Below are 57,671 nucleotides of genomic sequence, written 5' to 3' on the forward strand. Positions count from 1 at the left end.
ATGACGATTCTGGTAATTGCGGAACACGACAACGCGTCCATCAAGGCCGCGACGTTGAACACGGTAGCGGCGGCGGCGAAAATCGGCGGCGCTATTCATGTGCTGGTCGCGGGTGCGAACGCGCAAGGCGCGGCCGATGCGGCAGCCAAGATCGCAGGCGTATCTAAAGTGCTGCTTGCGGATGCGCCTCAACTCGCCGAAGGTCTGGCCGAGAACGTCGAGGGCACGGTGCTGAATATCGCGAAGGACTATTCGCACATCCTCGCGCCCGCGACCGCCTACGGCAAGAACATCGCGCCGCGTATCGCAGCGCATCTGGACGTCGCACAGATCAGCGACATCACCGCCGTCGACAGCGCCGATACCTTCGAGCGTCCGATCTACGCGGGCAACGCTATTGCGACGGTGCAATCGAGCGATCCGATCAAGGTCATCACGGTCCGTGCAACGGGCTTCGATCCGGTGGCTGCGGAAGGCGGCAGTGCATCGATCGAGAAGATCGAAGCGGCAGCCGACGCTGGCATCTCGTCATTCGTCAGCCGCGAAGTCACGAAGCTGGATCGGCCGGAACTGACTTCGGCTTCGATCATCGTTTCGGGTGGACGTGGTCTCGGCAGCGGCGAGAACTACACGAAGGTGCTCGAACCATTGGCCGACAAGCTTGGCGCGGCAATGGGCGCATCGCGCGCGGCGGTGGATGCCGGTTACGTGCCGAACGACTATCAAGTAGGTCAGACGGGCAAGATCGTTGCGCCGCAGTTGTACGTGGCCGTTGGTATTTCGGGCGCCATTCAGCATCTGGCCGGGATGAAAGACAGCAAGGTCATCGTCGCCATCAACAAAGATCCGGAAGCGCCTATTTTCAGCGTCGCGGATTACGGCGTCGTCGGCGACCTGTTTTCGCTCGTGCCGGAACTGACTGAATCGATCGACATGCGCTGACCCAGGAGGCGTATCGGGCAAACCTTGCCGCGCCTCGCGTGCATGACTCCCTCACGTTCGGCTAAAAACCTCACCTTTATTCCCAATCGCTGGGAATCCCTTTTTTGTCCGCCGGGAGCGATGTGGCATTCTGCGCTCATCGACATCGCCTTTCCGGCTGGACATCACAGTGAAACGGGAATCTAACGTCACCGGCGCCGAGCGCTTGCTGCTCGTGCTGACCGCGCTCGCTAGCCACGGCAAGGCCATGTCCGCGAAGGACATACTCGCCGCCACCGGTCTCGCGCAGAGCACGCTTTATCGGCAAGTGGCGTTGCTCAAACGCTGGGGCTTCGTCGCCGAGGACGCCGGTTTTTACGCGCCCGGCCCGATCAGTCTTCAACTCGCGCTCGGCTTCGACGTCAATTCGCTGCTGGTCGAAGCGAGCCGCGAAGGCATGCTGAAGCTCGCGAACGCCACGCAGGAAAGCGTCGGCTTGATCGTCGCCGTGAACGATCAGGTGATCTGCCTCGAAATGATCGAGAGCACGCAGTCGTTGCGCTGCTCTTTCGAAAAGGGACGCTCGGTGCCGTTGCGCTCGGGCGCATCCGCCAAGTCGCTGCTCGCCTTCATGGCCGACAAACTGCGCGCCGAGACGCTGGAGCGTCTGTTCGCCAACGACGATGCCACCCGCGCCACCCTCGAAACCGAACTGGAGCGCATTCGCTCGCGCGGCTTCGCGGTGAGCGAAAGCGAAGTCGATCCCGGCGTATGGGGCGTAAGCGCGCCCGTGTTCCGGCGCGCGTCGCGCAGCGCGGGCGCGAGCGCATCGATCACGCTGATGGCGCCCTCCTCGCGCGCGGCAGGCCGGGAGCAGCAACTCGCGGACTGGACCGTGCGCGCCGCCAATGCCATATCCGCGCGGCTGCAGGCCGCCTGAACCGCCAATCAACGACAGACCACACCCCTGGAGCCACGCCATGAAAATCAAGAACCTGCTTTCCGCCGCGAGTTTCGGTATCGCCATGATGATTGCCGCGCTGCCTGGCGCCGCGGCCGCGCAAGACTCGAACGTTTTGAACGTCGCCACGGACGCTACCTTCCCGCCGATGGAGTTCGTCGACAAGGGTCAGCGCACCGGCTTCGATATCGACATCATGAACGCGCTCGCCAAGAGCATGGGCAAGCAGATCCAGTGGACCGATATCGACTTCAAGGGACTGGTTCCGGGCCTCGTCGCCCATCGTTTCGATGCAGCCATCTCCGGCATCTACATCACGCCGGAACGCGCCCAGGTGATCGACTTCACCCAGTCGTACTTCGCGGGCGGCCTGTCCGCACTGGTCAAGGCGGATTCGCCGATCAAGACGCTCGCCGATCTCAACGGCAAGAAAGTGACGGTGCAGGTCGGCACGAAATCGGTCAACTTCCTGCGCGACAACTATCCGCAAGTGCAGCGCGTGGAAGTGGAAAAGAATCAGGAGATGTTCGATCTGGTCGGCATCGGCCGCGCGGATGCCGCCGTCACGGGCAAGCCCGCCGCATTCCAGTTCGCGCGCACGCGCCCCGGCTTTCGCGTGCTGGACAAGGAGCTGACGACCGAGGCATATGGCATCGCGGTGCGCAAGGACGAGCCGCAATTGCGCGATCAGATGAACGCCGCGCTCGCCAAGATCAAGGCGGACGGCACCTACGACGCGATCGTGAAGAAGTGGTTCAGCGCGAGCGCCGGCACGACGGCAAGCGCGAAGTAAGCCGGCGGACCTGAGCCATGCAACTCGACTTCACGCCAGCCTTCGCCGGTTGGGACGATCTGGCGCATGGCGCGCTCGTCACGGTGGAAGTGACCGCCGCCGCGCTCGTGCTCTCGTGCCTGCTCGGACTTCTGATCGGCATCGGCCGGCTCTCGCCGCAGCGGCGCATCGTCTACGGCTTCTGCACCGGATATCTGATCTTCTTTCGCGGCACGCCCCTGCTCGTGCAACTGTTTCTGCTGTTCTTCGGCCTGCCGCAGTTCAATATCCTGCTGCCTGCCTTCGTGTGCGGCATGCTCGGGCTCGGCCTGTATTCGGCGGCCTACGTGTCGGAGGTCGTGCGTGGCGCGATTCAATCGGTGGATCGTGGACAGATGGAAGCTGCGCGCTCCATCGGCATGTCGGCGGGTCAGGCCATGCGCGCGATCATTCTTCCGCAAGCCGTCGTGCGCATGATTCCGCCGCTCGGCAACGAGTTCATCGCGCTCATCAAGAACTCGGCGCTGGTGTCGCTTCTGACCATCGACGATCTCATGCACGAAGCACAGAAGATCATCAGCGTGTCGTACCGGTCGCTGGAGGTGTATCTCGTCGTCGCGCTCGTCTATCTCGTCCTGACGCAGACGACGAACTACATTCTTCATCGCGTGGAGCGACGGCTGCGCGCAGGAGGCATGGTGCAATGAACAGCGCCCAACCCATTCTCAGCATTCGCGATCTCACCAAGTCGTTCGGGACGCATCGCGTATTGAACGGTATCGACTTCGATATAGAGCCAAGTCAAGTTGTCGTGGTGATCGGGCCAAGCGGCTCCGGCAAGAGCACGTTCCTGCGCTGCTGCAACGGTCTGGAGCAACCCGAGCGCGGAACCATCGACATCTGCGGGCATCGTCTCGTCGATCAGGGAACCATGCTCAAGGAGCGCGCGCTGAATGCATTGCGCACGGAAGTGGGCATGGTGTTTCAGTCGTTCAACCTGTTCCCGCATCTTTCGGTGCTGCACAACATTACCGTGGGACCGCGGATGTTGCGCGGTGCATCGAAGGCAGATGCCGAAACGGCCGCGCTCGGCCTGCTCAGGAAAGTCGGCCTCGAACACAAGGCGCATGCCATGCCCGCGAGTTTGTCGGGCGGCCAGAAGCAGCGCGTCGCCATTGCGCGGGCGCTGGCCATGCAACCGCGCGTCATGCTCTTCGACGAACCCACGTCCGCGCTCGATCCCGAACTCGTCGGCGAAGTGCTTCAGGTGATGAAGCTGCTCGCCGCCGAAGGCATGACCATGCTCGTCGTCACGCATGAGATGGGCTTTGCGAGAGAAGTGGCGGATGTCGTCGTCGTGATGGATGGCGGCGAGATCGTCGAGGCGGGCCCGCCCTCGCAAATCTTTTCGACACCCACGCAGCCTCGTACACGCTCGTTCCTGCAAGCGGTTTTGTCGCGTGCGTGAATGTTTCACCGATGCCCGATACCGAGTAGTCCGCTCATGAATACACGCACGAAATCACTCTTTGCGGCGCATGCGCTTTTGCCCGAAGGCTGGCGCACCGACGTGCTGCTCGAATGGGACGCCACAGGTACGCTCGTGGCGGTCACACCCGATAAGCGCGATGCGCCCGCCGACGTCGCGCGTGCCGCCGGACCGGTCATTCCCGGCATGCCGAATCTTCATTCGCACGCGTTCCAGCGCGCGATGGCCGGACTCACCGAGTATCGCGCGAACCCGACCGACAGTTTCTGGAGCTGGCGGGAACTGATGTATCGCTTCGCCGCGCGCATCACGCCCGAGACGCTCGGCGCCATTGCGCGCTGGCTGTATGTCGAGATGCTCAAGGCTGGTTACACGTCCGTCTGCGAGTTCCATTACGTGCATCACGCGGAGGATGGAACGCGCCATGCAAACCCCGCCGAGCTTGCGCAACGCGTGGTGGATGCGGCGAGCGAAACCGGCATCGGCATGACGATGCTGCCGGTGCTCTATCAGTTCAGCGGCTTCGGCGAAGAGCCGCCTCGCGACGATCAGCGGCGCTTCGTCAATACCACCGAAGGCTATCTCGATCTGCTAGCCGCGTTGCGTCATGCCCGACCCGAACACGGCGCGCTGCGATACGGCGTCGCGCCGCATTCGCTGCGCGCGGTGTCGGAGGCGTCTCTGCGCGTCGTCATCGAAGCGTTGAACGACATCTCGCCTGACGCGCCGGTTCATATCCACATCGCGGAGCAAACGGCAGAAGTGGATGCTTCGCTTGCCGCGCTGGGCGCGCGGCCCGTGCAATGGCTGCTGGATCGTTTCGACGTGAACGCGCGCTGGTGCCTCGTGCATGCGACGCATATCGACGCCAGGGAAACCGCTGCGCTCGCGAAAAGCGGCGCCATTGCGGGCCTGTGCCTCACCACCGAAGCGAATCTCGGCGACGGGATTTTCCCCGCGAACGAATACCTCGACGCAGGCGGCGCTTTCGGTATCGGCTCGGATAGTCATGTCGGCGTGGACTGGCGCGCGGAACTGCGACTGCTCGAATATGGCCAGCGTCTGTCGCGGCGGCAGCGTAACGTGCTGGCATCGCACGAAACGGCGCAGGTTGCCGATCGCCTGTTTCGCGACGCCCTCGAAGGCGGCGCATGCGCGACCGGCCGCGCAGTCGGCGCGCTCATGCCGGGGGCGCGCGCGGACTGGATTGTGCTCGACGCCGATCATCCGAATCTCGCGGAACAGACGAGCGCGACGTGGCTCTCTTCCGTCGTATTCTGCGAACACGGCGAATCGCCCGTGCGCGATGTGTTCGTTGGCGGCGAGTGCGTGATCCGTGAGCGTCGGCATCACGATGAAGCGCGGCATTATCGCGACTATCGTGCGGCGCTTGCGCGGCTTTTTGCCGGCGCTTGAATCTACACAGTATCGCTGTCGTGCCCGTCGTTCGAGGGCGTGCCGATCGTCGCGCTCCAAGCGGCGTCGAACGTATCCGTTGCGGCTTATTCGATGCGCCTGCGCGTGGAAATGGCGGACGCCGTGGAAATGACGAGATCCGCGAAGCGCTTTTCGTCGCGATCGGCCTGCCAGCGCGAACGCGCCACCGCAATGTTCACCGCGCCGATGCCTCGTCCGTGCGCATTGGTGATGGCGGCCGCGGTGGAGATGTCGCTGACGAAATATTCGTCCTCCGTGTGCGCATAGCCCTGCTTGCGAATCTGTGCAACACGCTCCTTGATCTTGCGCGGCTGATACACCGTCGAGGCCGTATAGGGCACGAGGTTGGTACGCGAGAGAATGTCGTCGATCTCGCCGTCGGCGAGCGTGGCGAGGATCGAGAGACCGGGCGCCGTGCAATAAGCCGGCAAGCGCGAGCCGGTGATGACGTGCGCGTTGAACACGTTGCGGCTCACGATGCGCAGCACGAAAACGATGTCGGTGTCGTCCAGCACGGTGAGATTGGTGGCCTCTTCCGTCTCGGATCCGAGTTGCTGCAGATACGGCGTGGCGCGGCTCACGAGATCGTTCGACGTGAGGTAGTGATAGGTGAAGTCCAGCAGCCGTGGCGACAGTTCGTACTTGCGGCTGTCGGGGTCCTTGAACAGATAGCCGAGCGCCGCCAGCGTAAAACTGAAGCGCTGCGTCGCGCTCATGTCGAAGCCCGTGATGGCCGAGATTTCCGAAAGCGACAACTGCCGCTTGCTACCGTCGAAAGCCGTGAGCACCTTCATGGCCTTTTCGACGGACTGCACGTACAGCGACGACGCAGTTGCGTCCACCGCCTCGCCCGCCCCTTTCGCGGCGGCGTTCTTGCGTTTTCGCGGGGCTTTGGACTCGTCGCTCATCTCTCGTATGCTTTTGTCGTCGATGGCAAAATTATCGCATAGCCCTATTACCCTATCTGAATGCGATAACTCCTTAGGCTTTCACGCTGGCCAGCCGATCCCACGCGTCTTCCACGCTGCGCGACAGCAGATGCTTCTTGATGCGTTCGCTCGCCGTCAGTTCGAAGCCCGGCGCCGCGCGGTAATAACGCGGCAACTGAAAACTCGCGAGGCGCTCTCGCGCCCATATGTGCAGCGTTTCCCAGTCCACCGGCTCGTCCTTGAACTGCACGTTGAGCAGAATGTCCTGCTCGCCGACCGCCGACGCCACGCCCATCGCAGCGCTCAACCGCACCGCCGGATGCGTCGCGAAAACGCGTTCGATCTCCCATGCCGACACGTTCTCGCCGCGCACACGCATGCTGTCCGTCTGCCGGCCGACGAAATACAGATCGCCATCGGCGTCGCGGCGCGCGCGATCGCCCGTGTGCAATTTGCCGTTGCGAAGCGCAGATTTCGTCGCCTCGGGATTCTTCAGATACGCTGGCAAAAAGGTCCCTTCCACTTTGCTCGACAACACGATCTCACCCGCCTCGCCTGGCGGCACCGGCTGGCCGTGTTCATCGAGCAATTCGATATCGAGCCACGGCAGCGCGCGGCCGATGGACCCCGGCTTGCCGGTAACGTTCGCGGTAGCGAAGCTAGAACACTCCGTCATGCCGTAGCACTCGCGCAGACGCACCTTGAGGCGCGTTTGTATCGGCTCCCACGCAGACGCGCTCACACCCGCGCCCCACGCCACGCGCAACGAATGCGCTGAAGGCTGCGCGGCTTCGGGCAACTGCATCAGGATATCGAGCACGCCGCCAAGGTAATGCAGTTGCGTCGCGCCCGCGCGCTCCACTTGCGGCCAAAACTGCGAAGCCGAGAAGCGCGGCACCGCATGCAGTGTCACCGGTTCGAGGAACGGCAGCAACAGCATCTGCGCGCCGCCGATGTGGCACAGCGGCTCCCACAGGAACAGGCGGTCTCCCTCGCGCACGTCGGCGACACGCAACGCCGCTTCACTCGCAATGCGCATCATGCGATGCGTAAACACGACGCCCTTCGGCGCGCCCGTCGTGCCGGATGTATAGATGATGCACAACGGCGCGTCGACGGGGATCGCCGCCGTGGCGAACGCGGCGTTCGTATCCGCCGCATCGAATGCGGGCAGGCGCGTGCGTTTGGACATGCCGCAGTCGATCGATGCCGTGATCGCGTCGAACTCGCCGTCGATGACGAAGAGTTTCGGTTCCGCATGTTGCAGCAGATATTCGAGGCCCGACGCGCGCAACTTGATGTTCACCGGCACCCAGACGAGGCCGCTCAACACGAGTGCGTAAATCAGATGGATGTGTTCGGGGCTGTTGCCGAGCATCACCGCGACGCGATCGCCCGGCACGAGCCCCTGACCCGCGAACCAGCGTTGCAATTGCACGATATGACGCGAGGCGTCCGCGCACGAGATTGCATGATCGTCGAAATGCACGACGGTGCGCGCGGGCGTGGCGCGCAATCCGGCCGCGAGGAGCGGCGCGCAATCGAGTTCGTCGTTCGCGTGCCGGTGGCCAAAGTATTCTGAATAACGATGCATGTTCGAATCGGGTTATGGACTGCTTTTATGGCTGGGTGTCGCTGAATGGTGTCGAAATCAGCGCGCGCGGCGCTTGATCCACGACGACACCGCCACCACCAGCGCGATCAGCACGATCAGCGTGGTCGATACCGCCGCGAGCGTGGGCGTCACGGCCAATTGGATGTCGTCCCACATCTGTTTGGGTAGCGTCGAGTTGATGCCGCCGCTCACGAAGATCGCAATGGTGAGATCGTCGAAGGAAACCAGAAATGCGAACAGGAACGCCGCCGTCACGCTCGCCATCAGAAGCGGCAGCACGATCGACGTGATACGCCGCAGCGGCGATGCGCCCATGACCCGCGCGGCATCGTCCAGACGCCAGTCGAAGCGCTGGAAGCCGGCTGCAAGCGTCACCACTACGTAGGGAATAGCGAGCACCGTATGCCCGATCACGAGCCCGAGGTTGGTGCCCGTCAGCCCGAAGCGTCCGAACAGATACAGGAGCCCGACCGCCACCACGATACGCGGCACGATCAACGGCGCGACCAGCAGCGCGAACACCGGTTTGCTGGCGCGGCGCGGCATGCGCGTCATCGCGAGCGTCGCGCCGAAGCCGAGCAGCAGCGACAGCACCGCGGTGCCGAATCCCACTTCGAACGATCGGAAGATCGCGCTGTGCCACACGGGCGAATCCATGAAGGTGCCGAACCACTTGCCGCTGAAAAGCTTCGGCGGGAACGCGATGTAGTCGCTCTTCGTGAACGCGTACGGAATCACCGACAGCACCGGCGCGACCAGCACCACCATGATCGCGCAGGTGTAGACGCCGAGCGGACTGGCTGCGCGCGCGGCGGTATCCGCATGCGGATTGCGGCGCACGAGAAACGGCGCGAAGAGGCGGCCGGCCAGCATCAGAACGGCGAGCTTGATGCCTTGCGCCCGCGAGCCGCGCGAACGCTCGGTGACTTCGCCCGTGAGCGAAGTCAGGCCGACCATGCGGTCATAGACGAAGAAGATCACGATCGAGCAGACGAGCAGCACGGTCGAGAGCGCGCCGGCGAACCGCATGTCGAAGAGTTCGAGCACGGACGAGATCACGAGTTGCGCGATCATCGTTTCCTTCGGCGAGCCAAGCAGCGCCGGCACGATGAAGAAGCCGAGACTCGAGATGAACACGAGCAGTCCCGCCGCCGCGACACCCGGCGACGACAAGGGCAGAAACACCGTGAAAAAGCTCATGCTGCGTTGCGCGCCGAGCGTTTCGGCGGCTTGTGTCAGACGGTCGTCGATACCGCGCATCACAGGCAGCATGGTCATCACGGCGAGCGGCATCATGGAATGCACCATGCCGATCAGGACGCCGGTCAGCGATGGAATCGTACCGCTCGTTTCCCGCACGAGACCGAGCGACAGCGCGATGGTCGACAGCACGCCGGTCTTGGAGAGCAGCAGCATCCCCGCATAGGTTTTGACAAGGTAGCTGGTCCAGAACGGCAGCATGATCCACAACAGCCAGCGTTCGCGCACGCGCTCCGACAGACGGCTCAACATGTACGCAACCGGATAGCCGAGCAGAATGGACAACGCCGCCGTCATGAACGAGATGCCGAACGTAATCCACAAAACCTTGGCATAAACCGGCGTGCGCGCGATGCGTTCGAACTGCGAGAAACCGTATTGCCCGTCCGCGCCGACGAGTCCGCCTTGCAGAATCTCGCCGACCGGCACGATGAAGAACACCAGCAGGAACAACAAGGTCGGCACGATAGGCAAGATGCGCAACGTGCGCGCGGTCCACACGGACCGGCCGCGCCGCGAGCCTTCGTTCTCGCGTTGCGCGTGAAGTGCGATGGTCATATGCGCGTCCTCAGGCGTGCAGCAACGTGGTGCGATACGGGTCCCACACGAGGCCCACCCTTTCACCGATGCGTGGCGACAGGCTGCGCTCGCAGCGCACCGTGATCTCGCTGCCGTCGTTCATGGCGAGTTGCACGCGCGTATCGCTGCCGAAGAAAACGACATCGGCGATGGTGCCGTCGATGAAGCCGCTCTTCGGTTCCACGAGGCGCGGCGCCTCGGGACGCAGCAACAGCGTGTGGCGTGTCGACGGTGCGACTTGCGCGTTCATCGGCAAGGGAATGCGTCCGCCGGCGGCAAGCAGAATGGGCTCGCCGCCCTTGCCGCGCATGTCGTCGAGCGCGCCTTCCAGCAGATTCGAGTGACCGATGAAGCCCGCCGCGAATCGCGTCGCCGGGCGGTCGTAGAGATCGGCGGGCGTGCCTACCTGTTCGATGCGCGCCTGATTCATGAGGCAGATGCGGTCCGAAAGCGTGAGCGCTTCGTCCTGATCGTGGGTGACGTAGACGAAGGTCGCGCCAAGCTCTTTGTGCAGACGGCGGATTTCCGACTGCATATGCTCGCGCAGCTTCTTGTCCAGCGCGCCGAGCGGCTCGTCCAGCAAGATCACCGACGGACGATACGCAAAGCATCGCGCCAGCGCGATACGCTGCTGCTGACCGCCCGACAGCTCCTTCGGAAAGCGCTTGGCGTATTCGGTCATGCGCACCATGGCGAGCGCGTCGTCCACGGCGGCGCGCACGTCCTCGCGCGACTTGCGCCGCATGCGCAGACCGTATGCGACGTTGTCCCACACGCTCATGTGCGGAAAGAGCGCATAGCTCTGAAACACCATGCCGATGCCGCGCTTGCCCGGCTCGACATGCGTCACGTCGCGGCCATCTATCTCGATACGCCCCGCGCTCGGCGCAACGAGCCCGGAGATCATCTGCAACAACGTGGTCTTGCCCGAACCCGAGGGACCGAGCAGCGTCAGGAACTCGCCCGCCTGCACGGCGAGGTCCGTCGCTTCCAGCGCGATGGCGTCGCCATAACGCTTCGCGATGCCGATTGCCTCGAGTTTCGAGCTCATCTTCCGCTCCTTACGAAATGATCCACGAATTGAACCGCTCGGTGACTTTCTGGCGATTCTCTTCCCACCATTGCGGACTAGGCAGCTTCATGTCCTTGATGTTCTCCGGCGCCGTCGGCAACAGCGCGGCACGCTCCTTGTCGATGGTCTCGAACGACTTCTTGTTGGTCGGTCCGTAAGCCAGCGTGCGGGTGAGCGCGGCCTGGCGCTTCGCATCGGCGCAAAAGCGCACGAACTGCCTGGCTGCATCGGCGCGCGGCGTGCCCTTCGGAATACCCCAGCCCTCGATGGAATACAGGCCCTGATTCCACACGATGTTGACCGGTGCGCCCGAATCCTTCGCGGCTTGCGCGCGGCCATTCCAGGTCGAGATCATGTCGACGTCGCCGCTCTGGATCGCCTGCATGGCCTGCGCGCCCGAGGTCCACCAGATGGCGATATGCGGCTTGATCTTGTCGAGACTCTTGAAGGCGCGATCAACGTCAAGCGGATAGAGCTTGTCGAGCGGCACGCCGTCGGCCAGCAGCGCCTGCTCCAGCGTGTCGAGCGGACTGCGCCGCAGGCAGCGGCGGCCAGGAAATTTCTTCACGTCCCAGAAATCCGCCCACGACTTCGGGCCGTTGTCCTTGAACTTGTCGGCGCGATAGGCAAGCACCGTCGAATACACGTCCACACCAAGCCAGTTCGGCGTGATCGCCTCGGGCATGATGTCCGGGAAGTCGCTCGCCTTCAGCCCGATCGGTTCGAGCAGCCCTTTCGACTCGAGATACGGAATGTCGGCGGACAACGTGAGCGTGGTTACGTCCCACACGTAGTTCTTGGTCTGCACCATCGCGGCGAACTGCGCCACCGGTTGCGATTCGCGCGCGACGCTCACCACCTTGATGCCGGTGGCTTTCTCGAACGGATCGTAGAAGGCCTCGCGATACGCCGTCGTGTACGGGCCGCCCGGGTCCGACACCACGATCTGCTTACTCTGCGCGCGTGCTGCAAGCGGCATTGCGCCAGTTACGGCTAGCGCAAGCGCGCCTTGCAGGGCGCGGCGTCGCGTCGGGTTGAAGTCTTGCGTCATGTTTCAGGTCTCCCGCGCAGGGATTGAAAAGGAACGGCTCGGCTTCAGCCCGATTTATTTGGCGCGCTTTTTGAAGAACGCTTCCATCATGCGAGCCGGCTCCCCGGAGTCGTACGCTTCGCGCTGAATGCGCATGCCCGCTTCGATGCAATCGACGAAACCCGGCTCCGTCATCTCGCGAAAACGCTGCTTGTCCAGACGCATGGCAACCGGTGGCTTGTCCGCGAGTTCGGTGGCGATTTCGAGCGCCTTCTCGAACACCTTTTCTTCCGGCACGAGGTGATGCATGAGACCGATGCGGTGACACTCTTCCGCGTCCATCAGGCGACCGGTGAGCGTGAGTTCGATGGTTCGCGACATGCCGAGCATCGAGTTCATGATCCACGGACCTGTGGTGCTGGCGATACCCGCGTTGATTTCCGGCTGACCCATGCGCACGCCCGGATGACCGACGCGAATGTCGCCGAGCAGCGCGACCTGAAATGCCGAGCCGGCGGCCGTGCCGTTGAGCGCCATGACGAGCGGCTTCTGAAGGCCGCGCAGCGCGGCGTAGTAGCGCTGCCATTCCTTGACCCATTCCACGGCGCGCTCGCCGTCGAAGTCGTGCGCTTCCGACAGATCCTGCCCCGCCGAAAATGCGCGGTTGCCGGCGCCGGTCATGATGATCGCGGCGACCTGATCGTCGTCGTTGTAGCGATCGAGCGCGTCGATGATCTTGTTGCGCATCGGCGTGGTCCACGCGTTGAGGCGCTCGGGACGATTCAGCGTAATGACCGCCACGCGGCCATGACTGGAAAACAGGACGTCTTCACTCATAATTATCGTATCGCAATAGTTGATGGTGAATGGCAATATAGGCCGATCAAAATTACGATGCAAGCGGGTTTACGAGATGGACTGCGGCCGGTTGCCGAGAGACGCTTGCACTTAGGCGTTGAGCCGTTGGTCAACGCATCGCAACACGGCGTTCTCGCTAACCGCTCTGCCCGCAGAATGCGCATGGCCCGCATGGCGGCGATGAACCGCGCCCGCCGCGTACTGACCGCGCACGGTGTCGCAGGCGATATCCGCGACCGACATAGGCCGCAGCGACTTAGATGTTCTTAGAGGGTTTTCGACGCGGTCCCTCTCCGGCGCCGCGCGCCAGAAGAAGTTGGAGCAGCCGACCGTAGCGAAGACGGTTGCGCAAATGGCGGAACGTCTAGGCGCGCGTCTGCCGCTGCGTTCGACACGAGGGCTCGCGCCGGCGGAAGCCGGTCAGCGCTTTTATTTGCACGCGCGCCGGACCATCGAAGAGGCGGAGCAAGCCGAGCAGGCGGTGCGCGATTCGTCAGACGGTTTTTTCGGAGGACCGCGCATGGGCGCGGCTGCGTGTCTTGCCGGCGCTCAAGTCGTTCCTCGATCGACGCCTTGACCTCAGCATCAACATCGTTCTCGACGAAGGCGTCGATGTTGCGTTGCGCATGCGGAACGCACCGGAGCAGTCGCCAATACGACTCGGGATGCTGGCGGCTAGATGATGGATGGATCGCTTGACGCAGTGAGCGGCTCGCGTGGGAACGAGGCGTGGACCACTTTCCAGGTTCCCACGCCTCGCGCCGTATTTTTTAGTTTTGTCCTCGCGCTACCACGACATCGCGGAACCGAATCTTCCGGGGCAATCCCCACGCGATGAGCACAGCCGTAATCGCGCACACCACGGCGATTGCATAGAGTCCCATCGACGGGCTCCCCAGCAGGTCCTTGACCTTGCCGACCATATAAGGCGCAACGATGCCGCCGAACTGTCCAAGCGAGTTGATCAACGCAAGCCCGGCTGCTGCCGCGGCACCCGTCAGCATTCTGGCCGGGAACATCCAGAAAATGCCGAACGAAGCGATGACACCCGTAGCGGAGATGCTGAGGCCGAGCACGAGCAACACCGTATGGCCGGGCCATGTGGCGCTGATCAGATAGCCGAGTGCCGCCGCGATCGCGCAGCTGGCCAGATGCCAGCGCCGCTCACCGGTACGGTCCGAACTATGACTGATGAGCACCGTGCCAGCCATTGCCGCGAGATAGGGAATCATCGTGATCAGACCGATGATGAGCGGGTCGCTTGTGCCCGCGCTCTTCACCAGTTGCGGCATCCAGAAGAGGAAGCCGTAGATCCCCATGCACAGCCCGAAATAGATCAGTGAGAACAGATAGATCACAGGCCAGCGCAGCGCAACGAGGAACGAATGCGTGCTGTCGACCTTGCGGTCGCGCGAGAGGATCGAGGCAAGAAGCGTCTTCTCCGCAGGCGTCAGCCACTTGGCGTCTTCCATCCGGTCATCGAGCACGATCAGCACCACGATGCCGAGCAGAACCGACGGCAAACCTTCGAGCAAAAACAGCCACTGCCAGCCGGGCATGCCGTTCAAGCCATCGAAGAACTTCAGGATGCCGCCGGAAATCGGGCCACCGATGATTCCGCACAGTGCAATCGCCCCGAAAAAATACGAGTTCACGCGACCGCGCCGTTCGGCGGGAAACCACTGCGTGTAGAAGTAGAGCACGCCCGGCACGAACCCGGCTTCGAGTGCGCCGAGGAGAAAGCGCAGGATATAGAACCAGGTTTCGTCGCGCACGAACATCATTGCCGCCGACGCGATGCCCCACGAAATCATGATGCGCGCGATCCAGCGTCGCGCACCGGTGCGCACCATGATCGCGTTACTTGGAATCTCGAACAGCAAATAACCGACGAAGAATACGCTTGCGCCAAAGCCGTACGCGGCGTCGCTGAAGCCGAGTTGAGCCTGCATTTGCAGCTTGGCGAAACTGATGTTCACGCGATCGAGGTAAGCAACCACGAAGCAGGCGAGGATCAAGGGAACGATACGTCGGGTTACTTTATTGAAGAGGTGCGCCTCGGCAGCGGTATCCATCTCCGGTATTTCGGTCAGCGTTTCGAGCATACCTGTCTCCATCGATTTGTTTTGTCTTCTAATTGCGGGGCACCGGTTTCCAATCAACCAGTACACGCTGCGCTCGCCCGATTGTCTAGCCGCGTCCTATGAACGGCATCTTGGTTGCCATCACCGTCATGAACTGCACGTTCGCGCCGGGCGGCATGCTTGCCATGTAAGCGACGGATTGCGCCGCATGCGCCAAGTCCATCGTCGGCTCCGGCGCTCGCTCGCCGTTTGCCTGAAGAACGCCACCGGCCATTCCCGCGGCCATCTCTGTCAGAACGTTGCCGAAATCGATCTGACAGACCGCGATGTCGTACTTGCGCCCGTCCAGCGCGCAGGCCTTCGTCAAGCCACTGACTGCGTGCTTGCTTGCCGTGTAATCCGCGGAATGAAGACGCGGCGTATGCGCCGACAAGGAGCCGTTATTGATGACCCGGCCGCCCGGCGGGTTATTTGCACGCATCCGGCGAAAGGCGGCTTGCGTGCACAAAAGCGTGCCGATCACATTGATATCGAGCATCGTGCGAAAGCGCTCTATCGAAAGATCCTCGACCGACACGCCTTCCACGCCCACTCCCGCGTTGTTGAAAAGCAGATCGAGGCGACCGTAGCGCTCCTGCACCGTGTCGAAGAGACGTTGTACCGATGCCGAGTTGGTGACATCGGTGGCAATGGCCATCAACTTGCTGGCGGATTCGGGAACGTGTTGCTCGTAGTCTCGAATGACTGCGTCGAGCGCCTCTTGCCGACGTCCGGCGAGCGCGACACACCAGCCATCGTTCGCGAGCGCGTGCACCGTTGCCCGACCAATACCGCTGCCTGCTCCCGTGACGATGGCTACGCGCAATGTCTTCTCTGTGTCGTGTCGAGTCATGACGGCTTCTGTTTGTTCTCGTCTGCGGTTGGCCCGGAGCGGTTTATCCGGCATGGATAGGCACTTATGACTTTGCAGTGAATCTAGCGAAAACTTTACAGGCCGGGTACTGAGACTTTTTGATAGCGGTATGACTTTGCGTTATACCGGACGCTGTCGATTCACACTGCAGATGACGGCCCATTCGGCGCGAGAGCCAGTCCCCGTCTGCGTTCCCGAGGCGGCAACCACCCCGTAATCCGAATCGAGAACTTCCCTGCTTCGTCACAATCGCCCTTGCGCATAAGGGAATGTGCGTAGTACGACCGTATCGGTTCGAAAAGAATGGTTCGGCGGCTCGCATATCGATTACGAGCCAGCTTACGCAACCGCAGTTTCGGTAAAAAGGTGCGCCCGCGACGCCACGGCGGAACAAATCCCCTCTCGCTCATTCATGTTCTATCGCCGGGAGCCGTTATTGGATAAATGGAGCATCGCATCAGGCACTGTGCGCTCAAGCGACGCTTCATACCCAGAGCCTGAACCGTAGGCCCGGGTACACGATGAAGCTTCTGCGCATTCAAAACCTTCGGATTCGTCAACTGAGAGAGACGACTACCGATGCAGACGACCAATCGGTACACCGGGCAAAGACACCACAACGTTGAACCCGAGGATCAAATCATGACGCACTTCTTCAAGCGCTATCTCAAGGATACGCGCGGCATTACCGCGATTGAATATGGCCTGATCGCCGGCGTACTTGCGCTCGGCATCATGACGTCCGTCAGCGGCGTCGCCACTCAGCTGTCGACCACCTTCTCCGCCATCACGACCAAGCTCTCTACGATCCACTAAGCGTGGGCGGCGTTCTCTTCGAGAGTGTCGTGAGCCTCGACCCGGCAACGCTAGGCTAGTCGTAGATCCCACAAGACATCGAGTACCTGTCGAGTGGTGCGCTCAACGTGCCCCACACGGTGTGCAATGCCTAGCCGACGCCACAACGCCGGGCGCAGCGGACGCATGACGACGCGTCCGTCGGGCGATGGCGTCGTCGCCTCATGCGGCAGAAGCGCCGCGCCGTAACCTGCCGCCACGAGACTCTTGATCGCGTCGTTGTAGTTCAGCTGAATGCGCGGCGTCGGATGATGACCCGCCGTCGCAAACCACTCCGCTGTCAGACGCGAGAGACGCGTAGTCGCATCATTCAATATGAGAGGCCGAGCGGCCAGCCAATCAGGCGTGACACGGGCGGGACAACGCCAATGCGCGGGCACGAACGCCATCACCGGGTCGCGGCGCCAAGGCTTTATCACGAGTCCGGCCACGGAGAGTTGAGGCAGCGCGACCAGCCCGACATCCAGTCTCCCATCCGCCAATTGGGACAGCGTTTCATGCGACGTGAGCACCGCAAGCTGAATATCGATTGCGGGATTGTGCTGGCGCAACACGTCGAGCGCTTGCGGCAACAAGTGCGCGATCACACCAGTCGATGCACCGAGCCGCACCCGCCCTTCCAGTCCCTGCACCTGGCGTTCGATATCGTCCAACGCCTGCTCCGCATCGGCCAGCAGCCGACGCGCGCGTTCCACCAGCAACTCTCCTATTGCCGATGGCCTGACCTGCCCGCGCTTGCGTGACAAGAGCGGCGCCCCAATGCGGTCTTCGAGTTCAGCGACATGCAAACTGACCGTCGGAGGCGCCAGATGCAGAGCGCGCGCTGCATCGGCAAATGAGCCCCGCTCGGCAACCGCGATGAGAGTGCGCAAACGGTCAAGGCTGATCTCTCGCATGTTGGCGTCCAAATTCAGAAAAGTTGAATGTTCAAGTCATGAAATTCGAATTTTCTTATTCTAACGATTGGATGAACATAGGCGCTCGTTCTGCTCGTTACCACCACTCGGAGTATCTCGCGTATGAGCGCCCCCATTGTTTTCATCGATGGCGACCAAGGCACCACCGGATTGCAAATCCACGAACGGCTGCGTGATCGGACCGACATCACGCTGTTCACGCTTGCCGCCGAAGAACGTAAAGACTCACGCCGTCGCGCGGAAGCCATCAACGCCTGCGACATTGCAATTCTTTGTTTGCCCGATGCCGCCGCACGCGAGGCAGTGGACGCTATCGTCAATCCTGCCGTCAGAGTCATCGACGCGAGTTCGGCCCACCGCATACAGCCGGGCTGGACATACGGCTTTCCGGAGATGACGGCAGGACAAGCCGATCGCATTGCAAGCGCCCGTCGCGTCACCAATCCCGGCTGCTATCCGACAGGGGCAATTGGCTTGCTGCGTCCGCTGTTGCAGGCCGGACTGATACCAGGCGGCTATCCTGTCAGCATTCATGCGGTATCCGGCTACTCGGGACGCGGTCGTGCCGGCGTGGAGAAACACGAAGGTAAAGATGCCGTCAACGCGCCTTCATTCCAGGTATATGGTCTGGAGCTCGCGCACAAGCACACGCCGGAGATCCAGGCGCATGCCGGACTCGCGCAGCGCCCGATTTTCGTGCCTGCGTATGGTGCGTTTCGCCAGGGCATTGTGCTGACGGTGCCGTTGGAGTTGCGGCTGCTCGCATCCGACGTGGATGGCGCCACGTTACACGCTTGCCTCGCGCGCCACTATGCGGACGCGGCCCACGTGCATGTCTTGCCGCCGCATGAATCGAGCGTTTTGCGGCATCTCGATCCTCAGGCGCTGAACGGTACGAACGACATGCACCTGAGCGTATTTTCCAACGTGGAACACGGGCAGGTTCTGCTGTCCGCGGTGTTCGACAACCTTGGCAAAGGGGCATCCGGCGCTGCGGTCCAGAACCTGAACCTGATGCTTACGCGGCAATGCCAAGGGTGAACTCAGGCGATGGCCTTTTGCTCTCCAGCGGCCTCGCGCATGCGACGTGCTTCGTCGCGCAGGAACTGCTGGTAATCGTCCAGATCGCCGTCGAAGGGTTCGACGCCGCCCTTGGTTACGAGCCAGAACTCGTCGCATACCGCGCGCAGCAGGGACCGGTCGTGACTGACCAACATCACCGTGCCTTCGAATTCGTTGAGTGCCATGCCTAGCGCTTCGCGTGTGGCCAGGTCGAGGTGGTTCGTAGGCTCGTCGAGCAGCAGCAGGTTAGGACGCTGCCATACGATCATGCACAGCACGAGCCGCGCCTTTTCGCCGCCGCTCATCGTGCCGACTGCCTGATGCACCATGTCGCCACTGAAGTTGAAAGTACCTAGGAACGTGCGAAGCGATTGTTCGGTGCCACTTTGGCCGGGCGCACGCATGTTCGCGGGCGTGTCCTTGGCAAGGCGGATCATGTGTTCCAGCGGCGTGTCGAGAGGACGCAGCACGTCGAGTTCTTGCTGCGCAAAGTAGCCGATGTTCAGGCCCTTGCCTTCGCTGATTTCGCCCGCAATTGGCGCAAGTTCGTGCGCCACCGTCTTCACCAGCGTGGACTTACCCTGGCCGTTGGCACCGAGAATACCAATGCGCTGTCCGGCCAGCACCGACCGGTTGATGCCTCGCACGATGACCGTCGGCGGCGTGCCGGGCTCGGCATCGCTCGGCGCCGGGTAGCCGAAGGTCGCGTCCAGCATCGACAACAACGGGTTTGGGACGTTGAGTGGCTCCTTGAACTCGAAGTTGAACTCTGCGTCGGCGAGCACGGGCGCGATCTTCTCCATGCGTTCGAGCGCCTTGACCCGGCTCTGCGCCTGCTTCGCCTTCGAAGCCGTTGCCTTGAATCGGTCGATGAACTTCTGCAGGTGGGCGATCTTGTCCGCCTGCTTGGCCATCGAGGCCTGCTGCAACGCCATCTGCTCGGCGCGCATGTCTTCGAATTTGCTGTAGTTGCCGCCGTAACGCACGAGCTTGGCGTTATCGACGTGGACCGTTACCTGCGTGACCGCATCGAGGAATTCGCGATCGTGGCTGATCACGACCAAGGTTCCCTGATAACGCTTGAGCCACGCCTCCAGCCAGACCAGCGCGTCGAGATCCAGGTGATTGGTCGGTTCGTCGAGCAACAGCAAGTCGGACGGACACATGAGCGCGCGCGCCAGTTGCAGCCGCATGCGCCAGCCGCCGGAGAAACTATTGACCGGCTGGCTAAGTTGCGCAGCACTGAAACCGAGCCCCAGGATCAGCGCTTGGGCACGCGCGGGGGCATCGTGCGCACCGGCGTCGTGAAGGGCCATGTAGGCGTGCGCCATGCGCATGCCATCGTCGTCGGTCTCCGCGGCGGCGACTTCGATCTGCGCGGCCAGCAACACAGTGTCGCCTTCAATTACGAAGTCGGTCGCGCTCTGCTCGGTCTCCGGCATCTCCTGCGCGACCTGACCCATCTTCCAGGCAGCGGGAATCGAAAACTCGCCACTGTCCTCGTGCAGCGTGCCATTGAGAAGGCCGAAGAAGGACGACTTGCCGGCGCCATTGCGCCCTACGAGGCCGATCTTTTCGCCGGGGGTGAAGGTGACGGACGCGGAGTCGAGTACGACATTGACGCCACGGCGTAGCGTGACATTACGGACGGAAATCATAGAGAGCTACTTCGAAGAGGATAGGCATGATAGCCGACCGAGCGCGCCAAGCCTGCTTTTTTATGAACATGCGAGCGTGGGATCGCGCGCGATATTCAATCGATGTCACGATTTTCGCGAAATATCCCCACTAGCGCTCGTCATTCACTCCAATGGTGCAAGCCATTGAAAATATGGCCTGATGTGCAGGTAATTCAATACGGCCGTTCGCACCACGCCTTCAAAAAGAAACTCGCATTGCGCGCGCCCATTAATAACACGTACGGGCTTTTTTAACGGTTGAGCGCCACGAATTACCCACTTCTACACTGACGCTCAAGCAAATCACTCGCGATCTCTGGCTAATCGCTCCAAGAAAAGTGGCTTAGTCGGAATATACTACCTATATAGTTAAAATATCCAAACCGTGTGGTGTAAATGCGACCTTCTCGCAAGTTGATCTGGATAATCTTCGTTTGAACCCGAGGGCCGATAACGACTGATCGAGAAGAGCAGGAAATGCTGGCTCGTCGTTCGGTGCGGTTCACTGGTAGAGAGCCGAGACGGCCCATCAGTGCTATTACCCGCGATTTTCGCGGGTTTTTTTTCGCCTTCAAGTTTTGAGAGGCGCAATTTAATTGGTGCGCCGCGCGGCTGCCTCGATTGTCGTGTACCGGCGACAAGCGGCCTGCATTTTCCAGATGCGAAAACTGCCCACCGTCGATGCCAAAGTACATCGCATAGTCCGACCTACTCGTTAAAACCCTGGAACGACATAAAGCGAGCCGTCCGGTTTCGATCTCGACGTGTCCGGCCATGTCATTTCCGGATGAATCGCGTAAAGTTTCATCGTTCGATTCTCCAACTCATCATGACCGCCCCAGGGTCCAAAGTCCTCAACCATGCATGAACTCATTCAGTCGCTTGGCGACATCGTCGGCAGCCAGTTCGTCTTCACGGGCGCCACTGAAACGCGCCGCTTCCGGCAGGGTTATCGCTATGGCAGCGGCCAGGTGTTGGCGGCCATTCAGCCCGGCACGCTGGTCGAAATGTGGCGGGCGCTTCAGGCCTGTCATCGTGCAGGGACGATCGTCATCTGTCAGGCGGCGAACACCGGGTTGACGGGCGGATCGACGCCCGCGGACAGCGGCTACGACCGCCCGGTCGTCGTGCTCAACACCATGCGATTGCGGCGGCTGGACGTGATTCGAAACGGCGAGCAGGTCATCTGCCAGCCGGGCGTGACGCTCGATCAGCTTGAAAAGCGACTGCAGCCGCTCGGCCGCGAACCCCATTCGGTGATCGGCTCAAGCTGCATCGGCGCTTCGGTGACGGGCGGCATCTGCAACAATTCGGGCGGCTCGCTGATTCGCCGAGGACCCGCATTCACCCAATTGTCGATCCACGCGCGCGTCACGGCGGACGGCGAACTGAAGCTCGTCAATCATCTGGGAATCGATCTGGGCGACTCCGCCGAAGTCATACTCGGCCGTCTGGACGCGGGCGAATTGCCGGACGATATTCCGGCAGCCGCAGGGCTGCTGGCTTCGGACAACGAGTACAGCACCCATGTGCGCGACATCGATGCGTCCACGCCCGCGCGCTTCAATGCCGACCCGCGCCGGCTCTATGAAGCATCGGGCTCTGCCGGACACCTTGCGGTTTTCGCTCTGCGGCTCGACACCTTTGCGGCGGACGAACAAACTCAGGTGTTCTATATCGGCAGCAACGACGCCGCCGAGCTGGAAACCATACGCCGCGACATACTAAGTGGCTTCCGTAGTCTACCGATCGCCGGTGAGTACATGCACCGCGGAGCGTTCGATATCGCCCGTCGCTACGGCAAGGACATGTACATGTACATTCGTGCGTTCGGCACGGATAAGGTGCCGCATGCATTCGCGGCGAAGAGCAGGTTCGACGGGTTCACCGAGAAAGCGCGTCTTGGTAACGGCATCAGCGATCGGCTGTTGCAGGCGGCGAGCCGGCTTTTGCCCGAGCATCTGCCGCGCCGGCTCATCGAGTATCGCGACCGGTTCGAGCATCATCTGTTGCTGAAGATGGGCAACGACGGTGTGCACGAAGCGCGAACCTACCTCGAATCGCGTTTTCCGTCGCAACAGGGTGGCTATTTCGAATGCACGCCCGAGGAAGGCAAGGCGGCTTTCCTCAACCGCTTCGCGATTGGAGGCGCCATGGTGCGCTATCGGGCAGTCCATTCGCGAACCGTGGAGGACATCGTCGCGCTCGACGTTGCACTTCCACGGAACACGACCGACTGGTTCGAACGGTTGCCAGCGCATATTTCGAAAGACATCGAATTCACGATGTATTGCGGCCACTTCTTCTGCCACGTTCTGCACCAGGAATACCTGGTGAAGAAAGGTGTCGATTGCGACCGGATCAAGGACGACATCCTCGCTCTGCTCGCCGCGCGGGGTGCCGAGTATCCCGCCGAACACAACGTCGGTCACCTGTACGAAGCGAAAGCGTCTCTTGCACGGTTCTACGAAGAACTGGACCCGACCAATGCCTTCAATCCAGGCATCGGCAAGACCTCGCGGCTCTTCAACTGGGGACGATCATCGGCCTACGAGTGCGCATGCGAGTCGGATCACGAGGTGCTACAAAGAGAGCAGTAAGCGTCATTGCACCCGGCGTGTTCGGCATGATCTTTTCGATGTCGTCGCTCGGCCAAACGACGACTGCTTGTTCGTCGGCCGTTGCGACGCTTCGTTGGCCACGATGCTTTGGCCGATGGAGCGACCAGGTTGCCACATCGACCATCCGATGCCGTCATGCGCCAAGTTGCAGCGCTGTAGCGGGAGTCGTCTCAACGCGTGTGCTGAGCAAGCGACGGCTGTCATGCGAAGCTCAAGCCGAAGCCTCATGCCCGCGAGCAATCCCGGCAACCCCCATCTGATCCCCGAACTGCAACGCAGCCAACTGCGCATAAAGCGGCGAACTCAAGAGCAGCTCCGCATGACGACCCTGCGCGACAATACGCCCCTGTTCCAGCACGACGATGCGATCGGCCTGCTGAACCGTCGCAAGCCGATGCGCAATGACGAGCGTCGTGCGGTTGTGCGCCGCGTTGTCCAGCGCCTTTTGCACGAGCCGTTCGCTGGCGGCATCGAGGGCACTGGTGGCTTCATCGAGCAGCAGGATGGGCGGGTTCTTCAGAATCGCGCGGGCAATCGCAATACGCTGGCGCTGACCGCCTGACAATCGCACGCCGCGTTCGCCGAGAAACGTGTCGTAGCCTTCCGGCAGTTCCTCGATAAACCCGGCCGCGGCGGCCATGTCGGCGGCGCGCTGCACTTGCGCGAGCGTGGCGTCCGACGAGCCGTAGCGGATGTTGTCGATCACGCTGCCAGAAAAGATCACCGATTCCTGCAGCACCACGCCAATCTCCTTGCGCAATTCGACGAGCGGCACATCGCGCGTCGGCACGCCGTTGATCAGAATTCGGCCTGACTGAGGATCGTAGAAACGCAGCAGCAGTTGAAACAGCGTGGATTTTCCCGCGCCGGATGGCCCAACCAACGCGACATGCTCGCCCGGACGAACCTGCAGCGAAAGCCCCGAAAGCGCGGCAATACCCGGCCGCGACGGATACGAGAACCCGATATTCTCTAAGCGGATGCCCTCGCCTCGCGCGGGCAGCGTGACCGTGCTCTCGGCCTCCAAGACCGGCGAGCGTGCGGCGAGCAATTGCAGCAAGCGTTCGGTGGCGCCGGCGGCGCGTTGCAGATCGCCCCATACCTCGGCGACCGCGCCCACGGCGCCTGCCGTGAACACCGCGTAGAGAATGAACTGGGACAACTGGCCCGCCGTCATGCGACCGGCGAGCACTGCCTGCGCGCCTAGCCACAGCACGAAGACGATTGCGCTGAACACCAGCACGATCACCACGGCCGTCAACCAGGCGCGAGCGCGAATGCGCGTGAGCGCGGTCTCGAAAGCGGCTTCCACCGCGCCGGCATATCGTTTCGTCTCGAAAGGCTCTTGCGTGTACGACTGCACGGTCGGCATCGCGTTGAGCACCTCGCCTGCCAGCGCGCTCGTGTTCGCGATCTTGTCCTGGCTCGCGCGCGAGAGTTTCCGCACGCGCCGCCCGAAGATCACGACAGGCGCGACCACGATGACGAGCGTCGCGATGATGTACGCGGACAGCATCGGGCTCGTGACCGCGAGCATCGCCACGCCGCCGGTCAGAAGGAAGAAATTGCGCAGCCCGAGCGACAGGCTCGTACCCACCACCGTTTGAATCAGCGTGGTGTCGGCGGTGAGTCGCGACAGCACTTCGCCAGTCTGTGTGGTTTCGAAGAACTGCGGGCTCATCCGCAGCATGTGGTCGTACACGGCTCGACGCAAATCGGCCGTTACGCGCTCCCCCAGCGAGGAGACGAGATAGAAGCGCAGCGCCGTCGCGGCCGCCAGCACCAGCGAGACGACCAGGAGCGCCAGAAAATATCGATCGATATGCGTCCGGTCGCCCTCGGCGAAGCCACGATCGATGAGGTATTTGAACGCGACCGGCAACACCAGCGTCGCGCCCGCCGATGTCACCAGCGCAAGGAAAGCGAGCGCCCAGCGTCCGGCATACGGACGCAGGAACGGAGACAAAGCGAAGAGCTGTGCGACACCGGAGGAAGAACGCGCAGACGATGAAGACGACGAAGACCTGACAGGGTCGGACATGTAAATTCCCGAGCGGGAGCTGAGATCCACTCGATTGTGCCAGTCCCGCCAGTTCCGCGAGTTCAGCCGGAGATCTCGGGCTCGACCAAGTGCGCCAGTTGCAGCAGCGACTCTTGCCAGCCGAGATAGCACAACTCCGCCGGAATGACCTCGGGTATGCCTTCCTGCACGATGGTAACTTCGGTCCCGCACGACACCTGCCGCAACGAAACGGTGACGCGCATTTCGCCGGGAAGGTTGGCATCGTCGAAACGGTCCGAGTAGCGGATCTTTTCGAACGGTTTCAGTTCGAGGTACTCGCCGCCGAAAGACTGGCTCTGGCCCGTGCGGAAGTTGTGAAACGACATCTTGTGAGTGCCGCCCTCCCGCGCATCCATGTGATGGACCTGACAGATTAACCCGTACGGCGGAAGCCACCTTGCAATGGCATGGGGTTCCAGGAATGCGCGGTAGATGCGTTCGGGCGGCGCGCGCAAGACGCGGTGAAGATTGACGGTTCCGGTAGCCATGAAATTCGCCTCGCTTCGAGAAGTTGGACACACTGCTACGACGATGCATCGTCGCTGAATTCGACAGCTTCGGGATCAGGGATAACCCCTGAACGAGCGCCGTGTCGATTCATCCGCGAATCGTTCGTCGTCTATATACGGACCGATCGCGTCTGCCTACCAAGAGGACATCATGCGCAAGCTCATCGTTTCCACGTTCATCAGCATGGATGGCGTCATTCAGGCGCCTGGCGGCCCAGAAGAAGATCGCAGCGGCGGGTTTCGCTTCGGCGGCTGGATCGTGCCTTTTGCCGATAAAGCCATCGGCGACAACTTGCAGGATCTGCTCTCACGGCCGTTCGACTTGCTGCTAGGCCGCTGCACTTACGACATCTTCGCGTCGTACTGGCCACACGTTCCGGCCGATTCGCCCAATCGCGCGATGGCCGACCTGTTCGACAAAGTGCCCAAGCACGTAACGACGCATCGCGCGGAATCGCTCGGCTGGCACAACAGCCAAGCGCTCGAAGGCGATCTAGCCGATGCAACCCGCGCGCTCTTGCATCAGGAGGGCGCCGATCTGTTGACGTTCGGTAGCGGCGACATGGTGCGCCAGTTGCTCGCGGCGGGCCTCGTGGACGAGCTTCGTCTACTGACTTATCCCGTCTTGCTGGGACGCGGCAAGCGTTTGTTCGCCGACGACGCGCTGCCGTCTGCGTTCACGCTAACGCGATCGGTGAGCACGCCAGGCGGCGTGCTGGTCACGCGCTATGTGCGCGATGGCGAGGTCCGCACGGGATCGTTCGACAAAGCGGAATGACACGACAGACGCTAGGCCGCTTGCCGCCGCGCTCTCACCCACGCAATCATCCGCAATGCGATCAGCTTGAACGGTGGATTGGAGAAAAGCACGAGCGCGCCGAGTGTCAGGCATCCGCAAATAAGGAACGTGCCGCGATAACCAAGCGCGGCCACGAGCACGCCGGACAGCACGCCCGAGAGAATGGAACCCACGCGCGACGCATTGAAGAAGAGCGCCGTCGCGGCGCCTGGCGTGCGCGGCATCAGGTCCTGAATATAGGTCATGCCGAGACACGACGTCACCGAGACCACGAACGCATTGAACGCCTGCATCGGAATCAGGAACTGAACGCTTTGCGAGGCGGCGACCGCGATGAAGTACACCACATGCACGGCCGCGCACGAGGCGAGCCAGCGCTGCTTGTTAAGGCGCGAGCCACGTGCGCCGAGTACGAGCATCATCGGGATTTCGAGCAACGCGCCGAGGCCGAGCATGACGGACACGTCGATACGCGAGCCATGCATGCCATGCACGACGTAGAGCGGCAGAACGATCATCGTGGCACTCGCGGCGAGTCCGATAAGCGTGAGCGCAATGGTCGCGCGCCAGATCTCGGCGCGCGTGTGCGGCGCGCCTTCATGCGGCGCGATCACTTCCTCGGTCTCAGGCGTCGTGACTTCGAGCAATGACGATGGATCGCCCGCGTAATGCGCGGGGGCGCTGTGCGGGTCGCCCTTGGGGGAGTCATGCATCCGCCAGACTATGGCCCCGCACGCCGCGAAGCACGCCGCCGCAAACAAAAAGAGTCCGTAGAAGCCCGCGCCTGCCAATACGAGCGCGCCGACGGACGGCCCGAATACCCAGGCCATGGAAAGCACGGTGCGCAGCGTGGCGAGCGCGAACGAGCGCTCCGCTGCGTCATCGACGGGCAATGCCGAGCGCGCGAACGAGAACACCAGCGACATGGCCGAGCCACCGGCCCCGAGAAACGCGATGCCGACCACGACGAGCGAGGCGAAGTTGCGCAGGAAGCACATCAGCAAGAAGCCGATTGCCGATGCGATCAGCGCACCAAGCAGCAACTCTCGATGATGCCCATGCTTGTCCGACCACTTGCCTGCCAACGCGCTGGCGACCACGCCGCTTGCCGCGATGACCGTCATGAAGACGCCGAGTTGCAGCGGCGTCATGTCGGCCTGCTCGACGCTGAACAGCGACAAGTACGGCGCGGTGAAAGAGAGCGCAACGCCGAGCATCAAAATGGCGCCGGCTAGCGGCAAGAAAAACGGGATACGTGCAAGACTGATAAAGCGAGTATTCATTTCGTCTCTGATCGAACGGTGTCGCGACACACAAAGGCCACCGCGAATTATGCGCCGCTCGCGCGACAAGCGTATCCCGAACCCTTCGCGAACATTCGCCTCGCCTGCTCGACAGTCACACGAACGTCATCTTTCGATCGTAATAATGCGCGGCGGGTTTTTATGTCGTTGCAAGCTGCGCGCCGGTCGCCAGCTATCCGCACTCTTTTCGCGCGCGTTACGAGTTTCCATTTACGACGCGCGCCATTCAGATCATTCCATCGAAGGAGACGTTCATGGTTCGAGCCCGTGTCTTTGCCTTGTCGCTTGCCGTATCCGCGATGTCCATCGCCTGCACGTCCGCGTGGGCGAGCGTCGATCTCGTCGCGATCGGCCAGTTGAGCGGCAACATCGGCGACCGTTCGAAAGCGACGGCCGCGCCGCTCGAAAACGGCGCGCCGGGCAACCTTCTCGGCGGCGTCGGCTCGGGACTCGCGTATGCGGGATGCGATACCTTCCTCGCCGTGCCCGACCGCGGCCCGAACGCGATCTCCTATAACAAGGCTATCGACGATACGGCGTCCTACATCAATCGCTTCCAGACCTTCTCGCTGCGTCTCGAAGCCGGCGGCAAGGGCAGCAAGCTGCCGTATTCGCTGAGCCCGAAGCTGCTCGACACGACCTTGCTGCACAGCCATGAGCCGCTCGTCTATGGCGATGGCGCGGCGGCCGGCGTCGGCAATGGCGCGCCTGCGCTGAACGCCACCAATCACTCGCACTATTTCACCGGGCGCTCGGACAACTTCACGCCGACGCAGCGGTCCACGTATCCGCGCGATGCGCGTCTGGACCCGGAAAGCATTCGCGTGGCGCGTGATGGCGCGAGCGTCTTCATCTCCGATGAGTACGGTCCGTATATCTATCGTTTCGATCGTCGCACGGGCGAGCGGATCGCCGTGTATCGTGTGCCGGCCTCGTTCGCCGTGACGACGCTATCGTCCATCGGCAACGATGAGATCAGCGAGAACACCTCGGGCCGCGTGGCGAACAAGGGCATGGAAGGTCTCGCCATTTCACCCGATGGCGATACGCTCTTCGGCGTGATGCAAAGCCCGCTGATTCAGGACGGCGGCACGAACGGCCCGTACACGCGAATCCTGCGCATCGACGTGCGTACCGGCAAGACCACGCAGTTTGCATATCCGTTGACCAACATCGGCACGGACGCGAAGCCGAACTATCCCACCATCAGCGACATCGTCGCCGTGAACGAGCATGAATTGCTGCTCGACGAACGCGACGGCAAAGGTCTCGGCGACGATTCGAAGGCCGCGTTCAAACGTGTGTACCACGTCGATTTGAACGGCGCGCAGGACGTGAGCCAGGCAAGCGGCGCGAGCGGCCTCGCGCCCTACGCGTTGAAAAAGACGCTCTTCCTCGATGTCGTCGCGGCCTTGACGGCCTATGGCTTCGCGCCGACGGACATTCCCGCCAAGCTCGAAAGCCTCGCGTTCGGGCCGGATATCCGCGTGAAGGGCGCGGTCAGGCACACGCTCTTCATCGCTAACGACAACGACTTCGTGGGAACGGTCACGGATACCAATCATCCGAACGGGATCGACAATCCGAACCGGTTCTTCGTATTTGCCATGGATTCGGCGGATCTGCCGGGATATGTGGCGCAGCGCTTGCCCGGAGCGGGTGGCCGCGACGATCGCGCATGCCGGGACGATCACGACGGTCACGATCACGAGCACGACGATCACGATCATGACGGTCATGGCCACGGTCACGGCGACTGATCGAAGTCGCACGATCTTGTCCACAGTTTCAGTGGACAAGATCGTGGATAACTCGCTCGCGAAAGACGTATCGCGTTGAAGTGAAACGCTTTTTCGCTCGTGTCGCGCAAACGTGCCGTTCGGCTCATTTCCGCCGCGTATTTAAGCGCCGCGTCTTAGCGCTCACAGGCTCAGGGCAAGCTCCCGTGCCTTCTCGCTCGCTTCATTGCGCGATGCATGGTCCTGCTCGGGACCCGCCAGGGTCTTCTCGACAGTGACGACGCGCACATCGGTAATGCCGACCATGCGCGACCACGTCTTCAAATAGTCCGACTGGAAATCGTATTCCTCCGGCGGAAAGTCCCCTCCAAGCTGAACACCGCGCGCGGCGATGGTCACGACCGTCTTTCCGCCGAGCAGGCCGTTCAAGCCGTTCTCGTCGAAAGTAAAGAGCACGTCCTTTTGCGAGATGACATCGATCAGATGCTTCAGGCGATACGGAATGCCGAAATTCCACATCGGCACGCTGAAGACGATCACGTCGGCCTTCGTGAACCGTTCGGCGAGCGCGTGCACGGTCCGCCATGCGGATGCCTGAGCGGCATCGAGCTCACGGCCCTGGATGCCCGCGTATTTTGCTTCGAGTATTGGGCCATCGAACGTGGGCAGATCGGTTTCCCATACGTTCAGTTCATCGACGCTTCCATCTGGATGGCGCTCCTTCCATGCATCGGTGAACGCCCGGGCCACTTGCTGCGAAGCGGAACGCCCGGCACGGGGCGAACCAATCACATGAAGAAGATGCATAAGTCCTCGCGAAGGTAAGTTGAAACGAGCCGCGCGCCTGGGCTTGCGCGTCGAGACGCACGGGCAATGATGAAAAGCCAACAGCGCAGCAAAAACGATGCCGTTTCAGACGGGCGTTTTCCGTCCGATCGACCGGATCGGGTAGCGCAAATGCAGAACGTAAGCGTGAAGGCCGTCCTACCGGCAAGCCGCAACCCGACCCGCATTAATACTTTTCCAGATTGTTTTCCTGCTTAAATCGAGTGCCGCGCCGGTTTGTCCATGCGTTTCCTATGCTTTAATCCGGCGAAGCGAACCTCAACCCCTTTAAGAGATCAAGCAATGAGGAATGTAACGTCGATCGCCTCTTTCAAGGCTGCTGTCCTGCTCGCCGCGACGCTCGGTGCCGGCGCCGCATCGGCGGCCGGAACGGTTCACTACGGGCTGGAAGCGCAGTATGCGCCGTTCGAGTTCAAGTCGGCATCGGGCGAACTGCAGGGTCTCGACGTCGATATTGGCAATGCGGTCTGCGCCGAACTCAAGATGAAATGCGAATGGACCGAGAGTTCGTTCGACGGAATCATCCCCGCGTTGCAGGCGCGCAAATTCGACGTCATCAATTCGGCGATGAACGTCACGGAGAAGCGTCGACAGATCATCGACTTCACCAACATCATCTACAAGGTGCCGACGCAACTCGTGGCGAAAGCGGGCATCGGCCTCATGCCGACACCTGAATCGCTCAAAGGCAAGAACATCGGCGTGTTGCAGGGATCCACTCAAGAGACTTACGCAAAGGCGAAGTGGGCCAATAACGGCGTGACCGTCACGACCTATCAGGACCAGAACCAGATCTATACGGACCTCAAGTCCGGCCGTATCGACGGCACGCTGGTGCTTTCCGCCGCCGGGCAATCCGGCTTCCTGTCGAAACCGGATGGCGCGGGCTACGCCTTCGCGGGCGGCCCGGTGAACGACGACGCGATCCTCGGCAGCGGCATTGCGTTCGGTGTGCGCAGGGACGACGGCGCGTTGAAGGAGCGCCTGAACAAGGCTATCGCCAAACTGCAGGCGAACGGCACGGTCAAGACGCTGGCAAGGAAATATCTCGGCGATATCGACGTCTCTCCGAAGTAATCCATCGCTCGTGGCAATCCGCGAACGCCCGGCCTTGCGTGCGGCGGGCGCGGGAAATCCATTGGTCGACTTTATTATTTTCGGTCTACACTGAATTCATCGCCTATCCACCGATTAACCCATCAACTCCTCAGCAGGCGCGTTTGTAGTCCTCCGCGAGCCGAAGCATGCCGAGTCGGTCCGTGCCCAACATCATTTGAACGGGACGACTCATCATGGCCGATACGAGTTACATGGCGCGCAAATCCGTCGCCGATATCGTGGGAAGCGCGGACGCGGAAGGCAGTCACCTATCGAAAACCCTTGGCGCCACGAGCATTACGGCAATGGGTATCGGCGCGATCATCGGCGCTGGCATCTTCGTGCTGACGGGCACCGCCGCCGCGCAATTCGCAGGGCCGAGCATCATGTTGTCGTTCGTTTTGGGCGGCATTGCATGCGCGTTCGTGGGCCTGTGCTATTCGGAACTGGCGGCCATGCTGCCTGTATGCGGCAGTAGTTATACCTACACGTATGCCACGCTCGGCGAGATTTTCGCGTGGATCATCGGCTGGGATCTGATCCTCGAATATGCGATGGGCGCGGCGACGGTGGCGGTCGGCTGGTCGGGCTATATCGTGAGCCTCTTGCATAACGTGGGCGTCACGATTCCGCCTGCGCTCGCGGCCGCTCCCGGCACCGTCATCAAGCTCGCCGACGGAAGCACCGTGACGGGCGTCATCAATTTGCCGGCGGTGTTCATCATCGGCGTGCTGACCACGCTGCTCGTGCTCGGTACGAAGGAATCCGCACGGCTCAACAACATCATGGTGGCGGTCAAGCTGGTCGTCGTGGTGGCATTCATCGCGCTCGGCATCTTCTTCGTGAAGCCGGCGAACTGGCATCCGTTCATTCCGCCGAACACGGGCGAATTCGGCAACTTCGGCATGAGCGGCATCTTGCGCGGCTCCGCCGTGGTGTTCTTCGCGTTCATCGGTTTCGATGCCGTCTCCACTGCCGCGCAAGAAGCGAAGAAACCGCAGCGCGACATGCCTATCGGCATTCTCGGATCGCTCGTCATCTGCACGGTGCTGTACATTCTCGTAGCGGGCGTGCTCACCGGGCTCGTGCCTTACGGCGAACTCAACGTGCCCGATCCCATCGCGAAGGGCGTGGATGCCATCGGCATGAACTGGTTCTCCATTCTCATCAAGATCGGCGCGCTGACGGGTTTGACCACGGTAATTCTCGTGCTGCTCTACGGACAAAGCCGCATCTTCTTCACGATGTCGACCGACGGCCTGCTTCCGGGGCTTTTTGCGCGGGTGCATCCGCGGCTCAAGACGCCGCATTTGAGCCAGATTCTCATTGGTTCGATCGTGGCGATCGTCGCGGCGCTCACGCCCATCAGCGTGCTTGGCGAGATGGTCAGTATCGGCACCTTGTTCGCGTTCATTCTCGTGTGCGGCGCGGTGATCTATCTGCGGCGCAGCGATTCCGGCGCCAATCGCCCGTTCAGGGTTCCGGGCGTGCCCATCGTCCCGATTCTGGGCATCCTCTTTTGCCTCCTGCTAATGTCCGGTTTGCCGCTCGTCACGTGGGTTCGGCTCGTGGTTTGGCTCGTCATCGGCATGGTGATCTATGTGTCGTATGGCCGGAAACATTCGAAACTGCGCTTCCCGGAGCGGCAATGAACGCTTGAGGGCGCGTCGCGCGGTATCTCAATATTTCTCACATGCACGTGAAATATGCTCGTTTTGCGACGACACCGGGCCGGCTTAGACTGGGATGTCAATCATCCCAGGAGCATTTCTCATGAGCGTGTCTTTATATGAGTTGTCCTCGGTCGCGGTCATACTCGGTGTCGTCGGCTTGATGCTCATCAGGGCGTTCGCGGCTTCGCATACGGATAGCGTCGATGTTTTCAGGAAGACGGACGCGGAGAAACGTTAGTTTTTCCAAGGCCGCGTGATGCAGACGGTCAGTTGTGAATAACGTCCGCGACGATCTTCTTGTCGTCCTTGAACTGATACACGGTGATCGCCGCAGTGGTCAGATCGCCATGCGGATCGAAGGCGATATTGCCCGTCACGCCGTCATAGCGAGTTGCGGGCATCGCGGCCAGAATCTTCGCGCGGTCGGTGGAGTTCGCGCGTTTCATTGCATCGACGATCACATATACCGAGTCATACGCGAACGGCGCATACGCGTTGATCGGCGTCTTGAACCGTTCCACATAGCGCTTTTCGAATTCCGCCCCACGCGGCATGCGTGCGAGCGGCAAGCCCGCTTCGGAGCAGACCAGATTGACGATGGCATCGCCCGCAAGCGAACTCATCTTGTCCGTGCATGCGCCATCGCCTGCCAATACGCGCGCGTTGATGCCCAGATTGGCCGCCTGCTTGACGAGCGGACTAGCCGTTGCATCCGATCCGCCGTACATGATGACGTCCGGCTTCAGACCTTTAACCTTGGTCAGGATCGCGCGAAAATCGGTGGCTTTGTCGCTGGTCGCTTCGTGCGTCACGATAGCGCCGCCGCCCGATGACACCGCCTTCGAGAATTGTTCGGCAAGCCCTTGCCCGTAAGCGGTCGAGTCGTCGATCACGGCCACGCGCCGTGCTTTCAGCGTGTTGGTGGCAAAGCGTGCGAGCGCGGGACCTTGCATGGCATCCGTCGCCACGAGACGAAACGCCGTCTTGTAGCCCTGCTGCGTATAAGCTGGATTGGTGGACGCGGGCGTGACCTGCACGACGCCCGCTTCGCTATAGATGCGCGATGCCGAAATCGACACGCCCGAGTTGATGTCACCGACTACCGCGACCACGCCATCATCGACCAGCTTCTGCGCGATCTGCGTCCCGGTGCGCGGGTCGGCCGCGTCGTCTTGCGAATCGAGTTGCAGCGTTAGGTTCTTGCCGCCGATGACGAGATGCCGCGCGTTGATTTCATCGACAGCCAAGCGCGCCGCATTCTCGCTGTCCTTGCCGATGTTGGCGAGCTGGCCGGTCAACGGCGCGGCATGACCGATCAGCACGACCGCATCGGCGGCATGCGCGGCAAGCGGAGCGAACGATGCACAGACAGCAAGCGTCGCGGACAACGGATACATAGCGCGTGGTTTCATGGTTGGACCTCTTTGATCGTGGATATCGGGTTGGCAACAAGGGGTTAGCAACAAGGTGAACGCAGTATTCGGTGGCCGATATACGTTGTCCAACGAGTAATTCCTGTCGCCCGCGATAAGAATTCGTTAAGCGTTCGAGCGCATTTGCCTGAAGCGCGCCTCGACGCCGCGACCGATTGCGAGAACGGCTGCATCGGCGAATGCGGGACCGACAATCGACATTCCCACCGGCAATTCGCCCTCGCGATGACACGGCAATGTGAGCGCGCAGCCATCGAGCAAATTGACGATGCCTGGATTGCGCAGGGTCTTCGCATTGACCGCGAAGAAGTGTTCGTCGTCATGTTCGAGCGCTTCCAGAAACGGTGCAACGATGGCGACGGTCGGCATGAGCCATGCATCGAAGGGCGCGAGCCGTCGTCGTGCGCCGCGAATGAAACGCTCGCGCGCGGCCATTAGATCGATGTAATCCGCCGCCAGAAAACGCTCTCCCCAACGCAGGCGCGCGAGCACGCGCGGGTCGTACCGATGCCCTTCCCGAGTCACGAGATGCCGATGCCACGCCCACGCCTGCGATGCCGTGATGCCCGGTTGAGGCGCATGTTCGAGCACGTCGCGCAGCTCCGGAAAGTCGATTGACTCGATAGTCGCGCCCGCCGTCCGCAATTCATCGAGGGCGCGTTCGAACGCCGCGCGCACGGCATCCTCCGCGTCATCGACGACATCGGCATAGGCCACGCACAAGCGCAGCGTATCGAGCGGGCGCGCCGTGGTATCGGGCGTCTCGGCGGACAGAATGGCGTCGGCCGCCGCGCAGCAATCGACGCTGTTCGCAATCGCGCCGACCGAATCGAACGCGCTTGCGAGCGGCAATACGCCGTCGAGCGGCACGCGCCGCGCGGTCGGCTTGAACGCCGTGAGGCCGCAGAATGCCGCCGGAATGCGCAAGGAGCCGCCCGTATCCGTGCCGAGCGCCCACGCCACGTGTGAGCGTGCAACGGAGACCGCCGCGCCCGAACTCGATCCGCCCGCCACCCGACGCGCATCATGCGGATTGCGCGGCGTGCCGTGATGCGGATTCAGCCCGAGCCCCGAATACGCGAACTCGCTCATGTTGGTCCGGCCGACGAAGACCGCGCCCGCATCGCGCAGACGCGAGACCGCGACGCTATCGCGCGTGGCCGGTTCAGCGCCTTGCAGCACGCGCGAGCCGGCGGCGGTGACTTCGCCCTTCACATCGAACAGGTCCTTGATGGAGACGGGAACGCCCGCGAGCGACGACGGTACGTAGTCGCGCAGACGCAAGGCATCGCTCGTCATGGCGGCCGCGTGCGACGACTCGCGATCCACGCTCACATAGGTGCTCGGGTCTACGTGGGTATCGCGCTGGATCGCTTCGAACGAGGCGTCGACGAGACTCGACGCCGTGGCTTGTCCCGTTGCGAGCGCGTGCTGAATGGTGCTGATGGTCGGCATGGCCGTCACTCCACGTGCGCGAGCGCATTCACGCCATAACGATGAACCAGCGTGCGCCGCAAGACCGGATCGTGCAGTTCGATCTCGAAGCTCCACGCGGGCAGCAGTGCGCCGAGCAGTGCTTGCGTGCCGCAATAAAGCACCGTGCCGGAAGGTAACGAACGCGTGTGCCCGAGCCCGGTCAACAGAATGGCCGGCGGCAGCAATCGTGCAAGCGAGCCTTCCTGATAGAGCACGCGCTCGCCATGCGGATCGATACGCCAGCTTCGCGCAATCAGCTGGTCCCAATGGGCAGCGACATCGTCGTAGCGCCAGAGCGTCGCGCCGAGCGGCTTCGCGCACATCTGCTTGGAAACGGCCACGTCGTAGCTTTCTGCCTTGCGGTCCGTATGGTCCGAGCCGACGCCGACCAGCAGACCATGGCTCGCGTCCGACACGAGCACGGCCTCCACCTCGCCCGAAGAATTGCCGCCGACGACATCGATCCGTTCGTCCACGGTCAGCAGCGACGCCGCGACTTCGTAGAAGCATGGCGTCGTGGCCGGGCGCTTTACGCCCAGCGCGGCAAGTTCGGCGATATGGTGCTCGACTTCAGCGCTGTCGCGCCCCGCCCAGCCGGCGATGATGAGCCGTGCGGGACTGAACGCGAATCGCGGTCCATCTTCGATGACGAATGAAATGGCTGACATGTGAGCTTCGAGATAAGGATGACGACGCCCACAGTGTTCGCGTCGAGCGCGTGCCGTGTCCAACAAATAAAACTTGAGGCAAGTGCGGAGAATTTCTTGTCGTTCGACGCTTATTGCGGCGCTACACTGGTCCGTCCGATACGACTCGCCCTGGCATCCACCATGAACGTCCGCTTTCTCGAGACCTTCGTCTGGCTCGCGCGCTTGCGTAGCTTCCGGCTGACCGCCGAGCGCATGCACGCCACGCAAGCCGCGATTTCGAGCCGCATTTCAGCGCTCGAACTCGAACTCGGCGTGAAGCTCTTCGAGCGCGGTCCGCGTGAGGTCACGCTGACTCAGGACGGCACCAAGGCGCTCGCCTTCGCCGAACAGATCGTGCAGATCAACCGCGCGATGGTCGAGAGCGTGGGCGACCGGCGCAACATCGCGGGCATGTTGCGGCTCGGCGCAATCGAATCGGTCGTGCATACATGGCTGCCCGAATTGCTCAAGCGGGTGCGCGAAGAGTACCCGCGCCTCACGCTCGAATTGACGAGCGACACATCCGCGAATTTGTCGGCTCAGGTTGCGCACGGTCATTTGGATGCCGCGTTGCTAAGCACGCCGATCAACGGTGCCGATGTCGGCAACGCATTGCTTGGCAGCTTGCCCATGTGCTGGGTCGCGAGCCCGGCGCTGGGCTTGTCCGACGAGACGCTCTCGGAGAGCGAGCTTGCCGCGTTTCAGATCGTGAGCTTCGCGCGGCACTCGCAGCCGCACGCCTTTCTCGTCGATCTGTTCGCGGCGGCCGGCGAGAACCAGGTGCAGATCAATTGTCTTTCGTCCGCTGCGGCGATCAGCCGGCTCGTCGTCGATGGCTTTGGCATTGCAGCCGTGCCTGCCGCCTTCGTGATGCGCGAAATCGAAAGCGGGCAATTGCAGACGCTGCGTGTCGCGCACCACGTGCCTGGCCTGCCGCTCGTCGTGTCGTATCGGCGCAGCGCGGACAGCCTGTTGCCCGAGTCTATCGCCCGGCTTGCGCGCGCGATCATGCTCGATTACAGCCTGAAGCACGGACCGCGCTTCGCGCTCGTGCCGGAAACCGCTGACGATATTGCCGCCGGCTTTGCCCGTACCTCGCCCTGAACACTTAGAGACTTATGCCGAACGTCCTTGATATCGAACCGCTCGATCCACTCGCCTGCGCGCCCTACGGCGTGATGCTCGGCACGCCCGCGCTCTCCGACGATCCCGCCACCTACCTGAGCCCCGCGTCCGACTACTGGCGCACGCATCTCTTCGCGCCCGGTGACGATCAGCCTGCGGAGATTCTCTGGGTGATCTATCGCAAGCAGCCTGCGACGGTGGCGCGACTCGAAGCGCATCTTCTGACGCAGCAGGCTATCGTGCCGCTGACCGGACCGATTATTCAGATCGTTGCTACATCGAATGCCGAAGGGTTGCCCGATCCGGCAACACTGCGCGCGTTCGAGATTACGCCGGGCACCGGACTGTGCATGCATCCGCGCACGTGGCACGCGACGAGAGTGGAACAGCCGGAAGTGACGTGCCTGATGTTGACACGCCCGTCCACCACGCGCGATTTAACGGCCCATCTGATTCAGGGCAAAAGTCTGGTTGAATCGAGCATTGCGCATATACCGCTGTACGAACTGTCTGATCGCGCAGATTAGCAGTCGCTGCACTCACTCTTCGACGATGTCTTCAAGAAGCGCAACAAGGTTGAGCTCACTGTCTCCGCGTCTGAAGTAGCCGTCGAATGCATCGAGCGATCCGCGCAGGCGTAATTCCGCTTCGTCGTAACCGGTCATTGCGATGATGCCCAGATCGCTAGTCGCGCCGATACTCCGAATCACGGACGCAACCGCGAATCCGTCGAATTCGGGCATATTGATATCGAGCAAAATGACGTGCGGCATCCAATCTTGCAATATCTCGATTGCCTCCACGCCGCTGAAAGCGGTTCTTACGTGGAAACCGTCGGCGTCGAGAAGCGCACTCGTGGCGCACGCGCCGTGTTGATTGTCATCGACAACCAATACTCGCGCCTTTTGCGCACTGGTATGCACCTTCCTGGTCGAGAGCCGCCCGGCGATGGCGTTTTCCTGCGATCGGATCATGCATGCGCTCCGGCGTGAGAATCTCTCCGATAATGACGAACGCCTCGCTCATTGTCTATTTGTTTGCGATTATGGATTTAAGCGGAATGATTCGGAAGTTTCAATTTCGCGGGTAACTCTTCCCTTTATTCGAAGCCCACTTTCTCGATGGCGCGCGCCGGAACCGAAAATCACGCGAATAGTGCATGTTTTGATTTAGCTAAAGACTTGGCGAGAAAGCGCGCCTTCATAAGAAAACCGCATGACACGCTGACCCGTAAAATCGATTTTTTCGAAACGGGATTTTACGGCTGGAGGTTTTTACTGGCGCTCGAATGCATGCGGATGCTTTAATTCGCGCGGCTGATCGCAGTTACGCGCGGTGTCGGAACGCCAAACCAAAAAAAAAGCGGGAGCCAGATTCTCACCTGGCTCCCGCGCGTTCTTACGCGTTACTCCTTGGAACCCGCCTTCGATGGCTCATCCAGTTGCGGAAGAGCCGAGGTATCGCCCGGCGTCAAAAGGCCGACTTGCGCATACACCCGAAGTTTCTCGCGCGTGTCGTCGATATCCAGGTTACGCATGGTCAACTGGCCGATCCGGTCGCGCGGCGAGAACGTCGACTGCACCTTTTCCATGGACAGGCGTTCCGGTTGATACGTCAGATTCGGCGACTTCGTGCTCATGATCGAGTAGTCGTTGCCGCGGCGAAGCTCGATGGTCACTTCACCCGTCACGGCGCGCGCCACCCAGCGCTGCGCGGCTTCACGCAGCATGATGGCCTGCGAATCGAACCAGCGGCCTTGATAAAGCAGGCGTCCGAGACGGCGGCCGCTTTCGCGATACTGCTCGATCGTGTCTTCGTTATGGATACCCGTCACGAGCCGCTCATACGCGATCTGCAAGAGCGCAAGTCCGGGCGCCTCGTAAATGCCACGGCTCTTAGCCTCGATGATGCGGTTTTCGATCTGATCGCTCATGCCGAGCCCGTGACGCCCGCCGATTCGGTTTGCCTCCAGCAGCAGCGCGACTTGATCGCCGAATTCCACGCCGTTGAGCGCGGTAGGCACGCCTTCGTCGAAACGCACGGTGACGGTCTCGCGCGCGATCTGCACGTCGTCACGCCAGAACGCCACGCCCATGATCGGCTTGACGATCTGCATGCCGCTTTCGAGGCTTTCCAGATCCTTGGCTTCGTGCGTTGCGCCGAGCAGGTTCGAATCCGTCGAATAAGCTTTTTCCGCCGACATCTTGTAGTCGAACCCTGCCTTGCGCATGAATTCGGACATCTCCGCGCGGCCGCCCAGTTCGTCGATGAAGGTCTGGTCGAGCCACGGCTTGTAGATCTTGAGATCCGGATTCACCAGCAGCCCATAACGATAAAAGCGCTCGATGTCGTTGCCTTTATACGTGCTGCCGTCGCCCCAGATATTCACGCCGTCCTGCTTCATCGCGGCGACGAGCATGGTGCCCGTCACGGCGCGCCCGAGCGGCGTCGTATTGAAGTAGGTCACGCCCGCAGTGGAAATATGGAACGCACCGGATTGCAGCGCCGCGATGCCCTCGGCGACGAGCTGCGCGCGGCAGTCGATCAGGCGGGCGTTTTCCGCGCCGTATTGCATGGCGCGGCGCGGGATTTCCTCGTAGTCGTCCTCGTCGGGCTGGCCCAGATTGGCCGTGTATGCAAACGGAACTGCGCCTTTGAGACGCATCCAGTGCAACGCGGCGCTGGTATCCAAACCGCCGGAAAATGCAATTCCGACGCGTTGCTGAACGGGGAGGCTTTCGAGAATCGTGGTCATTTGAAGGTTACCTGGATTACCTGGACAAGCGCCGACATATTACCTGACGCGGGGGCCCACGCCCGCAGCGGGGCCCGATCTGGACAGCGAAAAAGCGAAGTAGCGATTGTCGGCGATTCGCCCGCCGTTGTCGAATCGCCGAAAATTGGCGTCCGATGCGGCGATCGCTGGGGCCTCTTTGCCGCGCGCCGTGCACCGCACATGGCATAGTGACCTCTGTTCGCACTGAAACCCGCACGCACATGAGCAAACCCTGGAGTATCGATGACATCGCGTCGCAGACGGGCCGCCGGGTCATCGTCACCGGCGCGAATAGCGGCATCGGCTATCACACCGCCGCCGTGCTGGCCCGGCACGGCGCCGAAGTGGTACTCGCATGCCGCAATCCGCAGCGCGGCGCACAAGCGCTCGCGCGGCTGCAACGGGAAGTGCCCGACGCGCGCGTGCAACTCGAACAACTCGAACTCGCGGATCTTTCCTCGGTGCGCGCTTTCGCCGACCGTCAGCTCGCTTTACGCAAGCCGCTCGACATCCTCGTCAACAATGCGGGCGTCATGGCGCCGCCGCGCCGCGCCGAAACCGCCGATGGCTTCGAGCTTCAGTTCGGCACCAACGTGCTCGGGCACTTCGCGCTGACCGGCCTGCTCCTGCCCGCAATCGAAATGGCGGCGGAAAGCGCGTCCGAGCGCCCGCGCATCGTCACGATTGCATCCATCGCGCACAAGACGGGACGGCTCGATTTCGACGATCTCCAGGCAACGCGTCACTATTCGCCGATGTCGTCGTACCGCCAGTCCAAGCTCGCCAACCTCATGTTCGCGTTCGAACTCGACCGTCATTTGCGTGCGGCGGGATCGCGCGTGATGTCAGTGGCCGCGCATCCGGGCGTAGCCAAAACGAACCTGTTTCGCGACGATCGGTCGGCTGTGAGCCGGGCGGCGCGCACCGTGTTGAGCGGGTTTATCGGCGCGTTATTGAACAGCGATCTGAGCGGCGCGCTGCCAACGCTATATGCAGCGACCGCGCCCGATGTCGTCGATGGCGGTTACTACGGACCGCTCGGGTTATTCGAAGCACGCGGCGACACCGTGGGACCGGCGAAGGTTGCATCGCAGGCACTCGATAAAGACGCGGCCAAACGCCTGTGGGAAGTATGCGAGGCGTTGACGGCGAAGGCGTTCGAGTGAGGTTATCGCGCCATCGCGCTTTGCAACGGCTTCTGACTTGCAGCGAGAATTGCACCGAGGACGAGCAGCATCGCCGAGTAGAGCATGCCTCGTTCGAGCCCCGCGCCGTCCGATACCCATCCGATCACAATAGGCCCGACGATCTGCCCGAGCGCGAACACGATGGTGAACGCGCTGATTCCCCTCGCCCACTGATCGGCCGGCAAGTTGTGCCGCACGAACGCTGTCGTTGCCGCGACCGCGGACAAGAAAGTTGCGCCGAATAAGAGACCCGAAGCGAAAGCCGCCACGGGATGCATGAAGAGCGCGGGCACGAGCGTGGCGATACCCAATAGCGCGTTGAGCACCGCAAGCGCCTGGCCGCCGCGCATGCGGTCGAGCAGCCCGGACCACAGACGCGCCGAAACCACGGTGGCGACGCCGAGCAAGACATAGAAGCTCGTGATGACAGTCGCGCTCATCGAGGCGTTGCGAAGCAGCGCGACGATGAACGTCATGTAGCCGATGTATCCAACGCCGAAGAGCGTGTATCCCGCAAGCACGAGCCACATGCGCGACACTGCCACCGTTGCGCTCGGAGGCGCCGCATTCGCTTCGGCACCGCGCGCAACTCTCGCATGATTCGATTCGATCTTGCGCGCCGCCACGATCGCCCCGGCTGAACAGAGCGCGCACACTGCGGCGAGCGCGAACCACGCGTATTGCCATCCATGCACTCGCGGCGCCACCGTGAAAGGCACGAGCACCGCCGACGCAAGGATGCCCCAGCCCGTGCCTCCGTAATACAAGCCGAGCAAGAGCCCGGCCCCGCGCGTGGAAAGCGATGCAAGCCGCGCCGCCAACACGCCGCCGCTGATGAAGATGAGCGCGCTGCCGCAGCCGGTGGCAACGCGCAGGAACAGCAGCAGCCAGGTCGAGAACGCGAGGCCGCTTGCGGCCATTAACAACGTCGTTGAAGCGCAGCCTGCGAGAAGCAATGCGGAAGGCGGCCATCGGCGGGACATGCGTGGAAAAGCCAGCGCGCCGAGCAAGTAGCCGAATGCATTGGCGGTGTTCATCGCGCCTGCTTGCGCGAAGCTCCAGCCGAGGTCGAGCTTCATCGCGGGCAACAACAGCGCGTAGGAAAAGCGGGCCAGCCCCAGCGCGATCGCGCTTCCCAGGGACAACGCAACGGCCAGCATGAGCGCGCGCCCGTGTTCGAAGTGTTCTTCCGTGGACGAAGATTCGTGCCTCGATTGCCGGTCTACCGCTCGTTTTATCTGCGACGTCACTCTCGTTTCCTTGGCGCGTTTTGCGTGACGTTATCACAGCGTTCCCGCCAATGCGAAAGGCGCCGCATATGCGGCGCCCGTTCGCAAGACCAGCGATGAGCAGGGCGTTCGCCCCGCCCTTCCTTAACGCGTGGCCGTCGTGAAGCCGTACTCTTCGCGCGCGCCGTAACGTCCCGGCGCAAAGCCGTTGAACACGTGACCGCCGATCTTCGCGCCGACGTTGCGCAGGCGGCGCAGCGTCTCTTCTAGTTGGCGTGCGCCAGTGAGATCGGCACGCGACACGAGCAGCACGAGATCGCAGTTCTGCATCGCGATGGATTGCGCGTCGCCAACAGGCAGCACCGGCGGTGAATCGATCACGATGTAGTCGTAGATGCCACGCACCATCGCCAGCATTTCCTGGAAGGCCGGGCGTCCAAGCAGCTCTGCCGGGTTCTCCGGATAAAGCGCGCCTGCGTCCATCATCGAAAGGCCGCTCGTGCCAATCCGCACGATGGCATCTTCGACGCGTGCCGAACCTTCGAGCACTTCGGCGAGGCCCGGACCCGTGCGTCCGTCGACGAGATGACGCAGCCGGCCCTGACGCATGTCCGCATCGATCAAGAGCACCGAAGCCTGCGTCTCGGCGAGCAGATAAGCGAAGTTCGACGACACGAAGCTCTTGCCCACACCTTGCGTCGGTCCCGTGAAGAGGATGATCTTGCCTTCGTGGTTGTCTGCATCGACCACATAGCCCGAGTTCATCACGCTCATGTTCATCGAAGGCATGGCGCTCAACGTGGACATGGGGTTCATCGGCGCGGTCGGGTTCATCGGGTTCCAGCTATTGAGCGCGGGATGAGCCGTCATCGGCACGCCGTTCAGCATTGCACGAACGCTGCTGCGCAAGGAGCGCAATGCTTCGATGCTCGGGTCGGTCGGGCTCGTCATGGCAAGCAGCTTGGCCGGTGCGGCGTTGTGCGTCAGTGCGCGAACGTCCTGGCGCAATTGCGCTGCGGAGCGGGCAACCACGGCGAGGCGCGGGATTTCCGAGAAGCTGTCGATCTCTTCGGGGCTGCGCAATTCGCGGCGATTCAACGCGATCAGATAGATCGCCACCGTGCTCACGAACAAGCCACCGAAGATGGAACCGAGCAACACGATCCACGCGCGCGGCCACGATTGCTTCTCGGGCGCTAGCGCCCAGTCCACCACGGCCACGCCCGGCGGCGTGCTGGCGGCAGCGACTTCGAGCTGCTGCGCGTTGGTCAGCACGCTCGTGTAAAGCTGCGTGGTGACGGCGACATCGCGTGCGAGTTCGACGTACTGACGTTGCACGGTCGGCAGGTTCGCCGCCGTCTTGGCCGTCTCGGCGATCTCGTGCTTCACCTGATTCAATTGCGTGAGCGCGCTCTGATAGTTCTCGTTTTCCGGACGGAACTTGTGCTGCGCGGCATCCAGCGCGAGCGACAACGTGGTCTGCTGCTCTTCGAGACGGCTCATGCGGGTAATGAGCGCGGTATTCTGCTGCGCCATGTCCACGGTGCCCGTCTGCGTGCGAAATGCGTTCAGGCGGCTTTCGGCGGTTTCGAGATCCTGCTTGAGGCCAGGCAGGCGCTTCTTCAGGAAGTCGAGGCTCGTCTGGGCTTGCGCGGCGCGGCGTTCGACATCGCGTTCCTGATACGTCTTGACGATGGCGTTGACCATCGCTTGCGCGTCGAACGGCGACTCGGCCTGATAGCTCAGATGGATCAGCGACGGATCATGCAGCGACGAATCGCGCGGCGGAATCGACGTACGCATGCGCAGCAACACGTTTTCGAGCGTCATTTGCTGCGAGTAACGCGTGATCTCGAAGCTCACGCCGGGACGTGCACGCAAGGTGTCGATACGCACTTCTGCAGGCGCCTGGCCGTCGACGGTCGAGACCTGGAACGGCACGAGTTCGCCGACGCGGCCCTTGGCGAGTTGCTTATCGTCCTTGTCGAAGAGTGTCCACTGACCATCCTTGTCGGCGACCACGTGGAATTTGTTGCGATAAGCCGCGCTCGGAATGTTGAAGACGCCGGCCTTCATGCGCTCGCCGCCCCATGCGTAGGAATCGAGACCGAACGGTGCAGGCGCGAGTTCGCGGTCGCCTGCATGACGCGAGGCGTACCAGCGGCCGATCAGCGGAAAGTGACTTTCGGTTTCGACGACGACATCCGCGCCGGTCTGCGTGATGGCGCTGGTGACGACCGAGCGCGAGGTCAGGACATCGCTTTCATCGCTCGCGGAGGCGTCTGCCGCCATCGAGCCGGAGACGTCGTTCAGCGAGCTGATCGACGTGCCCGCCTTGGTGCTCTGCACGCGCAAGAGCGCTTCGGCGCGATATTGCGGCGTGGCGAGCAGGACGTAGAGCACGCCAGCGGCGCAACATACGCCTGTTACCGTACCCAGCAGAGTCTTGTGGCGCACGACACTGCGCCAGAGGTCCACGACGCCATCGCCCCGTTGCGAAGCCGCCGTCATTTCGGGCTGCATATTATATGTAAGCATTTTATATCCCAACCAAGAAAACAAAAGTCGTGACGTCAGTGGCAAGGTCCGCCGTCAAACCTAACGTTATGTGATTCGATCGAAATCGAACTTCAAGTGGCGCGCTGGTCCATTCGCGCCTTGCTGCCTTACTTCGAAGCGATGGTGATGAACACCGGTCCCCGCGCTTCGGTCAACGACAGCGTGCCACGTTCCCCGTGCGGCACGCCGTACACATCGGTGACGATCGCATCAGCCGGCAGATGCGATACATCGAGGTCCATCACGTTCCCATTCCCGTAACACCACACGACGTACTTCGTTGCGTGCGCGCCATCGAGTTTCAGCACGACGTAGCGCGCTTTCTCATCGATGAAATAGCGAGCGTGCACTTCGCCCGCGGTGAAACCGAACAAATGCTTGACTGCGTCGTACGCGGGCAGCTTCGCATTGTTGGCATCGAGCAAGCCGAAGTTGTGCTCCATTTCCTTCGGGTCCGTCCCATCGTCGCGCATGTCGTAGTAGGACGTCAGTCCGACTTGCGCGATCCAGTTCATCAACAGCAGCCGCACCGCGTAGCGAGCTTGCCGCGCTCTTGCTTCGGGTGCGTGGCCGTCGTTGATCTCAGACACATATTCGTATCCAACGCTTGGGTACGACCATTCGGTTGCCCACACTTGGGGGCGTTTTGTATAACCGTTGAGGTCTTCGCGCAACACTCGATAGTCGTCGAGCACGGTTTCCGGGTTCTGCTGTCGATACGGATGCACGCTCACCGCATCGGGACCGAGCGGCTTGCCGGCTTGTCGCGCGGTTGCGCTCATGTCGCCCACGGCACGGATGAATGCGCGATCGATCTGTTGCACGCCGCCCGTCGCGACGATCGCACGCGGATTGGCCGACTTCGCCGTCGTCACCGCTGTTTCAAGCAACGTGCGATAGGCACGCGGCGAAGGCGGCGCGAGCCAGTACTTCTCGTCGTCCTCTTCGTTCCATACTTCGAAACGCACCGGCGCGTTACGGTAGCGATACGCCGCCATGTGCACGTAGGTACTGAACGCGCTCAATTGCACGGCGGAGGTCGGTGGCTGGTCCGGGCTGAAGGCGTAATGCTTGTAGCCGAGGATGAACAACGCGCCCAGGCCGCGTGCCGAAAGATTGGAGACGAGACCGTCGAAGCCGCCGAAATGCCAGCCATCCGGCGCCTGCACCGCTTCCCAGAAGAGGTCCGTGCGAACGAAGGAGAAGCCGACGTCCTTCACGGCATCGAGCAGATGCAGATCGGCGATTTGATGAATGGCGACGCCCGTATTCGCGCGCGACGCGGCAAAGCCCGGCAACTCGATGTACGGATGCTCCGTCGATTGCGACGCGCCGTCGAGCACGAGCGTCGGTGCGGCAGACGCCGCGTGCAGCGAACCGCAAAGGGAGATGAGCGCGGCAAGCACGATGCGCCGCGCCAAGCTTACGTTGGTCCGGATCACGACGAATGCCTTCCGAACGTATGACGGCTTGCTTCGAGTGCCGCGACCTGCTGGTTCGCGCGGCTCGCTTGCAGCCAATGTTCGTTCGACTGTGGCGCGAACCCGTTAAAGCCATAGCCACGCGAAGGCGCTTGCGGATACCACGGGGCAACCGGTCGAGCCATGAGCGCCGGCTGTCGCAGGTAGCTGATGGCAAGACCCAGGAACAGCAGGCAGCCGATCGATTCGCAGATGTCCGTGCTCGCCGCGCTGAAGACGAGATACAGCAGCACCGACCACGCAGCGCGATCGTTCGACGCCGAATTCAGCATGAGCCGCACGAGATACACGACGAGCACCAGCGCGCCGACGAAACCGAAGCACGCAATTGCATAGAGCACGGTGTTATCGGCATACGCAACGTTGAAGCCGAACGGGCTTTCGTAATAGCTCGCGGCCGAGCCGAACGCGCCCGGCCCGAGACCGAACCAGATGCGTTCGTGCTTCATGAGACCTTCGATCAGAAGCGGCCATGTGTTGATCATTCGATCCTGGAACGACGACAGCGTGACGTATCCGCGGCTCGCCAGATTGAATGCGGAGGCGGCGAAGAATGCGACGATCGGCAGGACGATCGGGAAGCCGCTCGCCCACAGACACGCTCGCTTGATGCCGCGCGTGGAAAACAGCATGTGCACGATGACGACGATTGCGAGCGACACCGGCGCGGTCTTGTTGGTCGTGGCGTAGATGGTGGCGCCGGCGAGCGCGAGCAGCACGAACTGCAGCGCCTTCGAGCGGATGTGCATCAAAAGCCACGTGGTCAGAAGGCCGGCCATGAGCGCCACCGATGCGCTGTCGCGACCGAATCCCGACAGCCGCGATGCAACGCCGACGTACGAGGACGTGGCCATCGTCACGTTGTGTCCACCGACCGATACGCTTGCGCCCACCCAGGGCAGCTTCAGCATGCTATTGGCGAGAATACCGATGCCGCAAAGCGCGGCGAGTGTGAGCAGTCCGAGGAACGCCGAGCGTCCGTTCATGAGCGCGAGCGTCTCGCGGGACGCGGTGAGTGCGAAAAGCAGAGGCGTCACGCTCCACAGCCAGAATCCGACTGCGGCAGGCTCGACGCCGTGCGACAGCGAAAGGAAGGTCTGCGTAAGCAGATATAGCGCGATGAGCGCGTGCGTCGCCTTGGGCCGCGTGAGAAGGACGTATAGCACCCAGCCCAACATCAGCACCTTGGGAAGATACGCGGCGGGCGCCATGCCCATCGTCGACGTGTAGTAGCGGATCACGCCGGAGAGCACGTCGCTCGCCACTGCGACGATGAACGTCGCAACCCATAGCTTGTCTTTTAGTGATGCTTTGTTCATCGAGTGACCGTCGCATGTCCGTCGGAAGGAAAAGTCGGTTGCACGATCAAATCGGCAGCCGCTTCGTGTTCTTTGCACGCTTGGCGCAGAGTCGATTCAAGTCTGGCCGGACTCGTCTCAGGACCGAAAATTACCTTTGTACGACAAGTGACTCTGTGCGCGCACGCACGCATGAACTTGCGGGCGACAGCTAAACGTTTGCGCCACGGTCCAAACCGCCTCTCACGCACATCGAGCGTGCGGTAAGCCACTTATCGCAAGGTGCCAGTTGAAGCCCGGCTAAAGCTTTTAGGCGAGCGGTTTGAAGGGGGGAATCACAGGACTCGTGCGCGGTCTATGCGGGCGATTATCTTCGTGCGTTTCGCGACTGCAACCGCGGTTGATCGCAGGCGATTAATACGCAATAAATTCGGCGCATATCCGGACCGAAAAGGCACGCTGTCGCATTCCGCCACAGCCTTAGCCACAATGGCGCGCCGACGCTATCGCGTATGAAGATTACAGAATTCGTCGTTACTGAAAGGTTTGAAAACGATTCAAAAGCCAACATCATTTCGCGTCAAACTTTAGGGTGGAAAACAGATTATTTATTCACGGTTTTGTACTATAAAAGTACGTTTTTCCGTTTGGTCCAACTGGTTACATGCTGTTACGTCTTTTATCGTACTTAACGACGTTTCAACTGTGTAACATTCCTCATGACCCCTCCGGCAATAAACGGATGACGGTCGCGCCTTAATTGTCCAGGCGCATAGGCTGATTCGCCTCTCTCTCCCAAAGCACTGCTTACCGAGGTCCTTTAAGGCACTCGGGGGAGACCCTTTGCGCGGTCAGAATCAATGCACACTGAGCCATTATCCAAAATGAAGAATAATCGTCTGGTCGTAATTTCGTGCTATTTAGGCACCCTAATCTTGTCCGCATGCGGTGGCGGTGGCAGTGACGGAACGCCGTCGAGCGTCGTCAACAGCGCAACCGATCCCGTTGCGGTGGTGGATATCGCCAAGCATCCTGCTTCGGTGAGCGGCACCGTCATTCCCCCGGCCACGTCGATCAGCGACTCGTCGGGCGCGGTGTGGACGGTCAAGAGCGGCGTGGTGTATCGCGCCAATCAGAAAGCCGGCTTCTCGCAGGACGTGATCGCGCTGCTTTGGTACGCAGGCAAGATCTATCAGCAGAACGTGAACAAGCTCTGGTGGGTCTGGCAGAACAACACGTGGGCAGTTTCGGCCGATCCGCGCCCTGCAGCTTCGACGCCCGCCAGCACGCCGGCATCGACGAACGCGGGCTCGACTTCGGGCTCTGCTTCCGGTTCGACCACGACAGCCATGCCGTTCTTCGGCGTCAACGAGCACTATGCCTACGGCGGCGTCTATTCGTCGACGCCGCTCAGCACGCAGGCATCGACCATGGTCGACCTCGGCCTGACAGGCATTCGGCAGGACGTGCACGGTTACGATCAGATCGACACGCTCGCGAACAAGGTCATTCCCGGCCTAGGTTCCAGTGTCACGGTGATGCCGCTGATCGATGCCTATCCGTGGGACGATCCTTCGCTGAACGGCAAGACGCCGACCGAAGACAGCGCCTACGCATATGCGTATTCCATGGCCGCTTACGCCGCGACCAAGCTCAAGGGCGTGCCGGTCGTCGAGTTCGGCAACGAGTACGACCTCGACACGCATAACCGCAAGATTGCAAACGATGGCGTGAACGTTTCCGACTACGACAACACCACGTGGCCAATCTGGCGCGGCGCGCTGCGCGGCTATTACGACGGCTGGCGCTCGGTGGATACGGCCGGCCAGACGAAGGTCATTGCCACGGCTTCGGCGGGCTTCCTGTACCTCGGCTGGTACAAGGGCATGTTGACAGGCGTGCAGCCGGATGGCTCGACGGGACATCCGAAGGTGAAGACCGACATCATCCAGTTGCACTGGTACTCGGACGGTCTCGATCCTGAGAACACGTGGGGCAAGGACGGCACCAACTACAACGTGCTCAAGATCATGCACGACACGTACAACCTGCCAATCATGTTCACGGAAATTGGCGTGAATATGGACTTTTCGACGGCTCAGGCGCAGGCCTATATCACGAAGACGGTCCCGGAACTTTACGCGGCACGCAGCACGTATAACGTGATCGGCTTCCAGTGGTACGAGCTCTACGACGATCCTACCGGCGACTACGGCATTCTCACGAATAGCGGCGCGAAGAAGGCGATCTATTCGACGATGAAGGCAGCAGTGGCGGCTTCGAAGTAATCGAGTTTTGCTGTAGTACCAAAACACCCGGCGCAAGGTTCAACATGCCTTCCGCCGGGTGTTTCGCATTTCAAGGTCTCACGCATTCGCGACCGAAACGCCCGCGCGCTGGAGAATGTGCTGACTACGCGGTGACAAGTTCGCGAACTGCAAACGCTTCCCTGCCTTTCGATAGCGGTCTTGCAACGTTTCGAACGCCACGATTGCAGAGTGATCCGCGACATGCAGATGCTGACAATCGACGATGACATCGTCCGCATCGTTCTGCGGATCGAAAAGGTCCTGAAAATTCGCCGTCGATGCGAAAAACAGAGTGCCGTGCAGTACGTAAGTACGTGTGCACTTTTCATCGGAATTCGCGTCCGCGCGAATCTCGCGGGCATGTTGCCAGGCGAAGTTCAACGCGGCGATCACGATGCCGCATAGCACCGCAATCGCCAGATCGGTGAACACGGTGATAACCGTGACCGCAACGATCACGATTGCGTCATTACGCGGCACTTTACCGAGCACACGGAGCGATCCCCACGCGAAGGTCTGCTGCGCCACGACGAACATCACGCCGACAAGCGCGGCGAGAGGAATTCGTTCGATAAACGGCGACAGGAAAAGGATGAACAGCAAGATCATGATGCCGCTCGTCGCACCCGATAAGCGGCTGCGTCCGCCCGAACTCAGGTTGATCATGGTCTGACCGATCATGGCGCAACCGCCCATGCCGCCGAACAAGCCGGATACGATATTCGACACGCCAAGCGCCACGCATTCGCGATTGGGCTGTCCGCGCGTTTCGGTGATCTCATCGGTCAGATTGAAGGTCAGGAGCGTTTCCAGCAAGCCGACAATCGCCATGAGAAGCGCGTAAGGGAAGACGATCCTGAGCGTATCGAGATCGAGCGGTATCGTCGGCAGATGAAAGCTCGGGAACGCGCCCGCGATGTGCGCCATGTCGCCCAGTGTCCGCGTCGGCAAGTCGAGCAACTGGCTTATCAGGCCGATACTCAGAATGGCGACGAGCGCCGGCGGCACCGCCTTGGTGATGCGCGGCAGCAGATACACGATCAGCATCGTCAATGCGACGAGACCCGACATGACCATCAACGGCGTTCCCTGCAACCAGACTTCGCCTTGCGGTGTGGCGCGTTTGAAATGCTCGAGCTGCGCCATGGCAATGATGATCGCGAGGCCATTTACGAAGCCGATCATCACGGGATGCGGCACCATGCGGATCAGCTTGCCGAGACGCAAAAGTCCGAAGACGGTCATCAGCACGCCGCCGAGAATAACGGTAGCGAGAAGATACTGAGCACCGTGCTCGACCACGAGAGCGACGATGACGACCGCCATCGATCCCGCCGCGCCGGAAATCATGCCCGGTCTGCCGCCGAAAATGGCGGTCAGCGCGCAGATGATGAAAGCGCCGTAAAGGCCCATCAAGGGATTCACTTGCGCGACGAGCGCGAACGCAATGCACTCGGGAACGAGCGCAAACGATGACGTGAGGCCCGCGAGCACATTCGCGGGAACATGCGTGAGCCATTGCTGCTTGAGAGATTGAATCTGCATCGAATGAGTTCCGCAGTCCGCACATGGCGCACTGCGTTTGAAAGCCGGCGCGAAACGCCGATGGTGTCGAACGGAGTCGCCGGTGTCGAATCGACGAGATGGCAGCACGCCGCCTGAAGCAAGCCAGGCGAACGCACCCGTACACGCGAACCCCCAAGGTGCAAAGCCGTCTGAACGGTCGGAGGTTCTCGGAAAGCTACATGGGTGCGTGAGAAATTCGGTGTGGGCGGGAGATCGCCCGGGAAGGCTCGTAGTTTACCCTAATCCGTAAATTCGAGTAATGCGCTTGCCTCCGGCCAGTCATGCAGCATGCGCTTGAATGCAATCGTCGACATTCCACACTTCACTCCAACTCAAAACGTTTCCACTCAGGCATCGGCGATACTGCAATCACACGCCGCTAGCAACTTCGCGGACTCGATGAACAACTCTTTGAGCGTACACATCATGAGCCGGGAAATCATTCGTGTCGAACCGCTTTCAAGCTGGCTCGAGCGCTGGAATGCGCCGACCTCCGCCGTCACGCGTCATCGCGACACGGTGTACGTGTCAGGCTTTCCTCCGTTCGATCCGCAGACCGGCGAGGTCATGCAAGCATCGATCGAAGTGCAGACCCAACGCGTGCTGGAGCAACTGAAGCTGTGCGTCGAGACGGCGGGTTCATCGCTGGATCAGGTTCTCAAGTGCAACGTCTATTGCACCTCAGTCGCCGCTTTCCCGGTCGTGAACGACATCTACGGACGATTCTTCGGCCCCAATCCGCCCGCGAGAATCTTCGTCAATGTGCCTGCGTGGCCGGGACATTTCGATATCGAGATCGACTGCATCGCGGCGATATAGCGTGCTGACGTGTGCCCTTAACTTCCCCGCACCGTTCCCGTCCCCCCAAGCCGCGCGGCCAGCACGGACAACGCATCGTAGGCTTCGCGCGATACCTCGTCCCACGCTGCGATAGCCCGCGACTGCGCTTCCACCACCGCGCGGTCGCCTCGCGCGGCGGGGCCTGTCAGCGCATCGCGCGGGCCGAGGGCAAGCACGTTATCGACGGAATTGCGCGCAAGCGTATGCATCATGTCCTGAATCAGCGTGTCCGGAATGCCCGCCGCTTGCCACATCTCGACGGACATCGCCGCGAGCACCGGCAAAAAGTTCGATGCCATGACCGCCGCCGAGTGATACAGCGCCTTGCTGCCCGGCTCGATGTCGAAACACCGCGCACCGATCGCGCCCAGCACCTCGCTCCATGCGCCACGCGCGGCGGCGTCGCCTTCCAGACCGCATGGCGTGCCTTCGAACTGGAAGACGGAGGTGCCGGGGTTGGCGAAGCTCAACACGGGATGCGCGCTCGCAACGCTCCAGCCGATGCCGCGCAAAGGCGCGAGCGTGTCGGCATCGAGCGCGCCGCTGCAATGCACCGCCACCGATGCGCCCCGGCCTTCGTGCGCGCGAGCGAGCTGCTCGGCCACTTCGGCGATGCGCATGTCGGGCACCGACAAGAGCCAGATATCGGCGGGGCGCATCGTGGCCAAGTCTTCGGCTACGCGGCCCGCGCCGATGAAATCGACCGCTTCGGCGGCGCGTTTGGCGTCGGTATCGAAGACATCGCCGATATCGAGCACGCGGTTCGCGACGATCAGATTGCCAAGCGTCGCGCCCACGCGCCCCGCGCCGATGATGTTGAGTTTCGCCATGTTGCGAAAGCGCGTGCGCCTCAACCGTGCCGAATGGCGATGGTCTTGAGGCTCGTGAAGCCATAGAGCGCTTCGAAGCCTTTCTCGCGCCCGTGGCCGCTCGCCTTCACGCCGCCGAACGGCAGTTCGACGCCGCCGCCCGCGCCATAGTTGTTGATGAAAACCTGCCCCGCCTGCAGCTTGCGCGCGAGGCGCAGACCACGCGAGCCATCGCGCGTCCAGACGCCCGCGACGAGGCCGTATTGCGTGCCGTTGGCGAGTCGCACCGCTTCGGCTTCGTCGTCGAAAGGCATGACGGCAAGCACCGGCCCGAAGACTTCTTCCTGCGCGAGGCGGCTGTCCGGCGGCACGTCGCGAAACAGCACGGCTTCCTGGAAGAAGCCATTACGCGATGCCTCCGCCGCGATCTTGCCGCGCGCCGCGACACGGATACCTTCGCCTTCCGCTCGCTCGACGATGCCGCGCACCCGCGCCTGCTGCTTCGCGTTGACGAGCGGCCCCATGTCGAGGTCCATCGACGGCGGACCGGAACGCAGCGTCTCGAAGCGCGCGGCGAGCCGCTCGACGACGCTTTCGTAAATGCCGCGCTGGACCAGCAAACGGCTGCCTGCCGAGCAGGTCTGCCCCGCGTTCTGGATGATCGCGTTGAGAATGACGGGCAGCGCTTCGTCGAGATCGGCATCGTCGAAAACGAGTTGCGGCGACTTGCCGCCGAGCTCGAGCACGCTCGGGCAATGACGCTCCGCCGCCGTGCGTCCGACCAGCGCGCCCGTGACCGTCGAGCCCGTGAACGAGATGTGGCCGATGCCCGCGTTCGCCGACAACGCCGCGCCCGCTTCGCTGCCAAGACCCGTGACGACGTTGATCGCGCCCGCCGGAAAGCCGATGTCCGCGGCGATTTCGGCGAGTCGCAGAATCGACAGGCTCGCGTCCTCGGCAGGCTTGACCACGCACGCGTTGCCCGCCGCGAGCGATGCGCCGACGCTGCGCCCGTAAATCTGCATCGGATAATTCCACGGGATGATGTGCCCGGTCACGCCAATCGGCTCGCGCACGGTCAACACGGTGAAGCCCGTGGTATAGGGCAAGGTCTCGCCGTGCAGCTTGTCGACGCAGCCCGCGTAGTACTGAAGATAACGCGCGAGCACGGCCGCGTCGGTGCGCGCGGTCTTGAGCGCCTTACCGGTGTCGCGCGCTTCGAGTTGCGCGAGTTCGTCGCCGTGTTCGAGCACGGCGGCGGCATACGCGAACAACAGATTCGAGCGCTCGGCCGGCGAGAGTTTGGCCCACGCTCCATCGAGCGCTTCGCCCATCGCGCCGCGCGCGGCGGCGACCGCAGCATCGATATCGGCGGCGTTGCCGCGCGAGATGTGAGCGAACGGCTCGCCCGTGCTCGGATCGATGACATCGAGCGTCGCGCCGCTATCCGGCGCCTTCCATGCGTTGCCGATGAAGTGTCGATATTCCATGTCTTACTCCGTGATCAGTGCGTGTTCCGTGACGGCATCGGCGATCGCCGTGCCAACTTCGACGGTGTTGGCGCCGCCACCCATGTCCGGCGTGCGCGGACCTTTGTCGAGAACGGTTTCGATCGCCGCGACGATGGTTTTGGCGGCCGCTTCGTAGCGCGCCTCGCCGCGTCCGAGATGCTGAAGCATCAGCGCCGCCGACCAGATCTGCCCGATCGGATTGGCGATGCCGCGCCCGGCGATGTCAGGCGCGGAACCATGCACCGGCTCGAACAGCGACGGAAAGCGCCGCTCCGGATTCAGGTTCGCGGAAGGCGCGATGCCGATGGTGCCCGTGCAAGCCGGCCCGAGGTCGGACAGGATGTCGCCGAACAGGTTGGATGCGACGACCACATCGAAACGGTCCGGGTTCTGCACGAAGTGCGCGCACAGAATGTCGATATGGTACTTGTGCGTTTCGATGTCCGGATAGCGCTTCGCGGCTTCGGCCAGACGCTCGTCCCAGTAAGGCATGGTGATGGAGATGCCGTTGGACTTGGTCGCGGCCGTGAGTTGCTTGCGTGGCCGGCTTTGCGCCAGTTCGAACGCGAACTTGAGAATGCGGTCCACGCCCGTGCGCGTGAACACGGCCTGCTGCGTGGCGAATTCGCGCTCGGTGCCTTCGAACATGCGCCCGCCCACCGACGAATACTCGCCTTCGGTGTTCTCGCGCACCACCAGAAAGTCGATCTCGCCAGGCTTGCGGTTCGCGAGCGGCGACGGCACGCCGGGCATCAATCGCACGGGGCGCAGGTTCACATACTGGTCGAATTCACGGCGAATCTTGATGATCGATTCCCACACGGCGGTGTGATCCGGCACGACGTCGGGCGTGCCGACCGCGCCGAAGAAAATGGCGTCGTGCTTGCCGATCTGCTGGTCCCAATTCGCGGGCATCATCGTGCCGTGTTGCAGGTAATGCTCCGTGCACCACGAGCCGAATTCGTCGAAATTGAGCGCAATGTCGTAACGCGCGGCCACGGCCTTCAGCACGCGCAGGCCTTCGACCATCACTTCCTTGCCGATGCCGTCGCCGGGAATGACGGCGATGTTATGAGTTGTTGTCATGATCTGCAAAGCCTCCGAAAGTGCGACGCGGGAATGCCCGGCGAGAAGGCACAGGAGGCGGGCGCACCCAAGGCGCGCCTCTATGGAAATTGCGTTGTCTCCTGCGTCTCTTTTGCTCGCGAGCGCGGCCGCGCCCGGGCATCGGACTATGTCGAATGCCAATCTAGCGGACGCATTCGAACGACGGAAGTGCGAATCGAGGAACGGTGGCTTCGAAAATCCGGAAGGGCTCAGCGCGCGGGGCGCTCGGTATCGAGTTGCGCCGTGCTCGCGGGTCCGATCTCACTCAGAAAGTCGAACAGCCTGCGCGTAGGCAAGGCCGCCGCGCCTTCGCGCATGCCAACCGACATCATCCGTTCGGCCCAGGAATTGGTCAGGCGAATGAAGCGCAAGCGCATCGGCTGAAGAAACAGCTTCACGGCGCCCTCGGGCAACACGCCGATACCCTGCCCCACGGCGATCAACCGGCACATGGCCTCGAAGCTCTGTACCTGCACGCGAAAGCGGATGGTCTTGCCCGCCAGCGCCGCTTCCTTGACCAGCATGCGCGTGACTTCGGCTTTGTCGTCGAGCGCGACAATATCGTGTTCGAGCAGCGCGGCGAACTCGATCTCGTCTCCCTGCAATACATGATCTTCCGGCACGACCACGCTGATCCGGTCGCTGCAATAAGGCGCGAGGCGAATGCCCTCCATGCCCGTTTGCGACGTCACGACGCCGATATCCGCCCGGCCATCGCGCAATGCCTGCAAGATGTCGGCGCTGCGCAATTCGCTGATATGCAGCTTGATGTCGCGATACTTCTGCGAGAACGCTCGCAGATGCTCGGGCAACTCCTGGCTGATCGCGGAGATGTTGGCGAAGACGCGCACCCGGCCCACCGAGCCTTTCGTGTAGTCGGACAGCTCGCTATAGATGGCGTCGGTCTTGAGCAGCAGCTCGGTGCCGTGGCGCGCGAGCGCTTCTCCGGCGGGCGTGGGCTCGACGCCCGCCGAAGTTCGATTGAGCAGCGCCACCCGGAAATGATGCTCGAGCAGCGCAATGCGCCGGCTGGCCGTCGACAAGGACATATGCGAATGCTGCGCCGCCTTCGACAGACTCCCCGTCTCGACTGCGCGCAGAAAGAGAGCCAGTGAGGTGAGATCGAACAAACCAGACGCTCCGTGAATGGATCATGCCGCGCAGTATGGCACCCTCGCGGCGGCCCTCAGTC

48 protein-coding genes are annotated in these 57,671 nt (G+C 61.8%); 20 read left to right on the plus strand and 28 right to left on the minus strand.

What is annotated here, in order from left to right:
- From NCT03_RS28405 to NCT03_RS28430, 6 genes are all read left to right on the plus strand, one after another.
- Positions 1-942 (plus strand): electron transfer flavoprotein subunit alpha/FixB family protein, encoded by a 942-nt coding sequence (locus tag NCT03_RS28405; protein WP_250494783.1) that lies wholly within the window; start codon positions 1-3, stop codon positions 940-942.
- A 169-nt stretch (positions 943-1,111) separates the two neighbouring features.
- A complete protein-coding gene (locus NCT03_RS28410) occupies positions 1,112-1,861 on the plus strand; it encodes an IclR family transcriptional regulator (protein WP_250494784.1) in 750 nt (249 codons plus the stop codon).
- Between the two features lie 40 nt (positions 1,862-1,901).
- Positions 1,902-2,675 (plus strand): transporter substrate-binding domain-containing protein, encoded by a 774-nt coding sequence (locus NCT03_RS28415; protein WP_244831435.1) that lies wholly within the window; start codon positions 1,902-1,904, stop codon positions 2,673-2,675.
- A gap of 17 nt (positions 2,676-2,692) precedes the next feature.
- On the plus strand, positions 2,693-3,361 hold the full coding sequence (locus tag NCT03_RS28420; RefSeq protein ID WP_250469534.1) for an amino acid ABC transporter permease: 669 nt from the start codon (positions 2,693-2,695) through the stop codon (positions 3,359-3,361).
- Positions 3,358-4,122, plus strand: coding sequence for an amino acid ABC transporter ATP-binding protein (locus NCT03_RS28425; protein WP_244831437.1), 765 nt, complete (start codon positions 3,358-3,360; stop codon positions 4,120-4,122). Before NCT03_RS28420 ends, NCT03_RS28425 begins: the two co-directional genes overlap by 4 nt.
- Positions 4,123-4,158: 36 nt before the next feature.
- A complete protein-coding gene (locus NCT03_RS28430; protein WP_250494785.1) occupies positions 4,159-5,559 on the plus strand; it encodes a formimidoylglutamate deiminase in 1,401 nt (466 codons plus the stop codon).
- A gap of 86 nt (positions 5,560-5,645) precedes the next feature.
- On the opposite strand, the gene NCT03_RS28435 is transcribed toward NCT03_RS28430, so the two are convergent.
- The 6 genes from NCT03_RS28435 to NCT03_RS28460 form a co-directional block, all read right to left on the minus strand.
- Entirely contained in the window at positions 5,646-6,488 is an 843-nt protein-coding gene (locus tag NCT03_RS28435; protein ID WP_250494786.1) for an IclR family transcriptional regulator, read from the minus strand.
- Positions 6,489-6,561: 73 nt separating this feature from the next.
- Positions 6,562-8,103 carry an AMP-binding protein gene (locus NCT03_RS28440; protein WP_250494787.1) on the minus strand — a complete coding sequence of 514 codons (1,542 nt, stop codon included), beginning with the start codon at positions 8,101-8,103 and terminating at the stop codon, positions 6,562-6,564.
- Between the two features lie 57 nt (positions 8,104-8,160).
- Positions 8,161-9,942: an ABC transporter permease subunit gene (locus NCT03_RS28445; protein WP_250494788.1), complete on the minus strand. Its 1,782-nt coding sequence runs from the start codon at positions 9,940-9,942 to the stop codon at positions 8,161-8,163.
- 10 nt (positions 9,943-9,952) lie between these two features.
- Positions 9,953-11,014 (minus strand): ABC transporter ATP-binding protein, encoded by a 1,062-nt coding sequence (locus NCT03_RS28450; protein ID WP_250494789.1) that lies wholly within the window; start codon positions 11,012-11,014, stop codon positions 9,953-9,955.
- A 10-nt stretch (positions 11,015-11,024) separates the two neighbouring features.
- Positions 11,025-12,086 (minus strand): ABC transporter substrate-binding protein, encoded by a 1,062-nt coding sequence (locus NCT03_RS28455; RefSeq protein WP_250469540.1) that lies wholly within the window; start codon positions 12,084-12,086, stop codon positions 11,025-11,027.
- Positions 12,087-12,140: 54 nt separating this feature from the next.
- On the minus strand, positions 12,141-12,902 hold the full coding sequence (locus NCT03_RS28460; protein ID WP_250469541.1) for an enoyl-CoA hydratase/isomerase family protein: 762 nt from the start codon (positions 12,900-12,902) through the stop codon (positions 12,141-12,143).
- A gap of 337 nt (positions 12,903-13,239) precedes the next feature.
- Between NCT03_RS28460 and NCT03_RS28465 the strand changes: the two genes are divergently transcribed.
- Entirely contained in the window at positions 13,240-13,500 is a 261-nt protein-coding gene (locus NCT03_RS28465; protein ID WP_502800435.1) for a hypothetical protein, read from the plus strand.
- Between the two features lie 193 nt (positions 13,501-13,693).
- Here the strand turns inward: NCT03_RS28465 and NCT03_RS28470 are convergent, their stop codons facing one another.
- Positions 13,694-15,028 (minus strand): MFS transporter, encoded by a 1,335-nt coding sequence (locus tag NCT03_RS28470; RefSeq protein ID WP_250494790.1) that lies wholly within the window; start codon positions 15,026-15,028, stop codon positions 13,694-13,696.
- Between the two features lie 85 nt (positions 15,029-15,113).
- Positions 15,114-15,899 carry an SDR family oxidoreductase gene (locus NCT03_RS28475; protein ID WP_250494791.1) on the minus strand — a complete coding sequence of 262 codons (786 nt, stop codon included), beginning with the start codon at positions 15,897-15,899 and terminating at the stop codon, positions 15,114-15,116.
- 663 nt (positions 15,900-16,562) lie between these two features.
- On the opposite strand from NCT03_RS28475, the gene NCT03_RS28480 reads away from it, so the two are divergent.
- Positions 16,563-16,736, plus strand: a complete 174-nt coding sequence (locus NCT03_RS28480; RefSeq protein ID WP_244831949.1) for a Flp family type IVb pilin — start codon at positions 16,563-16,565, stop codon at positions 16,734-16,736.
- A 50-nt stretch (positions 16,737-16,786) separates the two neighbouring features.
- Here the strand turns inward: NCT03_RS28480 and NCT03_RS28485 are convergent, their stop codons facing one another.
- Positions 16,787-17,671, minus strand: coding sequence for a LysR family transcriptional regulator (locus NCT03_RS28485; protein ID WP_250469544.1), 885 nt, complete (start codon positions 17,669-17,671; stop codon positions 16,787-16,789).
- A gap of 123 nt (positions 17,672-17,794) precedes the next feature.
- Here NCT03_RS28485 and argC point away from each other — a divergent pair, with 123 nt between their 5' ends.
- The gene (argC, locus tag NCT03_RS28490) at positions 17,795-18,733 is read left to right on the plus strand and encodes an N-acetyl-gamma-glutamyl-phosphate reductase (RefSeq protein WP_250494792.1); all 939 of its coding nucleotides are present in this window, start codon (positions 17,795-17,797) and stop codon (positions 18,731-18,733) included.
- Positions 18,734-18,735: 2 nt separating this feature from the next.
- On the opposite strand, the gene NCT03_RS28495 is transcribed toward argC, so the two are convergent.
- Complete coding sequence (locus tag NCT03_RS28495; RefSeq protein ID WP_250494793.1) at positions 18,736-20,412, minus strand: ABC-F family ATP-binding cassette domain-containing protein; 1,677 nt, start codon at positions 20,410-20,412, stop codon at positions 18,736-18,738.
- Positions 20,413-21,293: 881 nt separating this feature from the next.
- Between NCT03_RS28495 and dld the strand changes: the two genes are divergently transcribed.
- On the plus strand, positions 21,294-23,033 hold the full coding sequence (gene dld, locus NCT03_RS28500; RefSeq protein WP_250494794.1) for a D-lactate dehydrogenase: 1,740 nt from the start codon (positions 21,294-21,296) through the stop codon (positions 23,031-23,033).
- A 232-nt stretch (positions 23,034-23,265) separates the two neighbouring features.
- On the opposite strand, the gene NCT03_RS28505 is transcribed toward dld, so the two are convergent.
- Positions 23,266-25,095: an ABC transporter transmembrane domain-containing protein gene (locus tag NCT03_RS28505; RefSeq protein ID WP_250494795.1), complete on the minus strand. Its 1,830-nt coding sequence runs from the start codon at positions 25,093-25,095 to the stop codon at positions 23,266-23,268.
- A gap of 62 nt (positions 25,096-25,157) precedes the next feature.
- Entirely contained in the window at positions 25,158-25,604 is a 447-nt protein-coding gene (locus tag NCT03_RS28510) for an SRPBCC family protein (RefSeq protein WP_244831447.1), read from the minus strand.
- A 172-nt stretch (positions 25,605-25,776) separates the two neighbouring features.
- Here NCT03_RS28510 and NCT03_RS28515 point away from each other — a divergent pair, with 172 nt between their 5' ends.
- On the plus strand, positions 25,777-26,403 hold the full coding sequence (locus NCT03_RS28515) for a dihydrofolate reductase family protein (protein ID WP_250494796.1): 627 nt from the start codon (positions 25,777-25,779) through the stop codon (positions 26,401-26,403).
- Positions 26,404-26,414: 11 nt separating this feature from the next.
- Here NCT03_RS28515 and NCT03_RS28520 read toward each other — a convergent pair whose 3' ends face one another.
- A complete protein-coding gene (locus tag NCT03_RS28520; RefSeq protein ID WP_250494797.1) occupies positions 26,415-27,707 on the minus strand; it encodes a sugar efflux transporter in 1,293 nt (430 codons plus the stop codon).
- 275 nt (positions 27,708-27,982) lie between these two features.
- On the opposite strand from NCT03_RS28520, the gene NCT03_RS28525 reads away from it, so the two are divergent.
- Positions 27,983-29,488, plus strand: coding sequence for an esterase-like activity of phytase family protein (locus NCT03_RS28525; RefSeq protein WP_250494798.1), 1,506 nt, complete (start codon positions 27,983-27,985; stop codon positions 29,486-29,488).
- Between the two features lie 162 nt (positions 29,489-29,650).
- Here NCT03_RS28525 and NCT03_RS28530 read toward each other — a convergent pair whose 3' ends face one another.
- Positions 29,651-30,274, minus strand: coding sequence for an FMN-dependent NADH-azoreductase (locus tag NCT03_RS28530; protein ID WP_244831451.1), 624 nt, complete (start codon positions 30,272-30,274; stop codon positions 29,651-29,653).
- A gap of 321 nt (positions 30,275-30,595) precedes the next feature.
- On the opposite strand from NCT03_RS28530, the gene NCT03_RS28535 reads away from it, so the two are divergent.
- The 3 genes from NCT03_RS28535 (at position 30,596) to NCT03_RS28545 (ending at position 33,322) form a co-directional block, all read left to right on the plus strand.
- Complete coding sequence (locus tag NCT03_RS28535) at positions 30,596-31,390, plus strand: transporter substrate-binding domain-containing protein (RefSeq protein WP_250494799.1); 795 nt, start codon at positions 30,596-30,598, stop codon at positions 31,388-31,390.
- Between the two features lie 215 nt (positions 31,391-31,605).
- Positions 31,606-33,063, plus strand: a complete 1,458-nt coding sequence (locus tag NCT03_RS28540; RefSeq protein WP_244831453.1) for an amino acid permease — start codon at positions 31,606-31,608, stop codon at positions 33,061-33,063.
- 121 nt (positions 33,064-33,184) lie between these two features.
- Positions 33,185-33,322 (plus strand): hypothetical protein, encoded by a 138-nt coding sequence (locus NCT03_RS28545; RefSeq protein WP_250494800.1) that lies wholly within the window; start codon positions 33,185-33,187, stop codon positions 33,320-33,322.
- A gap of 28 nt (positions 33,323-33,350) precedes the next feature.
- On the opposite strand, the gene NCT03_RS28550 is transcribed toward NCT03_RS28545, so the two are convergent.
- From NCT03_RS28550 to NCT03_RS28560, 3 genes are all read right to left on the minus strand, one after another.
- On the minus strand, positions 33,351-34,481 hold the full coding sequence (locus tag NCT03_RS28550) for a branched-chain amino acid ABC transporter substrate-binding protein (protein ID WP_250494882.1): 1,131 nt from the start codon (positions 34,479-34,481) through the stop codon (positions 33,351-33,353).
- A gap of 141 nt (positions 34,482-34,622) precedes the next feature.
- Entirely contained in the window at positions 34,623-35,972 is a 1,350-nt protein-coding gene (locus NCT03_RS28555) for an amidase (RefSeq protein WP_250494801.1), read from the minus strand.
- Between the two features lie 5 nt (positions 35,973-35,977).
- Entirely contained in the window at positions 35,978-36,661 is a 684-nt protein-coding gene (locus tag NCT03_RS28560; RefSeq protein WP_250469554.1) for a DUF2848 domain-containing protein, read from the minus strand.
- Between the two features lie 162 nt (positions 36,662-36,823).
- Between NCT03_RS28560 and NCT03_RS28565 the strand changes: the two genes are divergently transcribed.
- The gene (locus NCT03_RS28565) at positions 36,824-37,786 is read left to right on the plus strand and encodes a LysR family transcriptional regulator (protein ID WP_244831457.1); all 963 of its coding nucleotides are present in this window, start codon (positions 36,824-36,826) and stop codon (positions 37,784-37,786) included.
- Positions 37,787-37,800: 14 nt separating this feature from the next.
- Positions 37,801-38,334: an ureidoglycolate lyase gene (locus NCT03_RS28570; RefSeq protein WP_250494802.1), complete on the plus strand. Its 534-nt coding sequence runs from the start codon at positions 37,801-37,803 to the stop codon at positions 38,332-38,334.
- A gap of 12 nt (positions 38,335-38,346) precedes the next feature.
- Here NCT03_RS28570 and NCT03_RS28575 read toward each other — a convergent pair whose 3' ends face one another.
- Positions 38,347-38,781, minus strand: coding sequence for a response regulator (locus NCT03_RS28575; RefSeq protein WP_244831461.1), 435 nt, complete (start codon positions 38,779-38,781; stop codon positions 38,347-38,349).
- 431 nt (positions 38,782-39,212) lie between these two features.
- Positions 39,213-40,562, minus strand: coding sequence for an argininosuccinate synthase (argG, locus tag NCT03_RS28580; RefSeq protein WP_250469556.1), 1,350 nt, complete (start codon positions 40,560-40,562; stop codon positions 39,213-39,215).
- Positions 40,563-40,804: 242 nt separating this feature from the next.
- Here argG and NCT03_RS28585 point away from each other — a divergent pair, with 242 nt between their 5' ends.
- Positions 40,805-41,749: an oxidoreductase gene (locus tag NCT03_RS28585; protein ID WP_250494803.1), complete on the plus strand. Its 945-nt coding sequence runs from the start codon at positions 40,805-40,807 to the stop codon at positions 41,747-41,749.
- A gap of 2 nt (positions 41,750-41,751) precedes the next feature.
- On the opposite strand, the gene NCT03_RS28590 is transcribed toward NCT03_RS28585, so the two are convergent.
- The 4 genes from NCT03_RS28590 to NCT03_RS28605 all read right to left on the minus strand — a co-directional run bounded on the left by NCT03_RS28590 (position 41,752) and on the right by NCT03_RS28605 (position 48,358).
- Positions 41,752-42,930 carry a YbfB/YjiJ family MFS transporter gene (locus NCT03_RS28590; protein ID WP_250494883.1) on the minus strand — a complete coding sequence of 393 codons (1,179 nt, stop codon included), beginning with the start codon at positions 42,928-42,930 and terminating at the stop codon, positions 41,752-41,754.
- Between the two features lie 213 nt (positions 42,931-43,143).
- The gene (locus tag NCT03_RS28595; protein WP_244831469.1) at positions 43,144-45,537 is read right to left on the minus strand and encodes a polysaccharide biosynthesis tyrosine autokinase; all 2,394 of its coding nucleotides are present in this window, start codon (positions 45,535-45,537) and stop codon (positions 43,144-43,146) included.
- Positions 45,538-45,665: 128 nt separating this feature from the next.
- Complete coding sequence (locus NCT03_RS28600; protein ID WP_250469559.1) at positions 45,666-47,000, minus strand: glycosyl hydrolase family 5; 1,335 nt, start codon at positions 46,998-47,000, stop codon at positions 45,666-45,668.
- On the minus strand, positions 46,997-48,358 hold the full coding sequence (locus NCT03_RS28605) for a hypothetical protein (RefSeq protein WP_244831472.1): 1,362 nt from the start codon (positions 48,356-48,358) through the stop codon (positions 46,997-46,999). Before NCT03_RS28605 ends, NCT03_RS28600 begins: the two co-directional genes overlap by 4 nt.
- Positions 48,359-49,272: 914 nt before the next feature.
- Between NCT03_RS28605 and NCT03_RS28610 the strand changes: the two genes are divergently transcribed.
- A complete protein-coding gene (locus tag NCT03_RS28610) occupies positions 49,273-50,625 on the plus strand; it encodes a glycosyl hydrolase (RefSeq protein ID WP_250494804.1) in 1,353 nt (450 codons plus the stop codon).
- Between the two features lie 78 nt (positions 50,626-50,703).
- Here the strand turns inward: NCT03_RS28610 and NCT03_RS28615 are convergent, their stop codons facing one another.
- Positions 50,704-52,191 carry a SulP family inorganic anion transporter gene (locus tag NCT03_RS28615; RefSeq protein ID WP_250494805.1) on the minus strand — a complete coding sequence of 496 codons (1,488 nt, stop codon included), beginning with the start codon at positions 52,189-52,191 and terminating at the stop codon, positions 50,704-50,706.
- A gap of 447 nt (positions 52,192-52,638) precedes the next feature.
- On the opposite strand from NCT03_RS28615, the gene NCT03_RS28620 reads away from it, so the two are divergent.
- Complete coding sequence (locus tag NCT03_RS28620; RefSeq protein WP_250494806.1) at positions 52,639-53,031, plus strand: RidA family protein; 393 nt, start codon at positions 52,639-52,641, stop codon at positions 53,029-53,031.
- A gap of 17 nt (positions 53,032-53,048) precedes the next feature.
- Here NCT03_RS28620 and NCT03_RS28625 read toward each other — a convergent pair whose 3' ends face one another.
- The 4 genes from NCT03_RS28625 to NCT03_RS28640 form a co-directional block, all read right to left on the minus strand.
- Positions 53,049-53,882, minus strand: a complete 834-nt coding sequence (locus NCT03_RS28625) for a Rossmann-like and DUF2520 domain-containing protein (protein WP_250494807.1) — start codon at positions 53,880-53,882, stop codon at positions 53,049-53,051.
- 20 nt (positions 53,883-53,902) lie between these two features.
- Positions 53,903-55,351: an aldehyde dehydrogenase family protein gene (locus NCT03_RS28630; protein WP_250469564.1), complete on the minus strand. Its 1,449-nt coding sequence runs from the start codon at positions 55,349-55,351 to the stop codon at positions 53,903-53,905.
- A gap of 3 nt (positions 55,352-55,354) precedes the next feature.
- Positions 55,355-56,458, minus strand: a complete 1,104-nt coding sequence (locus NCT03_RS28635; protein ID WP_250494808.1) for a tartrate dehydrogenase — start codon at positions 56,456-56,458, stop codon at positions 55,355-55,357.
- A gap of 230 nt (positions 56,459-56,688) precedes the next feature.
- Positions 56,689-57,609 carry a LysR family transcriptional regulator gene (locus NCT03_RS28640; RefSeq protein ID WP_244831497.1) on the minus strand — a complete coding sequence of 307 codons (921 nt, stop codon included), beginning with the start codon at positions 57,607-57,609 and terminating at the stop codon, positions 56,689-56,691.
- Between the last annotated feature and the right edge of the window lie 62 nt (positions 57,610-57,671).

This window comes from Caballeronia sp. GAWG1-1 (assembly GCF_023631465.1).
GTDB lineage: Bacteria > Pseudomonadota > Gammaproteobacteria > Burkholderiales > Burkholderiaceae > Caballeronia.

Coding starts and splice junctions, on each gene's coding strand:
- NCT03_RS28530 (WP_244831451.1), bottom strand. CDS start 30,274: ATGCATCTTCTTCATGTGATTGGTTCGCCCCGTGCCGGGCGTTCCGCT.
- NCT03_RS28505 (WP_250494795.1), bottom strand. CDS start 25,095: ATGTCCGACCCTGTCAGGTCTTCGTCGTCTTCATCGTCTGCGCGTTCT.
- NCT03_RS28515 (WP_250494796.1), top strand. CDS start 25,777: ATGCGCAAGCTCATCGTTTCCACGTTCATCAGCATGGATGGCGTCATT.
- NCT03_RS28615 (WP_250494805.1), bottom strand. CDS start 52,191: ATGCAGATTCAATCTCTCAAGCAGCAATGGCTCACGCATGTTCCCGCG.
- NCT03_RS28520 (WP_250494797.1), bottom strand. CDS start 27,707: ATGAATACTCGCTTTATCAGTCTTGCACGTATCCCGTTTTTCTTGCCG.
- argG (WP_250469556.1), bottom strand. CDS start 40,562: ATGACCACGATTCTCGAAAGCCTCCCCGTTCAGCAACGCGTCGGAATT.
- NCT03_RS28455 (WP_250469540.1), bottom strand. CDS start 12,086: ATGACGCAAGACTTCAACCCGACGCGACGCCGCGCCCTGCAAGGCGCG.
- NCT03_RS28565 (WP_244831457.1), top strand. CDS start 36,824: ATGAACGTCCGCTTTCTCGAGACCTTCGTCTGGCTCGCGCGCTTGCGT.
- NCT03_RS28470 (WP_250494790.1), bottom strand. CDS start 15,028: ATGCTCGAAACGCTGACCGAAATACCGGAGATGGATACCGCTGCCGAG.
- NCT03_RS28630 (WP_250469564.1), bottom strand. CDS start 55,351: ATGGAATATCGACACTTCATCGGCAACGCATGGAAGGCGCCGGATAGC.
- NCT03_RS28525 (WP_250494798.1), top strand. CDS start 27,983: ATGGTTCGAGCCCGTGTCTTTGCCTTGTCGCTTGCCGTATCCGCGATG.
- argC (WP_250494792.1), top strand. CDS start 17,795: ATGAGCGCCCCCATTGTTTTCATCGATGGCGACCAAGGCACCACCGGA.
- NCT03_RS28620 (WP_250494806.1), top strand. CDS start 52,639: ATGAGCCGGGAAATCATTCGTGTCGAACCGCTTTCAAGCTGGCTCGAG.
- NCT03_RS28445 (WP_250494788.1), bottom strand. CDS start 9,942: ATGACCATCGCACTTCACGCGCAACGCGAGAACGAAGGCTCGCGGCGC.
- NCT03_RS28560 (WP_250469554.1), bottom strand. CDS start 36,661: ATGTCAGCCATTTCATTCGTCATCGAAGATGGACCGCGATTCGCGTTC.
- NCT03_RS28590 (WP_250494883.1), bottom strand. CDS start 42,930: ATGCTGGCCGTTGCGTTGTCCCTGGGAAGCGCGATCGCGCTGGGGCTG.
- NCT03_RS28510 (WP_244831447.1), bottom strand. CDS start 25,604: ATGGCTACCGGAACCGTCAATCTTCACCGCGTCTTGCGCGCGCCGCCC.
- NCT03_RS28495 (WP_250494793.1), bottom strand. CDS start 20,412: ATGATTTCCGTCCGTAATGTCACGCTACGCCGTGGCGTCAATGTCGTA.
- NCT03_RS28425 (WP_244831437.1), top strand. CDS start 3,358: ATGAACAGCGCCCAACCCATTCTCAGCATTCGCGATCTCACCAAGTCG.
- NCT03_RS28545 (WP_250494800.1), top strand. CDS start 33,185: ATGAGCGTGTCTTTATATGAGTTGTCCTCGGTCGCGGTCATACTCGGT.
- NCT03_RS28420 (WP_250469534.1), top strand. CDS start 2,693: ATGCAACTCGACTTCACGCCAGCCTTCGCCGGTTGGGACGATCTGGCG.
- NCT03_RS28460 (WP_250469541.1), bottom strand. CDS start 12,902: ATGAGTGAAGACGTCCTGTTTTCCAGTCATGGCCGCGTGGCGGTCATT.
- NCT03_RS28570 (WP_250494802.1), top strand. CDS start 37,801: ATGCCGAACGTCCTTGATATCGAACCGCTCGATCCACTCGCCTGCGCG.
- NCT03_RS28635 (WP_250494808.1), bottom strand. CDS start 56,458: ATGACAACAACTCATAACATCGCCGTCATTCCCGGCGACGGCATCGGC.
- NCT03_RS28430 (WP_250494785.1), top strand. CDS start 4,159: ATGAATACACGCACGAAATCACTCTTTGCGGCGCATGCGCTTTTGCCC.
- NCT03_RS28585 (WP_250494803.1), top strand. CDS start 40,805: ATGAGCAAACCCTGGAGTATCGATGACATCGCGTCGCAGACGGGCCGC.
- NCT03_RS28605 (WP_244831472.1), bottom strand. CDS start 48,358: ATGAACAAAGCATCACTAAAAGACAAGCTATGGGTTGCGACGTTCATC.
- NCT03_RS28475 (WP_250494791.1), bottom strand. CDS start 15,899: ATGACTCGACACGACACAGAGAAGACATTGCGCGTAGCCATCGTCACG.
- NCT03_RS28450 (WP_250494789.1), bottom strand. CDS start 11,014: ATGAGCTCGAAACTCGAGGCAATCGGCATCGCGAAGCGTTATGGCGAC.
- NCT03_RS28440 (WP_250494787.1), bottom strand. CDS start 8,103: ATGCATCGTTATTCAGAATACTTTGGCCACCGGCACGCGAACGACGAA.
- NCT03_RS28485 (WP_250469544.1), bottom strand. CDS start 17,671: ATGCGAGAGATCAGCCTTGACCGTTTGCGCACTCTCATCGCGGTTGCC.
- NCT03_RS28435 (WP_250494786.1), bottom strand. CDS start 6,488: ATGAGCGACGAGTCCAAAGCCCCGCGAAAACGCAAGAACGCCGCCGCG.
- NCT03_RS28405 (WP_250494783.1), top strand. CDS start 1: ATGACGATTCTGGTAATTGCGGAACACGACAACGCGTCCATCAAGGCC.
- NCT03_RS28540 (WP_244831453.1), top strand. CDS start 31,606: ATGGCCGATACGAGTTACATGGCGCGCAAATCCGTCGCCGATATCGTG.
- NCT03_RS28550 (WP_250494882.1), bottom strand. CDS start 34,481: ATGTATCCGTTGTCCGCGACGCTTGCTGTCTGTGCATCGTTCGCTCCG.
- dld (WP_250494794.1), top strand. CDS start 21,294: ATGCATGAACTCATTCAGTCGCTTGGCGACATCGTCGGCAGCCAGTTC.
- NCT03_RS28595 (WP_244831469.1), bottom strand. CDS start 45,537: ATGCTTACATATAATATGCAGCCCGAAATGACGGCGGCTTCGCAACGG.
- NCT03_RS28555 (WP_250494801.1), bottom strand. CDS start 35,972: ATGCCGACCATCAGCACCATTCAGCACGCGCTCGCAACGGGACAAGCC.
- NCT03_RS28415 (WP_244831435.1), top strand. CDS start 1,902: ATGAAAATCAAGAACCTGCTTTCCGCCGCGAGTTTCGGTATCGCCATG.
- NCT03_RS28535 (WP_250494799.1), top strand. CDS start 30,596: ATGAGGAATGTAACGTCGATCGCCTCTTTCAAGGCTGCTGTCCTGCTC.
- NCT03_RS28575 (WP_244831461.1), bottom strand. CDS start 38,781: ATGATCCGATCGCAGGAAAACGCCATCGCCGGGCGGCTCTCGACCAGG.
- NCT03_RS28480 (WP_244831949.1), top strand. CDS start 16,563: ATGACGCACTTCTTCAAGCGCTATCTCAAGGATACGCGCGGCATTACC.
- NCT03_RS28625 (WP_250494807.1), bottom strand. CDS start 53,882: ATGGCGAAACTCAACATCATCGGCGCGGGGCGCGTGGGCGCGACGCTT.